Raw genomic sequence first — 56,398 nt, forward strand, 5'->3', positions numbered from 1 at the left:
GCGGCGGCCGCGTGTGGGGGAGGGGAGGTCCGAAGTGAGCCTGTGGGGCGGAGGAGTGGAGGATCGTTCCGTCCCGGATCAAAAGCTGGACTAGACCATTGCTGGTCGTCAAGCATCGGACGAACGGCTTACGGTTCCGTTAAGGATTCGGAGACCGTTCCGTGTCCGCGCCCCGTGCGCCCCCGAACGCTTCCGTGACCCCTCGGGACGACCCCCGACACGCCGGTCGCGACAGACTTCGTACAGGACCGTGACCAGACCGCTACCTGCGGCTTTACCGTGCACCTGCGCGCCGGAGTAGGCTGCGCCGGGGGCGGTGACGCACCAGTTGCAACGAGTACGGAGGGGCCGCGAAACATGGGTCTGCGCGATGTCGTCGAACGGACGCCGGGTCTGCGCACCCTGCTCGGCGGGATGTACGGGCTCTACGGCCGACGGGTCGAGGTCCACCTCGCGCGCACCCCGCACCACATCGGCGTGATCCTGGACGGCAACCGCCGCTGGGCGAAGGCGACCGGCGGCTCCACCGCGTACGGCCACCAGCGCGGTGCGGACAAGATCAGCGAGTTCCTCGGCTGGTGCGACGAGACCCACGTCAAGGTCGTCACGCTGTGGATGCTCTCCACCGACAACCTGGACCGCCCGGCCGACGAGCTGGTCCCGCTGCTCGGCATCATCGAGGACGCCGTCACCGGTCTGGCCGCCGCCCGCCGCTGGCGGGTCAACCCGGTCGGCGCGCTGGACCTGCTCCCGCAGCACACCGCCGACGTGCTCAAGCGCGCCGCGGACCAGACCGCCGGGATCGACGGGATAACGGTCAACGTCGCGGTCGGCTACGGCGGCCGGCACGAGATCGCCGACGCCGTCCGTTCGCTGCTCCAGGAGCAGGCCGGACGCGGCACCTCGATCGAGGAACTCGCCGAGGTCCTGACCGTCGAGCACATCTCCGAGCACCTGTACACCCGCAACCAGCCCGACCCGGACCTGATCATCCGCACCTCGGGCGAGCAGCGGCTGTCCGGTTTCCTGCTCTGGCAGAGCGCGCACAGCGAGTTCTACTTCTGCGAGGCGTACTGGCCGGCCTTCCGCAAGGTCGACTTCCTGCGCGCGCTGCGGGCGTTCGAGCAGCGCCACCGGCGGATGGGGCTGTAGCCGGGGGAGGCGGGCCCCGCTCCCGGGGCCCTGCCCCGGCCGTCCGGGGAAAATGACCGCCGTAGGCCTGGCCTACCCGGCGGCCGCGCGAGGCCAAACGTTCACCGGCAATGATCCGTCAGTTCGCCGGGGGCGCGAATGCACCGCTCCCCGCCTGGGAATACTCCAGTCAGTCCGGTCCCGGGGCCACCGGGGCAGCGGGGCCGGCTTGCCGCGGATGACGCAGGGTCATCCGCTCTGGAGGCCTAGTGGTCAGTTCGAAGAGCCGCCGGACACCAGACCGGCGCACGTACGTTCTCGACACCAGCGTGCTCCTGGCGGACCCGCTCGCCATGACCCGCTTCGAGGAGCACGAGGTCGTCCTCCCGGTGGTGGTCGTCACCGAGCTGGAGGCCAAGCGGCACCATCCGGAGCTGGGCTACTTCGCCCGCCAGGCGCTGCGGCTGCTCGACGACTACCGGGTCCGCCACGGCCGGCTCGACGAGCCGATCCCGGTCGGCGAGCTCGGCGGCAGCATCCGGGTCGAGCTCAACCACTCCGACGTGTCGATACTGCCGGCCGGCTACCGCTCCGGAGGCGGCGAGGCGGACACCCGGATCCTCGCGGTCGCCCGCAACCTCCAGGCCGAGGGCTACGACGTCACCGTCGTGTCCAAGGACCTGCCGCTGCGGATCAAGGCCAGCTCGGTGGGGCTGCTCGCCGAGGAGTACCGGGCCGAGCTGGCGATCACCTCGGGCTGGACGGGCATGTCCGACCTGCACGTCCCGGCGGACCAGGTGGACGCGCTGTTCGCGGCCGGCCACGACGTCGCGCTGGACGTCGACGGGGCCGCCGAGCTGCCCGTCCACACCGGGCTGGTGCTGACCTCGGAGCGCGGGCGCGCGCTCGGCCGGGTCACCGGGGACGGCCGGGTGAGGCTGGTGCGCGGCGAGCGCGAGGCGTTCGGGCTGCGCGGGCGCAGCGCCGAGCAGCGGGTGGCGCTGGACCTGCTGCTCGACCCGGAGATCGGCATCGTCTCGATGGGCGGCCGGGCGGGGACGGGCAAGTCGGCGCTGGCGCTGTGCGCGGGGCTGGAGGCGGTGCTGGAGCGGAGGCAGCACCGCAAGGTGATGGTCTTCCGGCCGCTGTACGCGGTCGGCGGCCAGGAGCTCGGCTACCTGCCGGGTTCCGAGGCGGAGAAGATGGGCCCCTGGGCGCAGGCGGTCTTCGACACCCTGTCCGCGGTCACCACCCCGGACGTGATCGAGGAGGTCATCTCCCGCGGGATGCTGGAGGTGCTGCCGCTGACCCACATCCGGGGGCGCTCGCTGCACGACGCCTTCGTGATCGTGGACGAGGCGCAGTCGCTGGAGCGGAACGTCCTGCTGACGGTGCTGTCCCGGATCGGCCAGGGCTCGCGGGTGGTGCTCACCCACGACGTGGCGCAGCGGGACAACCTCAGGGTGGGCCGCTACGACGGCGTGGTGGCGGTGGTGGAGAAGCTGAAGGGCCATCCGCTCTTCGCCCACATCACGCTCACCCGCTCGGAGCGTTCGCCGATCGCGGCGCTGGTCACGGAGATGCTGGAGGACATCCACCCGTGATCCGCCCCTGACCGGTACATAGTCGGACAATACGGTCAACTTGCGGCCTGGGGCCCGTTCCTGACGGAGCGGGCTCCACCCGTTTCATCACATCGAGTGCTTTCTGTCAGGGAAACCGCCGGACGGTGAATGTGACATGCGCCACGCGGGCGGGAATTGCGTCGACCGTGTCCGGTGCGGCATGGTGAGGGTTCTGTCAGGCCCCGCGTACGGCGCGGCAGGGCTCCCGGACTCCGGGAGTCAGGCCCCGGAAGGTCCACCAACTCCGGTCGGTGGGCGCACAATTGAAGACCGTTGAGCCGTACGCCGCCCGAATTCCAACGCCCGGTCGCCTCACCTCGGCCGGACGCCGGGCCAGCACCTCCCGTGACCAGAGCACCGTGCGGAGGTCCGTGCCAAGGGGCATCTTGCGCCCGTACGGTCACGCGTGGGCGATGCTGGAAGGAATTCATGTGACTCGGATCTCGGTCCGGGGAGTCGCTGTGGCCTCCGCCACCGCCGTCACCGCTGTCGGTGCCGTCGTGGGTATGGCCGCGGGCAGCGAGGGCAAGGTGACGCAGACGGTCGACGTCGCCGGCGCGACCCTGCTTGCCGAAGTCCCCTCTGGCGCCCAGGCGCAGACCATCAGTGACAACATCGGCCAGCAGGCATCCGCCCAGCAGGCCTCCGCCGACGCCGCCGCGAAGGCGGCCGCGGAGCAGAAGGCCGCCGAGGAGGCCGCGCGCCAGCAGGCCGCCGCGGACGCCCAGGCGAAGGCCGACGCCCAGGCCAAGGCCGACGCGGAGAAGGCCGAGGCGGACAAGGCGGCCAAGGCCGCGGACGAGAAGCGCAAGGCCGACGAGGCCGCCGCCAACCGTTCCAAGTCCCGTTCGGCGATGACCGCCGTCGAGGACAGCGCGCCGCCGGTGTCGGTCAGCCCCGGCTCGGTCCAGGACCAGGCCCGGCAGATCGTCGGCAACGACGCGCAGTTCCAGTGCTTCAGCCAGATCGTGAAGCGCGAGAGCGGCTGGGACTACACCGCGACCAACAAGAGCTCCGGCGCGTACGGCCTGGTCCAGGCGCTGCCCGGCAACAAGATGGCCTCGGCCGGTGCCGACTGGCGCACCAACCCGGGCACCCAGATCAAGTGGGGCCTCAGCTACATGAACTCCCGCTACGGCAGCCCCTGTGGCGCGTGGTCGTTCTGGCAGTCGCACCACTGGTACTAGGAACAGTCGCCGCTCCGGCGGCGCGGTTCACCACGGCCCCCGGCCGCTCGCCCTGTTCGGGCGGGTGACCGGGGGTCGTGGCGTCTGCCGGAGCGGGCGGCCCCGGGCCGGGTGTCCCGGACCGAAGTGCTCCCGGGCCGGGGCGTGTTCCGCGGGGAAGAGGCGGACCGCGCCGCCCGGGCTGCGCTGACCAGTGCGCCTTCGGGCGGTGCGGTCCCGGGTGCGGACGCGGGGCGCGGGAAGGGGTCCTGGTTGCTTCCCGCACCGGCCGGTCCGCCGGCGGTTGGCCGTGGGGCGACCTCGGTGACTCGGCTCCGGGGTCTCGTCCCGACTCCTCCCCAGCGAAGTGTGTCCGAAACCATCTGAAACCTGGCGATTTGTCCGGTCCTCGGGATGGACGGTTCGAGTCGAACAGGTCGGCGACCGGACTCGCCGCGCCCGTGCCGGGTAGCGTCATCCCTGACGGCCGCGGCAGGACCCGCGGCGTACCGCCGGGCACGGCGGGTTCGGCAGGGGAGCGGTGGTAGCGAGGATGGCGCGGGGCGGAAAGGCCTTCAAGGCCGTGGCCAAGGGCATGGCCGTGGTGGCGAGCACGGCCGCCGTGATCGAGCGGCGCCGCCGTGCCGCGATGGCGGCGGACCTGCACGACCCGGCCGTCCCGACGCCGGCCGACGGGCGGGTGCCGGCATTCGCCGACGGGCGCGTCCCCGCGCTCGTCGAGCGGCCGGGGCCGGTCCCGGTTCCGCGGGGCGACTCGACCCCGGCGGTGCCGACGGGCTCCGCGGTCGACACGGTGAAGGCGGGCGACGCGGTCGGCACGGTCCAGGCGGCGCAGGCGGCGGAGGTGGCCCCGCCGGCCGCCGCGGCGGCTCCGGCCGTCGCGCCCGCACCGACCGCGCACGCCGGGCTCGGACGGGAGTACCACCCCGGCCGCCCGGCCACGCCCGCCGAGGCGGTGCCCTGGGGGCTGCGGGTGGCCGCCGAGTCGACCTGGCGGCTGCTGCTGCTCGGCGCCGCGCTCTACGTCGTCTTCTACGTGGTCGACATGCTGCGGCTGGTCGCCTTCTCGGTGCTGGCCTCGCTGCTGATCACCGCGCTGCTGGCGCCCTCGGTCTCCTGGCTGCGGCGGCGCGGGGTGCCGCGCTCGCTCGCGGCGGGCGGGGTGTTCCTCAGCGGTCTGGCCGGGATCGGGCTGGTCGGCTGGTTCGTGGTCTGGCAGGTGACCACCAACCTGACGGTCGTCACCAACCAGGTCAAGACCGGCGTCAACCAGCTGAAGGACTGGCTGATCACCGGTCCGCTGCACCTGACCGAGCAGCAGATCACCAACTTCGCGGACCAGATCACCAAGGCCATCACCACCAACACCGACCGGCTCACCTCGGTCTCGCTCACCGGCGCGCAGATCGCCGTCGAGGTGCTGACCGCGGTGATGATGACCTTCTTCAGCACCTTCTTCTTCCTCTACGACGGTGAGCGGATCTGGACCTGGCTGATCCGCGGGCTGCCCAGGCGCTCCCGCTTCGCGATGGCCGGAGCCGGCCCGAAGGCCTGGACCACGCTCACCGCGTACGTGCGCGGCACGGTCTGCGTGGCGTTCATCGACGCCGTCTGCATCGGCATCTGCATCGACCTGCTGGGTGTGCCGCTGGCGATGCCGCTGGCCGTGATCATCTTCCTGGGCGCCTTCGTCCCGCTGGTCGGCGCGCTGGTCACCGGCACCGTCGCGGTGCTGATCGGGCTGGTCACCCAGGGGCCGTGGACGGCGCTGATGGTGCTGGTGGTGCTGGTCGCGGTGATGCAGGTGGAGAGCCACATCCTCCAGCCGCTGATCCTCGGCCGGGCCGTACGGGTCCATCCGCTGGGCGTGGTCCTCGGCGTCGCGGCCGGCGGCATCATCGGCGGCATCGGCGGTGCGGTCGTCGCCGTCCCGCTGATCGCCGTCACCAACACCGTGGTCTCCCACCTGCGCCGCCGCAACGAGGCGGGCCAGGCCGTCTTCACCGCGCTCGAAGCGGCCCGCGAGGCCGCCGAGCGGACGGCGGCCGGCCACCCAGGGCCCGCCCGGCCCGGGCCTGCTCAGTCCGGGCCGACTCAGCCCGGGCCCGCCCGCTCCGCCCCGCCGGCCGCGCCCGTCGCCGACTGACCCCGCCGCGGCGGGGCCGCCGGCCCGAGGCGCGGCGCGGTCCGGGAGAACGACGACGGGCCGCTCCCGGACGTGGTGTCCGGGAGCGGCCCGTCGGGGTGCCGGGGTGCGTCAGGCGTCGACGGCGGCCAGGGCGGCCTCGGAGTCGAGGACGCCGGCCACGGCCTGCAGGACGGCGGCGATCTTCATCGAGGCCTGGATGACCTCGCGCTCGACGCCGGCCTTGCGCAGGACGGCCTCGTGCGAGTCGAGGCACTGGCCGCAGCCGTTGATGGCCGAGACCGCGAAGCACCAGAGCTCGAAGTCGATCTTCTCGACGCCCGGGGTGCCGATGATGTTCATCCGCAGACCGGCCCGCATCGTGCTGTACTCCTTGTCGGAGAGCAGGTGCAGCGTCCGGTAGTAGACGTTGTTCATCCCCATGATCGCGGCCGCGCCCTTGGCGGCGGTGTACGCCTCCGGGGAGAGGTTGGCCTTGGCCTCGGGCTCCAGCTCGCGCAGCAGGCCGGGGCTGCGGGTGGCCATCGCGCAGGACAGCACGGTGCCCCAGAGCTGCTGGGCGGGGAGGTCGGAGTTGCCGATGACCGAGCCCAGGTTGAGCTTGAGGTCCTTGGCGTAGTCCGGGAGGGCGGCCTTCAGGTCGTCGAGGGCCATGGGTCAGCCCGCCAGCAGGGCCTGGGCGTCGAGGGTGTCCTCGCCCTTGGTCCAGTTGCACGGGCACAGCTCGTCGGTCTGCAGGGCGTCCAGCACCCGCAGGACCTCCTTGGGGTTACGGCCGACGGAGCCGGCGGTCACCATGACGAACTGGATCTCGTTGTTCGGGTCCACGATGAAGACGGCACGCTGGGCGGTGCCGTCCTCGCCCTCCACGCCGCAGGCGCGCATCAGGTCGTGCTTGACGTCGGCCAGCATCGGGAACGGCAGGTCGCGGAGGTCCTTGTGGTCCTTGCGCCAGGCGTGGTGCACGAACTCGGAGTCGCCGGAGACGCCGAGGATCTGGGCGTCGCGGTCGGCGAACTCGTCGTTCAGCTTGCCGAACGCGGCGATCTCGGTCGGGCAGACGAAGGTGAAGTCCATCGGCCAGAAGAAGACGACCTTCCACTTGCCCTCGTAGGACTTGTGGTTGATGTCGGCGAAGGCACTCGCGGCGTCCAGGTCGACACAGGCCTTGAGGTCGAACTCGGGGAACTTGTCACCAATCGTGAGCACGTTCGCTTCTCCTGAAGTGAGGTGAGGGGAATTTGTCCGGAATCCGGACACCACTCACAGTTCCACATCGTGGACTGATCAGGGAAATAGCTACACTGGATGTGTCTGATCGGAGATTGCTATCAGTACCGAATCCCCCATGTCGCGGCCGGGTCCCCGCAGGAAGGCCGGCTCCAAGGCCGCCCCGACTGTGGCGAGCGCCACAGTCCGCAGCCCCCGCACCCCGACGGTCGCCCAGCTCCGGGCCTTCGTCGCGGTGGCCGAGCACCGGCACTTCCGCGAGGCCGCCGCCGCCACCGGGACCAGCCAGCCGGCACTGTCCGGGGCGGTCGCGGCGCTGGAGGAGTCGCTCGGCGCGCAACTGGTCGAGCGTACGACGCGCAAGGTGATTGTCACCCCACTGGGGGAGCGTGTGCACCAGCACGCCCGCCGGGTGCTCGCCTCCCTCCAGGCCCTCACCGAGGAGGTCGAGGCCGCCCGCCGCCCGTTCACCGGGCCGCTCCACCTGGGCGTCATCCCGACCGTCGCGCCCTACCTGCTGCCCACCGTGCTGCGGCTGGTCCGCGACGGCTTCCCGGAGCTGGAGCTGCACGTCCACGAGGAGCGCACCTCCTCGCTGCTGGAGGGCCTGGCCGCCGGGCGGCTGGACGTCCTGCTGCTCGCGCTGCCGGCCGGCGGGGCCTCGCCGACCAGGGACATCCCGCTGTTCGACGAGGACTTCGTGCTGCTCACCCCGCCCGGCCACCCGCTCGCCGGACGGATCGACGTGCCGCGCGACGTGCTGCTCGACCTGGACGTGCTGCTGCTGGAGGAGGGCCACTGCCTGCGCGACCAGGCGCTGGACATCTGCCGCGAGGTCGGCGTCGACCCGACGGGCTCGACCACCCGCGCGGCCGGTCTGTCCACCCTGGTCCAGTTGGTGGCCGGCGGCCTCGGGGTGACCCTGCTGCCCGCCACCGCGCTGGACGTCGAAGCCGGACGCACCGACCGGCTGGCCGCCGTCCGCTTCGCCGCCCCTGCCCCCGGCCGCCGGATCGGGCTGGCCGTCCGGCCGGGCTCGGCCCGCAGCGCCGAGTACGAGCGCTTCGCGGCCGCGCTGCGCGAGGTGCTGGTGGAGCTTCCGGTCCGGATCGTCTCCTGAGGCCCGTCCCCGGCGGGCGCTACGGCGTGGGCCGGCCCACCGCCGGGGTGCCCAGGCAGAGTCCGACGGTCGTCGCGACCAGCAGCTCCAGTGCCTCCACGGTGTCCGGTCCTGGCCGGTTCCCGGGGCTGCGCAGGGCGAGGTGGCGGGCCGTCAGCCCGTCGAAGCCGCTGAGGAAGTGGACGGCGATCCGGTGGGCGGGCACGGCCAGGGTCAGGCCGTGGGCGGCCGCGAGGGCGCCGATCATCTCGGTGGCGGTGCCCTCGATGTCGTGCTGGAGCCCGAGCATGATCTCCCGCATGTCCGGGTCGCGCATCGCCAGCGCCTCGAACTCGCTCAGCAGCACGCAGCGTCCGTGCTCGCCGGTGGTGGCCTCCCAGAGTGCGTGCACCAGGGTGCGGACCTGCTCGCCGAACGCGCCGTCGCCGGGGGAGGCGGCGCGCACCTCGCCGACGAAGTCGGACTTCAGCTGCTCGACGACCGCCCGGTAGAGGTCCTTCTTGGTGCCGAAGGTGTAGTGCACCGTCGCCTGCGCCACGCCCAGCTCGGCCGCGATGGCGCGGGTGCTGCCGGCGGCGATTCCTTCCCGGGCCATCAGGTCGATCGCGGCCTGGACCAGTTGGGGTCGGCGCTCGGAGGCGGGGACGTGAGCCATCCAGCCAGGGTAGCGCTATGGTCGGGCAACTGCGTCATACGATTTTGTCGTCCAACTTTGTCAACTGACAAAGTTGCGTCTACCGTGGGGCGGGTTCCGTCCAGGCAGCCGCCTGTCCGACGACAGACCGAGGGGACCCATGGCCACCTACCTGTACCGACTGGGGCACTTCAGCTTCCGGCGAAGGCGCGCCGTGCTGGCGGTCTGGATCGCCCTGCTGATCGCGGTCGGCGGCGCCGCCGGCGCCTTCGCCGGCAAGACCAGCGACGAGTTCAAGGTGCCGGGCACCGAGGCGCAGAGCACGCTGGACCGGATCAAGGACACCTTCCCCGAGCAGGGCCACGGCTCCGCCCAGGTCGTCTTCGCCGCCCCGGCCCCCGGTGGCGCCACCACCCCGGAGGCGGGCGAGGCGATCGGCGAGGCGGTCGGCCGGATCGCCGCCGTCCCCGGCGTGGCCGCGGTGCCCGACCCGTACGCGACCGGAGCCGTCTCGCCCGACGGCCGGGTCGCGATCGCCCTGGTCTCCTTCGACCACAAGCTCGCCGACGTCACCGACCGGCAGCGCGAGGCCGTGAAGGCCGCCGCCGAGCCGGCCCGCGCGGCCGGGCTGGACGTGGCCTTCGGCGGCGACGCGTACAACCGGATGGCCGAGATCGAGGGCGGCGCCGAGGCGGTCGGCCTGGTGGTCGCCGGGGTGGTCCTGGTGATCACCCTCGGCACGCTGGTCGCCGCCGGGCTGCCGCTGCTGACCGCCCTGGTCGGGATCGGCGTGGCGATGGCCGGGATCCTGGCGCTCTCCGGCTCCTTCGAGATCATCACCACCGCGCCGGTGCTCGCCCTGATGGTCGGCCTCGCGGTCGGCATCGACTACGCGCTGTTCATCGTCTCCCGGCACCGCCGCCACCTGGACGAGGGGCTGGAGCCGGACGAGGCCGCCGCCCGGGCCACCGCGACCGCCGGCAGCGCCGTCGTCTTCGCCGGACTCACCGTGGTCGTGGCGCTCGCCGGACTGGCCGTCGCGGGCGTCCCGTTCCTCACCGTGATGGGCCTGGCCGCCTCCGCCGCCGTCGTGGTGGCCGTCCTGGTGGCGATCACCCTGCTGCCCGCGCTGCTCGGCTTCGCCGGCCGCCGGATCGACCGGCTGCCGGTCTGGAAGCGGGCACTGCGCACCGGCGGCCGCACCACCCTGGGCGAGCGCTGGGGCCGCTTCGTGGTCCGCCGTCCGCTGCCCGTCCTGCTGGTCGGACTGGCCGGTCTCGGCGCCCTGGCGGTGCCCGCCGCGAGCCTGGACCTGGGCCTGCCGGGCGGCGGTTCGCAGGCCGCGGGGACGGACGCGCGCAAGGCGTACGACCTGGTCGGCGACAGCTTCGGGCCGGGTTTCAACGCGCCGCTGGTGGTCGTGGTGGACGCCGCGGGCGCGCCGCGGCCCGAGCAGGCGGTGCAGGGCGTGGCCGCGGAGCTCCAGAGCCTCAGGGGCGTCGGGACGCTGCTGCCGCCGGCCGTCGACCAGGCGAGCGGCACCGCGCTGGTGACCGTCATCCCGCGGACCGGTCCCGACCACGCGGACACCAGGGCGCTGGTCAACGAGATCCGTGACCGGAAGGCGGAGTTGAAGGCGGCGACCGGCGCGGACATCGCCGTCACCGGCACCACGGCCGCCAACATCGACGTCTCCACCAAGCTCGGCCAGGCGCTGCCGCCGTTCCTCGCGGTGATCGTCGGCATCGCGGTGCTGCTGCTGGCGCTGGCGTTCCGCTCGGTGCTCGTCCCGCTCAAGGCGGTGGCCGGCTTCCTGCTCAGCGTCACCGCCTCGCTCGGCGCGGTGGTCGCGGTCTACCAGTGGGGCCGGCTGGACGGGTTGATCGACGTGCCCAAGGTCGGCCCCGTGGTGAGCTTCGTGCCGATCCTGCTGATCGGCGTGCTGTTCGGGCTGGCGATGGACTACGAGCTGTTCCTGGTCTCCGGGATGAAGGAGCAGCACGTCCACGGCGCGGCGCCGCGCGAGGCCGTGGTGGCCGGTGTGCGGAACGGGGCCAGGGTGGTCACCGCGGCCGCGCTGATCATGGTGGCGGTGTTCGGCTCGTTCGTCTTCGGCCACGACCCGATCGTCCAGCCGATCGGCTTCGCCCTCGCGGTGGGCGTGCTGGTGGACGCCTTCGTGGTGCGGATGGCACTGGTGCCGGCCGCGATGGCACTGTTCGGCAGGGCCGCCTGGTGGTTCCCGAAGCGGCTGGAGAAGGTCGTGCCGCGGGTGGACATGGAGGGCGAGCAGCTGATCGCCCGCCTGAAGGAGCAGGAGCAGGAGCCGTCGGCGAAGGAACCGGCCGGGATCTGACGGACAGGGGCTGACGGCCGGGGTCTGACGGAGGGGGCCGACGGCCCGTACGAGGCGCCCGGTGGGACCGTTCCCGCCGGGCGCGCCGTCGCGCCCCGGGCCGGGACCGGGGGGTTACGGCTGCGGCAGCCGCTGCTCGAACCAGACCACCTTGCCGGTGCCCAGCCGGGTCGCGCCCCAGCGGTCCGCGCACCGGGCGACTATCTGGAGCCCGCGTCCGCGTTCCTCCTCGGGACCGGTGCGGCGCGGGCGCGGCAGCAGCGGGCTGTCGTCGCCGACCTCGCAGCGCAGCCGGGAGGTGCGCACCAGGCTCAGGGTGACCGGCCGGGTCGCGTGCTGGACGGCGTTGGTCACCAGCTCGCTGACCATCAGCTCGGTCGCCTCGCAGAGCTGGTCCAGCCCCCAGCGGCGCAGCGTGTGCGCGGCCAGCCGGCGGGCCCGGCCCGGCGTCTCGTTGCGCGGCTGGAGGTACCAGTGCGCGACGTCCCCGGCCGGGATGCCGTCGAAGCAGGCGCCGAGCAGGGCGATGTCGTCGCCGCGGTCGCCGGGCGGCAGGATCCGCAGCGCCTCCTGGCACAACTGCTCGGGGGACTGCCAGCGGGCCGCGGCGATCCGGGCGCGGAGCAGCTCCAGGCCGTCGCTGATCGGGCGGGTACGGGTCTCCACCAGGCCGTCGGTGAACAGCAGCAGCGCCGAACCCGGCGGCGCGGGCAGTTCGACCGAGTTGAAGTCCACCCCGCCGACGCCGATCGGCGCCCCGGAGTCCAGCTCCACCAGCTCGGCCGTCCCGTCGGGGCGGACCAGCACCGGCGGGACGTGCCCGGCGTTGGCCATCACCACCCGGTTGGCGATCGGGTCGTACACCGCGTACACGCAGGTGGCCAGGTGCTGTTCGCGGCCGAGCCGCTGGGCCTGCTCGTCCAGGTGGTAGAGCACCTCGTGCGGCGGCAGGTCGAGGGCGGCCAGGGTCTGGGCGCTGGTGCGCAGCTGGCCCATGATCGCGGCCGAGGTGAGCGAGTGGCCCATCACGTCGCCGACGATCAGGGCGACCCGGTTGCCGGGCAGCGGGACGGCGTCGTACCAGTCGCCGCCGACCTGCGCGCCGCGCTCACCGGGCAGGTAGCGCTGGGCGATCCGCACACCGTGCGACTGCGGCAGGCGCAGCGGCAGCATGCTGCGCTGGAGTTCGTTCGCTATCTCCCACTCGCGGGCGTAGCGCAGCGCGGTGTCCACGGCCAGCCCGGCCTGGGTGGCGAGGTGCGCCGCGGTCGCGGTGTCCGCGGCGTCGAAGACCGGGCGGCCGGTGCGTTCGGGAGGGCGGCGGATCAGTATCAGCAGCCCGAGGACGGCCTTGCGGCCGCGCAGCGGCAGGGCGAGGACGGAGGTGCCGGCCGCCAGCCGGGCCACCCCGCGGGGGCCGTACAGCTCGCGGAGCAGGACCTCGGTGCGCGCGGCGCCCGGGGTGCCGAGGACGGCCGGTTCGGCGGGGCGGCGGCTCAGCAGGGCGTGGGCGAGCGCTCCGCCGCGGGTCACCGGGGTGGCCGGGCCGCCGTCGGCGGTGGAGCGGGCGCCGTAGCGGGAGCGCCGCCGGTCGTCCAGACCGCTCGGGCGGCCGCGGCGGCCGATTCGGGTGCCGGTGCTGTGGTGTATCCGCAGCTCCTCGGGGAAGCCGGGCTCGCGTTCCACGTTGGGCAGCGGGTCGCGCAGGTGGACGACGGCGGCGTCGGCGATGGTCGGGACCAGCACCCGGCCGATGTTGCGCAGCGTCGCGGCGAGGTCCAGGGCGCTGTTGATCCGCCGGGTCGCCGAGTCGAGGTACGCCAGGCGGTCCGCCATCTCGGTGCGCTCCGGACGCGCGGCCGTTCGCCTCGCCGGGCCCGCAGGCGCTGCCGGGGCCAGGGTCAGGGCCGGTGTCACGGCCGGGGCCGGGGCCGGGACCTGGCGGCGCTGGCCCGGGACGGCGGTCGGCTGCTCCGCCTCGGTCTTGAGCTGGTCGCGCACGGCTGCCTGTCCTGGATTCGGTGTGGTCGGTGAGCTGTTCTGTTGCGCGGTCGCGGGTGCGGCCTGCTGTCCCGGTTCGATCAGCCGACGCGTCGACAGCACAGGAACAGCTGTTCCTCCGGCGGCAGCGAGGTACTGGCCGGCGCGTACGGATGCCCCGAGCACTCCTCGACGGCGAAGCCGGCCGAGACCAGAACCCGCTCCAGATCCTCCCTCAGATACCCACTGATCCGCAGCTCTCTGCCAAGGAACGGAAGCGGAACGTGATCCAGGTCAGCCTCGACCATACCGAGCGCCAGCAGTCCGCCCGGCCGCAGGAGTTCGCGCAGCCGCCCGAGCACGGTAGGGATCTCGTCCTGGGGCAGCAGGATCAGCGAGAAGAACGCGGTGACGGCGGCGAAGCGGCCCCGGCCGTCCGGCCCCAGTCCGGGGGCGTTCCAGACCCGGTCCGCGCGCTCGGTGGCCAGATCGTACAGGTCGATCCGATGGAACACCGGCGGGAATTCGCCGGGGAAGCCGGTCCGCCCGGCCAGGGTGAGCATCCCGTCGGAGAGGTCCACACCGGTGACCCGGAGTCCGGCGGCGGCCAGCTGGCGGACGGTCGGGTCACCGGTGCCGCAGCCCACGTCCAGGACCCGGGCGCCGGGTTCGAGCCCGGCGAGCAGCCGCCGGCCGCAGGCCAGCTGTCCATCCTTGGCGGGGAAGGCCTCGCCGTACCCGTTGCCGATGGTGTCGAAGGCGACCGCCTGCAGGGCCCGGGCCGCCCGGCGGCGCCGTACCTCGGGCTCGTCGTCCCCGGCGTCCTCGCCGACGGGGAACGGGTCGGATATCTGTCCGGTCGTCACGTTGCGAGGCACCCTTCCACCCGTGGCCTCCGGTGGCTCCTCCGCGGCCTCTCGGGCCGCTGCCGGTGGCGGTACATCACGCTCTGCGTACCACACGGACGGACTGCACCCCGATGCGTTTCCGGCAGACACTCGTGTGCGTACTGGCATCTGAGAATATGCGTGATCACTGCGCCATGGGGTCCCTTTCCGGCCAACTCGCCGTACTTGGTCCGGTGTGGCCGGAGTTGCGGAAGCACGAGGGTGCGGGCGGGGTTGTGCGCCGGAGCCCGCACGCCGGACGGCGCGCCTGGAGGGCGTCGATGACCTGCGGTTTCTCCGATCCGTGGGCTGAATATCTGACGTTTATCGAACGTCAATCGGTCCGGTGCACAGTGGAGTCCAGCGCCGGGGAAGCGTTGAGGGCGCTCCCGCAGCCGGGGGGCTGCGGGAGCGCCAGCGCGCGGAACGGGGGAGGTGCTCCGTTGGGGGACGGAGGCCTTACGGCGCGGGGGGAGAGAGGGGCTCGGTGTGCTGCTGGGAGATGAGGTCCGCCACGGGGGAGGCCTCAGGCACACCGAGCCGAGTGAAGATCGCGTGCGCCTCCTGGAGACAGGCGAGTCCACGGGCCGGCTGGGCGAGCGTCAACAGGGCCTCGCCCAGCGTGGCGTTCGCCAGCCCCTGGCAGTAGGCGGAGTCCATCTCCTGCCCGATCGCCAGCGACTCGCCGGCCGCCGAGGCGGCCTCGGCGGGCTGCTCGGAGACCAGCAGGGCGGAGGCGAGCCTGGCCAGGGTGTAGCCCTCCCACAGCGAGTTGCGCTGGGCCCGGTACAGCCGGTGCGCCTCCCGCAGGTGCGGCACGGCCTCGCCGCCGGGGAGCACCACGCCCAGCTGGTAGAGGGTCTGGGCGAGCAGCGGACCGTTCCTGGACGCCCTGGCGGCGGCGACGCCCTCCTCGGCGGAGCGGATCGCCGTCCCGGTCATGCCGAGCCGGTGCTGCACCCGGGCCATGTTGCTGACGATCCTGGCCTCGAGGACGGGCGCGGCGACGGCCTGGCTGGTGGCCCTGGCCTGTTCGAGGAACGGCAGCGCCTCCGCCGGACGGTTGCCCACGTTCAGGATCACGCCCAGCATGTTGGCCGTGGCGAGGAGGAGGACGGTCGGTTCGTCCGAGGCCTGGTGCTCCAGGCTCCGGCGGAAGGACTGCTCGGAGCCCTGGAAGTCGCTGGTGACGGACTGGAGGGTGCCGAGGACGAAGTACACCCGGGCGATCCCGGCGGAGTCGTCACGGCGCTGGGCGTCCTCGCCGATGGCCTCCAGGACCCGGAGCACGCGCGGGCCGCGGGTCGGGTCCGGGTCGATGCTGAACAGGTAGTTCAGCAGGTCGATGGCAGCACGTTGCAGGGTTCCGGGGCCGCTCGCCGCCGCCTCGGCCGCGCTGAGCACCAGGGCACCCTCGGTGCCGAGCCAGTCCTGGGCGGCCTGGCTCGTCGGCAGGTCGAGACCGGGCGAGGTGAGAGTGGTCAGCAGTTCGGGCAGCTGGTCGTCCGGCTCGATGACCTGTGCCGCGTTGCGCACGGTCGGGATCAGCAGGCCGAGCAGCCGCAGAACCGCCTGCTCCTGCTCCTCGGTGTCCCCGATCCGCTCGTTCTGCCGCTGGGCGTAGAGCCGGAGCAGGTCGTGGTAGCGGTAGCGGCCGGGAGTGAAGCACTCCAGCATGTTCGCCTCGACCAGCGCCTCGGCGAGGTCCTCGGCGGTGTACTCGTCCATGCCGAGCAGCGCCGCGGCGGCCGCCAGCGGGATGTCGGGGGAGTCGATCAGGGCGAGCAGCCGAAAGGCGCGGGCCTCGGCCGGGGACAGCTGTCCGTAGCCGAGCCCGATGGTGGTCTCCACGGCGAGGTTGCCGAGCTGGAGCTCGTCCAGCCGCCGTCGCTGATCGGCTAACCGACGGGCCAGGTCGGAGACGCTCCAGCGCGGACGGCTGGCCAGCCGGGCGGCGGCGATGCGGACGGCCAGCGGCAGGAAGCCGCAGGCGGTGATCACTGCCGCGGCGGCCTCCGGCTCGGCGGCGACCCGCTGCTCACCGACGATGGCCGAGAAGAGCGCCAGCGCCTCGTCCGAGGTCAGCTCCTCGACGTCGAAGAGCTGTGCACCCGGGATGCCGGCCAGCCGGGAGCGGCTGGTGGCGAGCACCGCGCAGCCTGAGACGCCTGGGATCAGCGGCCGGATCTGGTCGGCGTCGCGGGCGTTGTCCAGCAGGATGAGCATCCGCCGGTTGGCGAGCAGCGAGCGGTAGAGGGCGGAGCGCTGTTCGAGCGAGTCGGGGTTCTCGGTGACGCCGAGCGCGTGCAGGAAGTCACCGAGGACGACGACGGGGTCGGCCGGCGAGGTGCCGGCTCCACGCAGGTCCACGTACAGCTGGCCGTCGGGGAACTCGGCCCGGACCCGGTGGGCGACGTGCACCGCGAGGGTGGTCTTGCCGACGCCGCCGATGCCGGCCAGCGAGGTCACCACCACGGCCTGCCCGGTGGCGTTCATCAGGACCGCGGAGAGGTCACCCACCAGCTCGGTACGGCCGCTGAAGTCCGATACGTCAGCCGGGAGTTGGGCCGGGGCCGGGGTTGCGGCCGAGCCGTCGTCGCGGGCGACGGGGGCGGACGAGGCGGAGAGGAGGAGAGCAGGGTCGGCCGCGAGGATGCGTGTGTGCATCGTGGACAGGCCCGCGCCTGGTTCGACCCCGAGCTCCTCGATCAGCAGCTTGCGGGTGTCGGAGTAGACGCCGAGCGCCTCGGCCTGGCGTCCGCAGCGGTACAGCGCCAGCATCAGCAGCTCGCGCAGGCGCTCGCGCAGCGGGTGCTCGGCCGTCAGGTTGTTCAGCTCGCCGACGACCTCCGCGTGCAGGCCGATGTCGAGTGCGGCGGCGCACAGCTCCTCGGCGGCGGTCACCTGGCGTTCGGCGAGCCGGAGCCGCTGGCTGTCGGCGTAGGGGCCGGGGATGCCGGTGAGCGGGCGGCCGCTGAACAGGTCCAGCGCCTGCGCCAGCAGTCGGTGGGCCTCGTGCCTGTCGCCGGCGGTCCTGGCGGCGGTGGCCTCGGTGGAGAGCCGTTCGAAGACCGTCAGGTCGAGCGCCTCGCCCGGGATGCGCAGCGCGTACCCGTCCGCGACCGAGACCAGCAGCTCGGCGGGCCGGCGGATCTCCCGGCGGGGCTCGATGACGGAGCGCAGGCGGGAGACGTAGGTCCGCAGCGCGGCCACGGCCTGGGCCGGAGGCCGTTCGCCCCAGAGCGCGTCGACCAGGTCCTGCGTGGCGACCGGGCGTCCGGAATGCAGCAGAAGGGCCGTCAGAACGGCTTGCTGTTGGGGGGATCCGAGGGGGACGGGGTTGCCGTCGAGCCAGGCCTGGACCGGGCCGAGGACTTGGAAGCGCAGCGCAGAGGCCTGCGGCGTCTCCCGAAACTCCATGAAGTCCCCCGATGGCCTGTGGTGTCGATTCCGTGAAAGGGCGCTCGGCGGTCCGCCGCGGTGCTTCAGCTTAGGCGGACGCCCGACTCTGCCGGACGGCACCGCAAGTCGCACGATGTTTATCGGACATTTAATCAACCCTACGATACTGTCCCCGCGCCCGTGCCATGGAGGCCGGGCAAGACACATTTGATGACCGAAAGGCGGCCGCCCAATGGCCAACGACCAGAGCGAGAACCCGGTGGCGTCGAAGCCCGAGAACGAGGCGAAGACCGAGGCCCCGGCCGCCGCTGTGGAGGCGGGCAAGGCTGTCGAGGGTGCGGTCACCGCGGCCTCGAACCCGGCCGAGTACGCCGCGCCGACCGACGAGCAGAAGGCGGACATAGAGTCCGGGCTTTTCGGTGACGAGGCCGAGCACGTGGTGGAGCCGACTGCGCCGGCCACCGGTGAGCCGGGCAAGAAGTACGTGCCGGAGAGCGTCGTGGGCGGCCACCCGTAAGCCGTTTCCGGTCGAGTGCCCCCGTGCCCCCGTCCGGGACGGGGGCACTCGTCTGTTATGTGCGCGTCGCTTCACGCGGTGGGCGCGCCGGTGGCCGAAACGTGCCGGTGGTGCACTCATGGTGACCGGCGATATCCGTAACGTGCCCGACGGCGGGTGCGGGGCGTTCCGGAATTCCGGATTCACCCGGGGGGATTGCGGCGGTCGGAATGTTGCCGTTTGCCTGCGTTTTGCCGAAATCGACGGAGAAGATCGTATTCGGCTGAATCGCCGGGCCCGGGGGCGGGGTCGACCTGGTGCGGTTCGGCGGTCCATTCCCGGCCGCCCGTCTCGGGGCGCAGGTAGTGCTCGCCGCCGATGGTGTCCATGTAGACGCCGGTGCGTCCGGTCCTCCGGTCGAGGACGAGTTCACCCACGTGTGGCCGGTAGGCCGGGGCGTTCCGCTGTCGGGTGCTCACCGTGCTGCTCCTCGCTCTGGTCGGCGACTGGCCGGCATCTCTAGAGAAGCTAATATCTCTAGAGATGTCAACGATCGTCGTATCTGCTTACCGGCGACCGTGGGCGCGCCTACGATTTGTCCCAGGCAGAGGGAGCGGAGATGACCGGCAGCAGTGGCGGCAAGCAGCCCAAGTACCAGCGGATCGCCGAAGCGCTGAAGACGGCCATCGACGCCGGCCGGTACCGCGCGGGGGACCGCCTGCCCGGCGAGAACGACCTCATGGACGAGTACGGCGTGGCCCGGATGACCGCCCGTCAGGCGCTCGGCGTGCTGCAGAGCGAGGGCCTCGCCGAGGCGCGCCGCGGCGCCGGGGTGTTTGTCCGGGAGTTCCGGCCGCTGCGCCGGCGCGGCATCCAGCGGCTGGCGCAGGGGCAGTGGGGCTCGGGCCGGTCGATATGGTCGGCGGACATCGACAACCGCAGCCTGGTGGTCGACCAGGTGTCCGTCACCGAGCAGGGCGCGCCCGAGCACGTGGCTCGGGTGCTCGGGGTCGATCCCGGCGCCCCGATGTGCGTGCGGCACCGCCGCTTCGTCCTGGACGGCAAGCCGGTGCTTCTCTCGACCTCGTACCTGCCCGCCGTCCTGGTCGCGGGCACCGCCATCACCCGTGAGGACACCGGCCCCGGCGGCACCTACGCCCGGCTCGCCGAGATCGGCGCCAAGCCCGTGCACTTCCGCGAGGAGGTCCGCTCCCGGATGCCCGGCGCGGAGGAGTCCGCCCGGCTGGAGCTCGCCGCCGGCACCCCGGTCATCCTGATCTGCCGCACCGCCTTCGCCGACGAGGGCCAGGTCGTCGAGCTCAACGAGATGATCCTGGACTCCGCCTCGTACGTCCTGGAGTACGACTTCGACGCCTGAGCGCCACAGCGGCAGTCAGTCGGCGGCGGCCCGGCGGATGTCCCGCTCGCGCAGCTCACCGACGACCCGGGCGACAGTGGCGAAGTCGTCGTCCACGTGCAGCACGGTCATGTCGTGGTGAACGGCGGTGCCGGCGAGCAGCAGGTCCGCCAGCCCGGCCGCCCGGTGCTGGCTCTTCTGGGTGAGCTTGTACTGGGCGGTGTCGATCCAGTCCCAGATCGACTTCGGGGCGTTGACGACCGGGCCGAACAGTGCCGCGAGTTCGTCCTCCAAGTCGTCCCGGTGTGCCGAGTTCCGGGCGGAGAAGAGGATCTCGATCCGGGTCGACTTGCTGATCCTGATCAAGCCGGACTCGATGTGCCCCCGCCACTGCGACCGGAGTTCCCGCTCCGACACCAGCCGGACGTAGGCCGAGGTGTCGATGAGGAAGCTGTCGATCATTCGGCTTCCTCGCGCTGTGCCCGCTTGCGGGACTCGTACACCCGTATGGTCGGCTCGAACTCGCCGGCGGCGGCCCGGCGGGACAGCTTCTCCAGGGCTTCCAGCCGCTTCAGCCGGTTGACGTAGTCGGTGAGGGCGTTGTTGATGGTGTCCTTCTTCGTCGTCGTCCCCATCAGCCGCATGGCCTCCGCGAGAACCTTGTCGTCGACGTCGACGTTGGTCATGCTCACCTGTACACCTCCGTGGATGACGTGGGTGATCCACCTATGCCGTCCACGGTACCCACGTTCGGTCCGCACCGGCAGACACGGCCGCCCCGGCCGCGGGGGCGGCCGGGGCGGCGAGGGGGCGTGCGGGAGTGTTCTCCCGGGCGGGCTACTCCTTGGAGCGGATCCGCAGGCTGGTGATCAGCGGGCCCTCGGTGGTCTCGCGGAAGAAGTCGTTGCCCTTGTCGTCGACGACGATGAAGGCCGGGAAGTCCTCGACCTCGATGCGCCAGACCGCCTCCATGCCCAGCTCGGCGTACTCCAGCACCTCGACCTTCTTGATGCAGTCCTGGGCGAGGCGGGCGGCCGGGCCGCCGATCGAGCCGAGGTAGAAGCCGCCGTGCTCGGCGCAGGCGTCGGTGACCTGCTTGCTGCGGTTGCCCTTGGCCAGCATGACCATCGAGCCGCCGGCCGCCTGGAACTGGTCGACGTAGGAGTCCATCCGGCCGGCCGTGGTCGGGCCGAAGGAGCCGGAGGCGTAGCCCTCGGGGGTCTTGGCCGGGCCCGCGTAGTAGACCGGGTGGTCCTGGAGGTACTTGGGCATGCCCTCGCCGGCGTCCAGGCGCTCCTTGATCTTGGCGTGGGCGATGTCGCGGGCGACCACCAGGGTGCCGGTGAGCGAGAGCCGGGTCTTCACCGGGTACTTGGACAGCTCGGCGCGGATCGCGGACATCGGCTGGTCGAGGTCGACGCGCACCACGTCGTCGTCCAGGTGCTCGTCGGTGGTGTCCGGCAGGTACTTCGCCGGGTCGGTCTCCAGCTGCTCCAGGAACACGCCCTCGGCGGTGATCTTGCCGAGCGCCTGGCGGTCGGCCGAGCAGGAGACGGCCATCGCGACCGGCAGCGAGGCGCCGTGGCGGGGCAGCCGCACCACGCGCACGTCGTGGCAGAAGTACTTGCCGCCGAACTGGGCGCCGATGCCGATCTTCTGGGTCAGCTCGGTGACCTTGGCCTCCAGCTCCAGGTCGCGGAAGCCGTGGCCGGTCTTCGCGTCGCCCGAGGTCGGCAGGTTGTCCAGGTAGTGCGCCGAGGCGTACTTGGCGGTCTTCAGCGCGAACTCGGCGCTGGTGCCGCCGATCACGATGGCCAGGTGGTACGGCGGGCAGGCCGCGGTGCCCAGCGAGCGGATCTTCTGCTCCAGGAACGAGAGCATGCTCGCCTCGTTCAGGATGGCCTTGGTCTCCTGGTACAGGTACGACTTGTTGGCGGAGCCGCCGCCCTTGGCCATGAACAGGAACTTGTACGCGTCGCCGTCGGTGGCGTACAGCTCGATCTGGGCCGGCAGGTTGTTGCCGGTGTTCTTCTCGTCCCACATGGTCACCGGGGCCATCTGGGAGTAGCGCAGGTTGAGCTTGGTGTACGCGTCGAAGACGCCGCGCGCGATGGCGGACTCGTCGCCGCCCTCGGTCAGCACGTTCTGGCCGCGCTTGCCCATGACGATCGCGGTGCCGGTGTCCTGGCACATCGGGAGGATGCCGCCGGCCGAGATGTTGACGTTCTTCAGCAGGTCGAGCGCGACGAAGCGGTCGTTGGGGCTGGCCTCCGGGTCGTCCAGGATGCGGCGCAGCTGGGCGAGGTGGGCGGGGCGCAGGTAGTGCGAGATGTCGTGCATCGCCTCGGCCGTCAGCAGCCGCAGCGCCTCGGGCTCGATCTGGAGGAAGGTGCGACCGCCCGCCTCGAAGGTGGAGACACCCTCGGAGGTCAGCTTGCGGTACGGGGTCGGGTCAGCGCCCAGGGGGAGCAGGTCGCTGTACTCGAAGTCTGGCGTGGGAGCCATGGGGGCGGTCCTTAGGTATCCAGTTGGTCCGGCTGCGTCGGCGAAGCACCATCCAGGGTAGGACCCGGCGGAAGTCGGCATGCGGACAGGTGGGCCTTGCGTGACCGGGCTCACTCGCGCCCCAGTTCGAGCGACTAGGCTGACCCCGTGGAAAACTCGCCGTCGCAGGACGATCCGGGGCAGCCTCTGGTGCCGGCGCCCGTACCGATGACCAAACCCGAACCCAAGCCCGCGCTCAGGCCCGAGGGCGGGGCCGCGGCGGCGCCACGGCCGCACGCGCCGGTCGCGGAGGCGGAGCTGCGCGTCTCCGACGCCGACCGCGAGAAGGTCGCCGAGCTGCTGCGGGACGCCTACGCCGAGGGCCGGCTGGACGCCGACGAGCACGCCGAGCGCATCGAGGCCGCCTACGCCGCGAAGACCTTCGGGGACCTCGCGCCGCTGACCAGGGACCTGCCGGCCCGTCCGCTGTCCTTCGAGAAGCCGCCGCTGAACGCCCCGCAGGCGCCGCCGCAGCCGCCCGCGCGCCAGGAGTCCCCGTGGGTGGTGGCCGTCTTCGGCGGCGCGTCCCGCAAGGGCCGCTGGCGGGTGGGCTCGAAGCTGAGCGCCTTCGCCGCGTTCGGCGGGGTGGAGATCGACCTGGGCGACGCCGTGTTCGAGTCTCCCGAGGTGGAGATCACCGTCATGGCGCTGTTCGGCGGGGTCGACGTCCGGGTGCCGGAGAACGTCAGCCTGCACGGCAGCGGGATCGGCCTGTTCGGCGGCTTCGACGTCCGGGAGCAGACCGCGGCGGACCCGTACGCTCCGGTTGTCCGGGTCAAGGGCCTTGCCCTGTTCGGCGGTTGCACCGCCAAGCCGCGCCGCGGCAAGAAGCTGAAGGAGTGGGTGCGCCGCCAACTCGGCACCGACTGAGCACCGTTGACCTGCACGGCGCCCGGCCCGGGGGCAACTCCCGGCCGGGCGCTCGGCGTTGCGGCCGGTGCGCTGCGTAGTCGTTTGCGTGCAGTGTGCATGAATCGCGGCCGGGCGGGGTAGTTCCTTCCGCACATCGCTTCTTGTACGGCTGCGCACCGGAGGCGGCCGAGCGGCCGTGCCGGGGTTGGACAGCGGGGGCTCGCAGCCGGCAGCGGAGCGAGGGGTCCCCGTGTCCGAGAGCCTCGTCAGGAGTACGGCCGTGCTGCATCCGATCGAGTCCCGCACCACCTCGCCAGTCGCCGCCGCGCAGGTACTGGAGCGCCGCCCCGGCGTCCGGCCGCAGCCGCAGCCCCCGGGCGGTCCGGCCGGTGCCCCCGCGGGCGACGACAATCCCTGGCACACCGGCGCGGCGTGCCGCCGGGACGAGGTGGGGTTGTTCTTCGCGCCCTCCAAGGAGCCGACGGCGGCCCGGTTGTCGCGCGAGGAGCAGGCCAAACAGGTGTGTGCCCGCTGCCCGGTGCTGCTGGAGTGCCGCGAGCACGCGCTGGCCCAGCCGGAGCCGTACGGGGTCTGGGGCGGGCTGACGGCCGCCGAGCGGCGGGTGGTGCTGGCCCGGCGCCGCCGCCGGGACACGGAGCTGCGCGAGGCGGCCAGGGTGGCGGCGGCCGCGCGGCGCCGGATAGCCGGGTGACGGCGGGTCCGAGAGGGGACGGAGGACGCGCCGCGGCCCCGGCGGAGGGGGATTCCGCCGGGGCCGCGAAGCGCGTTCTTCCGGGCCTCAGTTGGCGCGGTCGAAGTCGATCGCGCTGTACGCCCGCAGCTTCGAGAGCTTGTGGGTGGAGTTGATCTCGCGGATCGTGCCGCTCTTGGAGCGCATCACCAGCGAGCTGGTGGTGGCGGTCTCCGAGCGGTAGTGCACGCCGCGCAGCAGCTCGCCGTCGGTGATGCCGGTGGCGACGAAGAACACGTTCTCGCCGCTGACCAGGTCGTCGGTGGTGAGCACCCGGTCCAGGTCGTGGCCGGCGTCCAGGGCCTTCTGCCGCTCGGCGTCGTCCTTGGGCCACAGCCGGCCCTGGATGACGCCGCCCATGCACTTCATCGCGCAGGCCGCGATGATGCCCTCGGGGGTGCCGCCGACGCCCATCAGCAGGTCGACGCCGGTGCCCTCGCGGGCGGCCATGATGGCGCCGGCCACGTCGCCGTCCGAGATGAACTTGATCCGGGCGCCCGCCTCGCGGATCTCCCGGACCAGGCTGTCGTGGCGCGGGCGGTCGAGCACGACGACGGTGACGTCCTCGACGGCGCTGCCCTTGGCCTTGGCGACCCTGCGGATGTTGACCGCCGGCGGGGCGGTGATGTCGACGAACTCGGCCGCCTCGGGGCCGGCCACCAGCTTGTCCATGTAGAACACGGCGCTGGGGTCGAACATGGTGCCGCGGTCGGCGACGGCCAGCACGGCCACCGCGTTGTTCATGCCCTTGGCGGTCAGCGTGGTGCCGTCCACCGGGTCCACCGCGACGTCGCACTCGGCGCCGGTGCCGTCGCCGACCCGCTCGCCGTTGTAGAGCATCGGGGCTTCGTCCTTCTCGCCTTCGCCGATGACGACGATGCCGTTCATCGAGACGGTCGAGACGAGGGTGCGCATCGCCTTGACGGCGGCGCCGTCCGCGCCGTTCTTGTCGCCACGTCCGACCCACCGGCCGGCGGCCATCGCGGCCGCCTCGGTGACCCTGACGAGTTCGAGCGCGAGGTTCCGGTCGGGAGCCTCCGGCGCGACCTCCAGGGCACTGGGAAGGTGGTGAGGGTACTGCGCGGTCATCGTCGTTACCTCTCTGTACGCGACGGCCAGTAAGCGCCCGACTACTGCCTGGTCGAACGCCGTGGTGAGGGTCCTGCGATCGTATCTGCCCACGAGATGACTGTCTGTGGCGCGGGTCGCTGCCCCGGGCGGAAACCACCGTTTCGTTCCGTTTCACCCGTGCGTGAACACCCCTGGTGAGTGTCGCCTGATGTGGATGAGTCACCATGTGGGGGTGGCAGCAGACAGCAAGGGCATGAGGGGCCGGCAGACCGTACGGGACATGGTCCTGTCGATGCTGGCGGTCGGTTTCGTCGTCTGGATCGGATACCTGTTCCTCCCGCACGACGCCAGCGGCGACCCGGTGCACGCGGTCGAGTACAAGGTGGCGGCGGCCTCGGCCAAGCGTGCCGCGCCGTATCCGCTGCTCTCCCCCGAGGGGCTGCCGGACAAGTGGCGGGCCACCTCGGTCAGCTACCGGCCGGCCGACATGAACAACGGCAAGGGCAACGCCTGGCACCTCGGTTTCGTGACCCCCTCGGGCCAGTACGCGGCGATCGAGCAGAGCGACGCGAAGCGTGACGCGCTGGTGGCCGACTACGTCACGGGCGCCAAGCCGGACGGCACCTCCGACGTGTCCGGCCGCAGCTGGGACCGGGTGCAGGGCGAGAAGGCCCGCGCGCTGGCCGCCCAGACCGGCTCCGGGACCACCCTGCTCACCGGCACCGCCTCCTACGAGGAGCTGGCCGAGCTGGCGCAGGCGCTCAAGTAGCCCCGCCCCCGCGCCGCTCCTCCCGCGCCGCTCCTCCCGCGCACGCCGAAGGGCCCCGCACCGGACGAACCGGTGCGGGGCCCTTCGCGCGGGACGGGTCAGACCGTGGTGACGACCTCGTCGTAGGCCAGGCGCGGCGAACGCGGGAACCAGGCCTCCTCGCCCGGCTTGCCGATGTTGACCACGGCCAGCACCGAGTGCTCGCCGTCGCCGAAGAACTCCTTGTTGAGGCCCGCGGCGTCGTAGCCGGTCATCGGGCCGGCGGCCAGGCCGGCGGCGCGCACGCCGATGATGAAGTAGGCGGCCTGGAGGGCGCCGTTCAGCGTGGCGGACTGCTCGCGGACGCTGCGCTCCGAGAAGAACATGTCCTTGGCCTGCGGGAAGTGCGGGAGCTGGGTCGGCAGCTCCTCGTGGAACTCGTTGTCCGCGGCCAGGATGGCGACCAGCGGGGCGGCGGCGGTCTTGGCCTTGTTGCCGTCCGCCAGGTGCTGGACGAGGCGCTCGCGGCCCTCGGCCGAGCGGACCAGGACGACGCGCAGCGGCTGCTGGTTGAAGGCGGTCGGGCCGAACTTCACCAGCTCGTAGATGGCCTGGATCTGCTCCTCGGAGACGGGCTCGTCGGTGAAGGTGTTCGCGGTGCGGGCCTCACGGAACAGCAGGTCCTGAGCGGCGGCGTCGAGTACCAGGGCGTCGGTGGTCATGCTTCTGCACCTCAAGCGGAATTGGGGTTCGTCGGTGTGATCGGCCGTGGCCGTTCACTTCCACCAACATAGGTGAATATTCAACGATTCCCCAAGTCGATGTGACCCACGTCACTCACCGCCCCGGCGTCACTCGCCGCCCCGGGCCCCGTCCTCCTCGGCGGCCAGCGCGGCGTCCAGCCGGGCCCGGGCACCGTCCAGCCAGCGCTGGCACACCTTGGCCAGCTGCTCGCCGCGCTCCCACAGGGCCAGCGACTCCTCCAGCGACGTCCCGCCGGTCTCCAGCTGCCGGACGACCTCCAGCAGCGCGTCCCTGGCGTGCTCGTAGCCCAGCGCGTCGTCCGGGTTCGGTGCCGCCGTCGCGTCCTGCTGTTCCCGCTGCTCTGCCATGGGTGTCAGCGTAGGGGCTCAGGCCGACACTCCCCAGCCCCCGGCGTCGCCGGCTACCCGGGCGCCACGGTGACGTCGAAGCCGCCGCCCGCCACCCTGGCGTGCAGCCCCTCGCCGGGAGCGGCCTGCGCCGGGTCGGTCACCACCGTGCCGTCCGCCCGCTGGAGCACCGCGTAGCCGCGCTCCAGGGTGGCCGCGGGGGAGAGCGCGACCACCCGGGCCAGGGTGTGCCCGAGGTCGCTCTGGGCGTGGTCCAGCCGGTGCCGCAGGGTGCGCCTGGCCCGCTCCAGCAGGCCGTCCACCTCCTGCCCGCGGCCGTCCAGCATCCGGTGCGGGGCGGCCAGCGACGGGCGGCTGCGCAGCCCGTCCAGCCCGTGCTGCTCGCGCTCGACCCGGGACAGCACGTGCCGGCGGGCGCGGTCCCGCAGCTGGCGGACCTTGGCCAGCTCCTCGCCGACGTCGGGAACCACCCGTTTGGCCGCGTCGGTCGGGGTGGAGGCGCGCAGGTCGGCGACGAAGTCCAGCAGCGGCTGGTCCGGCTCGTGCCCGATCGCGCTCACCACCGGCGTACGGGCGGCCGCGACCAGCCGCACCAGCCCCTCGTCCGAGAACGGCAGCAGGTCCTCCACGCTGCCGCCGCCGCGGGCCACGATGATCACGTCCACCCCGGGGTGCTCGTCCAGCTCCCGCACGGCCGCACTCACCCGCTCCACCGCGCTGACCCCCTGCACCGGGACGTTGCGCACCTCGAAGCGGACAGCCGGCCAGCGCCGCCTGGCGTTCTCCAGCACGTCCCGCTCGGCCGCCGAGTCGCGCCCGGTGACCAGCCCCACGCACTGTGGCAGGAACGGCAGCGGCCGCTTGCGCTCAGCCGCGAACAGGCCCTCCCCGGCCAGCCGCCGCTTCAGCTGCTCCAGCCGGGCCAGCAACTCGCCCAGGCCCACCGGCCGGATCTCCGAGGCGCGCAGCGACAGCTGTCCGCGCGCCGCGTACCACTCCGGCTTGGCGTGCACGACGATCCGCGCGCCCTCCTGCACCACGTCCGCGACCTGGTCGAACACCGAGCGGAAGCAGGTCACCGTGAGGGACACGTCCGCCTGCGGGTCGCGCAGGGTCAGGAACACCACACCCGCCCCCGGACGGCGGCTGAGCTGGGTGATCTGCCCCTCCACCCAGACCGCGCCGAGCCGGTCGATCCAGCCGCCGATCAGCGCGGAGACCTTGCCGACCGGGAGCGGCGCTTCGGGGGAGCTGGTGTTGGCCATGCGTACGAGGCTAGCGGCGTCCGCCGACACGGCCGAGACCGCCGAGGCCTCCGGTCCGGCGCCGGTCGCCGCCGCCCCGGCCGCGGCTACGGCTGCCGGCGTCCGCCGGTCCGGCCACCGCCGCCGCCCCGGGGGCCCAGGCCACCGCCCCGGCCGGTGGCACCCTGGACGGCCAGCACCACCAGGCCGACCGCCAGCCAGACCAGCCCGACGATCTGCGCGGTGGCCGAGGCCTCGTACACCACCGCCCCGATCACCGCGATCCCCAGTACCGGCACGACCAGGTGCCGCAGCCACCGCCGCGAGCCGTGCCGCACCGTGTACCAGCCGATCACCGAGGCGTGCAGCAGCGCGAAGGCGGTCAGCGCGCCCACGTTCACCACCGAGGTGAGCTGGTCCAGACCGTCGTCCCGGTTCGCCGCCCAGACCGCCGCCGCCATGGTGATCACCGCGGCCGCCAGCAGCGCCCGGCGCGGCACCGCGCTGGCCGGATCGACCGAGCCGAGGACGCGCGGCAGCCGTCCGTCCCGGCCCATCGCGTAGACCAGCCGCCCGGCCGCGGCCTGCCCGGCCAGCGCCGCGAAGGCCGCGCCGACCGCCTTGCCGGCCGCCACCAGCACGTGCAGCCAGTGCCCGACGCCGCTCTCCACGGTGTCGTAGAAGGCCGAGCCCTGCGCCACCGGGTCGGCGGCCAGCTGCTCCGGGCCGGTCGGCTCCAGCAGCGCCGCCAGGTAGGTCTGGGCGACGAACAGCACCCCGGCCAGCGCCAGGCACCAGAGCACCGCCCTGGCCACCGCCGCCGAGGCGCCGACCGCCTCCTCCACGAAGGTGGCGATCGCGTCGAAGCCCAGGTACGAGAGCACCGCGACGGACACCGCGGAGATCACCGCGGTCAGCGAGAAGTCCCCGACGGCGGTGAACGGGGTGTCCCAGCCGCGCTGGGCCCCGCCCTGGGCCAGCGCCACCACGGCCGCCGCCACGAACACCGCCAGCACCAGGATCTCCATCGCGAGCACCGCGAAGCCGACCGCCGCCGCCGTCCGCACCCCGACCAGGTTGAGCGCGGTGGTCACCACCACCGCGAGCGCCGTCCACACCCAGCGCGAGACGTCCGGGACCAGGGAGTTCAGCGCGATCCCGGAGAACAGGTAGGCCACCGCGGGGATCAGCAGGTAGTCGAGCATCGCCATCCAGCCGGCGATGAAACCGGGCCCCTCGCCCAGCCCGGCCCGCGCGTAGGCGAACACCGACCCGGTCTGCGGCACCGCGCGGACCATCTGGGCGTACGAGAAGGCGGTGAAGCCCATCGCCACCGTCGCGGCCAGGTACACCGTGGCGACGGCGCCGTGGCTCTTGGCGTCCAGCACGCCGAACACGCCGACCGGGGCCATCGGGGCGATGAACAGCAGTCCGTAGACCATCAGATCGCGGACGCCCAGGCTGCGGCGCAGGCCGCTCGGCGTCACCTGCTCGCTCACAGAGCTCATAGACACCATATTTTGAGCGCTGTTGACCGGGTCTGCATGGAATTCGCCCACCATCGGCGCGGCTCCCCGCCAGGGGCGGCGCGACTCGTGGCCGCCCGTACGATGGAGCCATGTCCAAGACCGCGCAGCGCCGTGTCCTGCTCGCCGCCCCCCGGGGCTACTGCGCGGGAGTCGACCGCGCCGTGATCGCCGTGGAGAAGGCCCTGGAGCAGTACGGGGCCCCCGTCTACGTCCGCAAGCAGATCGTCCACAACAAGTACGTGGTGCAGACCCTGGAGAAGAAGGGCGCGATCTTCGTCGACGAGACGGAGGAGGTGCCCGAGGGCTCGATCGTCGTCTTCTCCGCGCACGGCGTCGCCCCGTCCGTCCACGACGAGGCGCGGGCCGGCAAGCTCGCCACCGTCGACGCCACCTGCCCGCTGGTCACCAAGGTGCACAAGGAGGCCGTGCGCTTCGCCGACGAGGGCTTCGACATCCTGCTGGTGGGCCACGAGGGCCACGAGGAGGTCGTCGGCACCATGGGCGAGGCGCCGGACCGGATCCACCTGGTGGACGGTGCCGAGGACGTCGCGAACGTGCAGGTCAGGGACGAGTCCAAGGTCGTCTGGCTGTCCCAGACCACGCTGTCCGTGGACGAGACCATGGCCACCGTCGGCGAGCTGAAGAAGCGCTTCCCCGGGCTGGTCAGCCCGCCCAGCGACGACATCTGCTACGCCACCCAGAACCGCCAGGTCGCGGTCAAGCAGCTGGCCCCCGAGACCGACCTGCTGATCGTGGTCGGCTCCAGGAACTCCTCCAACTCCGTCCGCCTGGTCGAGGTCGGCCTGGAGTACGGTGCCAAGGCCGCCCACCTGGTGGACTTCGCCGAGGAGATCAGCGAGGAGTGGCTGGAGGGCGTCACCACGGTCGGCCTGACCAGCGGCGCCTCGGTGCCGGAGATCCTGGTCGACGGCGTGCTGGAGTTCCTGGCCGCGCGCGGCTACGACACGGTCGAGACGGTCAAGACCGCCGAGGAGCACCTGATCTTCTCGCTGCCCAAGGAGCTGCGCCGCGACCTGCGCGCCGAGGCGGCGGGCAAGCTCTGATCCTCCGGAGGGCCCGGTACCCCCGTGCGGGGTACCGGGCCCTCTGCTGTGCGTCGGCGGGCGCCCTCTCGTAACTTTGTGCACAGGCTGTGGACAATTCACGGGCCGTGGACCAGCGGGTCCGCGGCCGACGGCGGAGGGTGGACGTGATGACGGCGGTATTCGGCGTGGACATCGGCGGCTCGGGGATCAAGGGCGCGCCGGTCGACCTCGCCAGGGGCACGCTCGCCGAGGAGCGCCACAAGGTGCTCACCCCGCAGCCGTCCGCCCCCGAGGCCGTGGTCGCCGCCGTGTGCGAGGTGGTCCGCCACTTCGACCACCAGGGCCCGGTCGGGCTGACCTTTCCCGGGGTGGTGGTCGACGGCCGCACCAGGACGGCGGCCAACGTGGACAAGGGCTGGATCGGCCTGGACGCCGCGGGCCTCTTCCGGGAGGCGCTGGGGATGCCCGCGACCGTCCTGAACGACGCGGACGCGGCCGGGCTGGCCGAGCTGACGCACGGCGCCGGGCGGGGCGAGTCGGGCGTGGTGCTGGTGCTCACCTTCGGCACCGGCATCGGCAGCGCCCTGTTCGTGGACGGCGTGCTGGTGCCCAACACCGAGCTGGGCCACCTGGAGCTGCGCGGCAAGGACGCCGAGCGCCGGGCCTCCTCGGCCGCCAAGGAGCGGCACGGGCTGAACTGGGAGCAGTGGGCCGAGCGGGTCGACGAGTACCTGGACCTGGTGGAGATGCTGTTCTCGCCGCGGCTGATCGTGATCGGCGGCGGGGTGAGCCGCAAGCACGAGAAGTTCCTGCCGCGGCTGAAGGAGCGCGCGGCGCGGGTGGTGCCGGCGGAGCTGCGCAACGACGCGGGCATCGTCGGGGCCGCCATGGCGGCGGCCAGGGCGGGGGGCTGAGGGCCGGCCCCGGCTGGGGCGGTTCCGGCGGGGACGGGCCTCAGCGGGAGCGGTGGATCCGGCGCTGGGCGACGAACCGGGCGAGCACGATCAGCGTGGCCAGCCCGGTGCCGGAGAACAGCCAGTCCGCCCGCAGCGCCAGCCCGGTCGCGAGCGAGACCACCTGGGCGGTGACGCCGGGGGAGTTCACCGGTTCGAGCAGCAGCAGGGCGAGGGCGAAGGCGATCGGCCCGCTGATCGGCGCGGCCAGCAGGTCGGCGTAGCGCACCCGGACGGCCAGCTGGAAGCAGACCACCAGGTAGCCGAGGCCGAACAGCCAGCCCAGGCCGTCGAACAGCAGCAGGTCCAGGCCGGCCACCGCGAGCGTCGCCAGGACGGCGGCCACGCCGGTGCCGACGGCCGTCAGCCGGGTCGGCCGGCCGGTGCGCCGCCGCCCGTCCGGCTGCTCGTCGCCGCGCCCGCGCAGCGGCAGGCGCAGGCGCAGCCGGGGGCCGGGCGGGCGGCCGGCGGAGGGGCCGGCCACCGGGCGCAGCCGGGAGGCGGGGGAGGACTCGGCGGGGGCTCCGGCGGTCCCGGGAGCCCGGCCTGGGCCTGGGACGGCGGCTGCGGCCGCGCGGGTCGACGGACGGCGTCTTGGCCCTGGCGGCTGGGTACGGATGCTCTGCTCCACCCGCCCAACGTACGGTCCGATCATCGCCACACTGTGTAATGGACCGTTCAGGTCCTGCCCCGTGTCTCCGAACGGAGTAGTGATGTGATCGTCACTCAGGCGGGCCGGCCGGCCCGGCCGGGGCGGCGCACCATGATCAACGGGCCCGTGCCGGGCCGCGGCGACCGAGGAGTGAGGCGGGGCGGGGGCTGCCCGTAGACTTGGGGGTCGGCCCGTACGGTGCCGACCCAACTCCTCCAAGCCCACGGGACTGCGCTTCATGTCGCTCACGATCGGAATCGTCGGCCTGCCGAACGTCGGCAAGTCGACCCTGTTCAACGCCCTGACCAAGAACGACGTGCTGGCGGCCAACTACCCGTTCGCCACCATCGAGCCGAACGTCGGCGTGGTCGGTGTCCCGGACGAGCGGCTGGCCAAGCTCGCCGAGATCTTCGGCTCCCAGCGCATCCTCCCGGCGACGGTCGACTTCGTCGACATCGCCGGCATCGTGCGCGGCGCCAGCGAGGGCGAGGGGCTGGGCAACAAGTTCCTCGCCAACATCCGCGAGTCGGACGCGATCTGCCAGGTCGTGCGCGCCTTCACCGACCCGGACGTGGTGCACGTGGACGGCAAGGTGTCGCCCAAGGACGACATCGAGACCATCCACACCGAGCTGATCCTGGCCGACCTCCAGACCGTCGAGAAGGTCCTGCCGCGGCTCCAGAAGGAGGCGCGCCTCAAGAAGGACACCGCCCCCGTGCTGGCCGCCGCCGAGGCCGCGCAGGCGATCCTGGAGACCGGCAAGACCCTCTTCGAGGCCGGCTTCGACACCGCCCCGATCCGCGACCTCCACCTGCTGACCGCCAAGCCCTTCATCTACGTCTTCAACGTGGACGAGGACGAGCTGGCCGACGAGGACTTCAAGAACGCCCAGCGCGAGCTGGTGGCCCCGGCCGAGGCGATCTTCCTGAGCGCCAAGATCGAGTCCGAGCTGATCGAGCTGGACGACGCCGAGGCCCTGGAGCTCCTCCAGTCGATGGGCCAGGAGGAGCCTGGCCTGGCCACCCTCGCCCGGGTCGGCTTCGACACCCTCGGCCTCCAGACCTACCTGACGGCCGGCCCCAAGGAGACCCGCGCCTGGACGATCAGGAAGGGCGCCACCGCCCCCGAGGCCGCCGGAGTCATCCACACCGACTTCCAGAAGGGCTTCATCAAGGCCGAGGTGATCTCCTTCGCCGACCTGGTCGAGACCGGCTCCATCGCCGAGGCCCGCTCCAAGGGCAAGGCCCGGATCGAGGGCAAGGAATACGTCATGCAGGACGGCGACGTGGTCGAGTTCCGCTTCAACGTGTGAGCGGGTGAGGTGACACCACGTCGCTGACGCGGTGGACCTGCGGGCCGGAATGGGGCGGACGCTGTCGAGTCCGCCCCCTTCGTCGTCACCGCGCCGGATGGGTGCCGGATTCTCCGACGGTGTGGCAGTGGGATCAGGTCTCGTGGACGGTGGACCGGTGGCCCACGTGAACGACCCAGACCACCAGTTCCCCGTTGTCGATCGTGTAGACGACCCGGTAGTCGCCGACGCGCAGGCGGCGTCGCTCGGGCTGGGAGACGAGTGCGGTGGTGTTGAAGCCGAGGGGGTCGGTCTCCAGCTCGGTCAGCTTGGCCAGGATGCGCAGCGCCATGTCGCGAGGGATCTTCCGAAGCTCGGCCTGCGCCTCAGGGCGGAAGACGGTTCGGTAGTCACTCACTGCGCGCCAGCGTCTCCCTCATGATGTCCTCGATCGGGATGCCGGGGGCCGGGCTGGCCATGCGCTCGTCGATGATCCGGTTGATCTCACGCTCTTCCCATTCCTGGTACTTGCGCAGGATCTCGATGGAGACGACGGCGGCGACCTCCTTGCCTCGCCGGGTGATCACCGTGGGCACGTCGTCGCGGTCCGCGCGCTCCACCACCTCCGCCAGGTGTGCGCGCACGGCACGGACGGACTCTATGGGCAGTGGCTGCGTCATGCATCAAAGGGTACCAAGTGTCCCATGTGTACACAATGAGTTTCATCGTGGTGGCAGGACGCCTCGCCCCGAACGTCCCGGTGTGTCGGATGAACCCCGACGGTGCCGCATCGGTCCTGGACGTGATCACTCAAGGGGATCGTCTGTGCAGGCCAGAGCCCTGTGCTGAACATTCCGCTTCGGCATGGGACGGACGGCCTGCCGCCGCCTCGGCGGTCGGCCGGGGGCGGGGGTGCCCACCGGGCGGGGCCGGGTGGTGGGGAAGGGAAGGGGAACAGGGCGGGAAGACCGCAGGCCACAGTGGCGTGTATGTGTGCACACTCCCAGAGGGGTTCGCGATCCAGACTGCTCCTGGTGATGCCGAGCCACCAACTCGTACGACGAGGGGCCGAGTTGGGGTTCCGTATCTGGTCGATATGGGACCCGGTCCAGCTGGAGGACGACTTCGCGCGGCGGATCGAGGAGGGCTCAGAAGAGCTGCTGCTCACCGACTTCACCGACGAGGACCGGCTGCGCGAGACCATCACGCGGATCACGCGCCGCCACGGGATCGACGCGCTGCTGCACTGCGGCCACGGCGACTCCGTCCTGCCGGTGGCCGAGGAGGCGTGGCGGCTCGGGCTCTCCCCCAACCCGCCGGAGGCGTACAAGCGGCTCCAGGCCTGCGAACGGGCCCCCGCGCAGGCTCCCCGGCTGAGCGTCGAGACGCTCACCGTGGACGGCTACCACCACGTCGTCGGCGTGACCGCCCAACGCACCACGGGGCGCCCGCACTTCCTGGTGACGGGCTACCTCCACCCGGCGCCGCTGACCGACGACGAGCGCAAGGTCATCGAGGCGGCGGCGGTGGACTGGCTGGAGGCGAGCGGGTACCGCTTCGGCCCGGCCCACACCCAGGTGGCGCTGCTGCCCGACGGGCCGCGGATCGTGTCCTGCCGGGCGCACCTGGCCGCCGACCGGATCCCGCTGCTCGTGGAGATCGCGCGCGGCTTCGACTTCGAGGCGGCGGTCTTCGCGGCCCTCCTGGGCGGACCCCCGGTCGTGCCGAGTGCCTCGCAGTGCGCGGAGATCGGGTTCTTCCTGCTGCCCGGGGGCAGGCTGGAGACGTACACCGGTACGGAGGACATCGCCGTGACGCCGTGGGTTCGCGGAGCCCGCTTCCCGTACGCCGTCGGCGACTTGATCCCCCCCGTCGGCGACCCGCGCGCCCGGCGCGGCTATGTCGTCGTGGAGGGCGATAGCCCGGAACTCACCCAGGAGCGGGTCTCCAATGCGCGGGAGGACCTCATCGCCGATATCCGGCCAACCGAATAGCGCGCCGGGCGGCCTCGACCCCTCCCGGAGCTGCGGGGAAGCACGGAAATGGATCGCCGGAGTCGAACATGGCAGGTGCATGTACTCCATGAGGTGACCTATTCTCACGAGGACGTGCGTCCCATCTACGGGGGAGGATCGGGTGCAGGCCGGGACATCGGATGACATGGGAGGCGCCACCGGTCCCAAACCGGAATTCGCGGTCCTCGGCTCACTGGAAGTCCGCAGCGGATCGGAACCGGTTCCGATCAACGGGCCCCTGCAACGGCGCGTCCTCGCCGTGCTGCTCCTGGAGGCGGGGCGGGTCGTGCCCATCTCCCGCCTGGTGACGGCCGCCTGGAACGAGAAGCCGCCGGACAGCGCCGAGCACCAGGTGCGCAAGACGGTCGCCAAGCTGCGCCGCCTCATCCCGTACGGACCGGACACCATCGTCACCGACGGGCCCGGCTACCGCGCGGTCGTCGACACCGGACAGCTCGACCTGCTGCGCTACCAGCGGCTGTTGCGGCAGGCCAGGGAGTCCTCGGACGCGGGGGAGGCGGACCGGGCCGCGGCGCGGCTGCGCGAGGCACTGGCCCTCTGGCGGGGGCCGGTGCTGGCCGGATCCGGCGGACGCGTCGTCGACGCCGCCTCGACGGCCCTGGAGGAACAGCGGCTCACCGCCGCCGAGCAGCTCTACGACCTGTGCATGGAGGCGGGCGAGGCCTCCGAGATCACGGGCGAGCTGCGCACCCTGGTGGACGAGCACCCGCTGCGCGAGACCCTGCGCAGCCGGCTGATGCTCGCCCTCTACCACTCCGGCCAGCAGGCCGCCGCGCTGAGCGAGTTCGCCCGCGCCAGGGACCACCTCGCCGACGAACTGGGCATCGACCCCGGCGTCGAGCTGACCGATCTGCACGAGCGCATCCTGCGCCAGGACCCGGTGCTCTCCCGCCGGGAGCGCTCCGCGTCCAGGGCCAGGCACTCGGCCACCGAGGCTCCGCACGTGCTGCCGTTCGACGTGCCGGACTTCTCGGGACGGACCTCCGAGCTGAAGTGGATCCGGGACGCGGCCGGGCACGCCCCCGAGGGCTCGCCGACGGTCCTGGCCATCGACGGCATGGGCGGCGGCGGCAAGACGGCGCTGGCCATCCACGCGGCCCACCAACTGGCCGAGCAGTACCCGTGCGGCCGGCTCTTCGTCGACCTGCACGGCTTCACCCCGGGCCAGACGCCGCTCAGCGCGTTCCACGCCCAGGGGGACCTGCTGGCCGCCGTCGGCATCCCCAGCAGCGAGATACCCGTGGTGCCGGCCGGGCGCGCCGCGCTGTGGCAGTCCTACATGCACGGCCGCCGGATGCTCCTGGTCCTGGACAACGCCGCCGCCTCCGACCAGGTGCGGGCGCTGATCCCGGCCTCCTCCGACAGCCTGGTCCTGATCACCAGCCGCCCACGGCTGACCGGGCTGGACGGGGCCGAGTGGCTCACCGTGGGCGCCCTTCCCGAGCCGGACAGCCACCAGCTGCTGCGCACCACCCTCGGCGCCGAGCGGGTGGAGCGGGAGCCGGAGGCGGCCCGCGAGCTGGTGCGGCTGTGCGGGGGGCTTCCGCTGGCGGTCAGGATCGCCGCCGCCCGGCTGGCGAACCGCCCGCGCTGGACCGTCCAGCGGCTCGTCGACCGGCTGCGGGACCACGAGCGGCGCCTGGACGAACTCGCCAGCGAGGGCCGGGGGGTCGCGGGCGCGCTGCTGCTGTCGTACCAGTCCATGCCCCAGGAGCAGCGGACGGCCTTCCGGCTCCTGGGACACCACCCCGGGCGCTACCTGGACGCCGACGAGGCCGCCGCGCTGCTGGACACCGACCCGATGACGGCCGAGAACGTGCTGGAAGAGCTGGTGGACGTACGGCTGCTGGAGGCCAGGGAGCCGGGGGCGTACGCCCTGCACGACCTGGTGCGCAGCTTCGTGCACCGGGTGGCGCAGAGCCAGAAGGCGCCGGAGGACGCCCAGGCGGTGCGGCGGCTGCTGGACCACTACCTGCACCGGGCGGAGAACGCGTGCGACGTGCTCTTCCCCGGGCGGCGCCGCTTCGGGGACACCGGCGAGGACGCCGGGGGCCACCGGTACGCCGACAAGGAGGCGGCGCTCCAGTGGCTCGACCAGCACCGCGACAGCCTGCTGCTGGCCGTCGACGCCGCGTACGACAGGGGGCTGTTCTGGCACGCCGCGCGGCTGCCGCGCGAGCTGGGCTTCCATTCGAGCATCCGCGGCTACGACGCCCAGGCGAACGCGGCGCTGGAGAAGGGGGTGAGCGCCTCGCGGAAGCTCGGGGACCGGCCGCTGACCCGGCTGAACCTCATGAACCTGGCCATGGGCAAGTGGCGGCTGGGCCAGCTGCGGGAGGCCGTGGCCCGGCTGGAGGAGGCGGTGGACCTGTCCCAGCTGATGGCGGACGCGCACAGCGAGGCGGAGTGCAAGGCGCGGCTGGGGCAGGCGTACAACAGCCTGGGGGAGCTGGACCGGGCGCTCCGGCTGAGCGAGGAGGCCAACCTCGCCGCCCAGGAACTCGGCTTCACCCGGCTCGACGGTTCGTCGCTGAGCACCCTGAGCCTCATCCAGGTGCGGCTCGGGCGGTTCGAGGAGGCGGCGGACTCGGCGGAGCGGGCGGTGGCCATCTTCGACTCGATCCAGGAGATCCAGCTCTCCGTGGACGCGCTGAGCAACCTCTCGCAGGCGATCGAGGGCCTGGGCCGCTACGACGAGGCGCTCGCCCGGGCCGACGCGGCGCTGGAGCGGTGCCGGCGGATGAGCATGCCCTCCGTGCTGCCGCTGGTCCTCGCCCGCAGGACGGACGTGCTGGTGTGCATGGGCCTGCTGGAGGAGGCGGCGAGCAGTGCCACCCACGCGCTCGCCGAGGCCACCCGCTGCACCGACGACATCCACCGTGCCACCGTCCACCTCTCGGCCGGGCGCGCCCTGTACGCGCACGGCGACCTGAGCGCGGCGCGGGCCCAGCAGCTCCTGGCCTACGAGATCGCCTGCCGCATGGAGCTGCGCCACGACGAGGCGAGCGCGCTGTGGGACCTCGCCAGGACCGCCGACGCCCAGGGGGACCGGCACGCGGCCAGGAAGCACCGGGCGGCGGCGGGCCGCCTCTTCTCGCTGATGGGGGTGCAGGAGACCGCGCGGTGAGGGGCCGCGGGGCGGGCGGCCCGGGGCGGAGGACGGCACGGCGGGGACGGCAGGGTGGGTGCCGCGCGCCGGCGACCGGGCAGCGCGTGCCGTACCGTCCGAAACCGGTACGGCCGGGGAGGCTCCGGCGTTGTGTGGGTATCGGGCGGGTGTCGAGAGGGGAACGGGCCGGGAAGTCAAATCGGGAGCATCAGCGGAGTCGACAAAAGCCTGCCCCACCAAAGGAGCTCACCTCATGCGCGTCATTCCCATCGCCGCCCCGGTCCTCGCCCTCGGTGCCCTGCTGGGGGGTCTCACCGCCGTCTCCGACGTGCCGGAGCCGGCCAAGCACACCACCGCCGCCGTCGTCCTGGTGCCGAACACGGTCGTCTCCGGGACCGACGGCAACAACGGAAACGGCTGAACCGACGGGCCGCAACCGCGGGTTGCGGCCCCTCGGCCGGGCCGCCAGGAACAGCTGAGAGCCGCCACCGCGTCGCGCGGTGGCCCCGGTCTGCATCCCGTTCACGACGTCGCGGCTTCTGCCCAATCCTTATCGAGGGGGAACACAATGACCATTCGGGTGCTCATCTGTGACCAGTTGCCGGTCATCGCGGACGGTCTCAAGACCCTCCTCGACGCGGTGCCGGACATCGACGTGATCGGCACGACCCACAACGGCATGGAAGCCATCGTCCTGGTGCGTACCACGCGGCCGGACGTCGTGGTCACGGACCTGAACCTCCAGACCATCTCCGGCCTGGAGATGATCCGCCGGCTCGGTCAGGAGGGCGAGGCGCCCAATGTGGTGGTGTTCACCGCCTCCGACACCGACAAGACGGTGAGCGACGTGCTGCACGCCGGCGCGAGCTGCCTGCTCGGCAAGGACGCGAGCCCGCAGGAGCTGATCACCGCGATCCAGGCGGCGGCCGCCGGGCAGACCATGCTCGCGCCGAACATCGCGCAGCGGCTGGTCACCTGGTTCCGCGCGCAGCCGGAGCCCCAGGAGACCGCGTCGTGCCCCGAGGTGACCGAACTGACCCCGCGGGAGCGGGAAGTGACCAGAATGGTGGCGCGGGGCATGTCCACCGAGGAGGTGGCCCGCGAACTGATCATCGGGGAGGCGACGGTCCGTACCCACCTCTACCGGGTGCGCACCAAGCTCGGGGTCAGGGACCGCGCCGAACTCGTCTCGCTGGCCTACCGGACCGGACTCATCCACTCCGCGGGACAGCCCCTCGGCGACGGGAGGCTGGTGTCGCCGAGGGGCCTGCGCGCGAGCTGAGCCCCAGGGGCCCGCACGCGAGCCGAGCCCCCTGGGGCTTGTCTCCGGGCCCTACGGCCGGGTCGTCGCCGCGACGGGAAGTCCCGTACCGGCGGCGCTCCGGGCCGCCCGGACGCGCTCGGCACCGACCGTCCGCCACAGCGCGGCGGGATCGCCGTACCGGGCGGACTCGGCCGCGGCCAGCCGGAAGTACCGGTGCAGGCCCAGTTCCGGGGTCATCGCGCGCACCCCGCAGCTCTGCATGCCCAGCCGCACCACGTCGCGGGCGGTCTCGGCGGCCGTCGCCAGCGCCACCAGGGGCGCGGTGCCGACGGCGTCCGGCTCGGAGTCGGCCAGCCAGGCCCCCCGGTAGACCGCCGCCCCGGTCGCGCGCAACGCCACCACGGCCCGCGCCAGCGGGAACGCGACCGCGGGCAGGTCACGCAGCCTGGTGCCGAACTGCCGCCGGAAACCGGAGTACTCCACCGCGATCCGGTGCGCGCCGTCGGCGATGCCCAGCAGGTAGCCCGCCTGCCGCAGCCGGGCCCTGGCGAGCGGACCGGTGGGCGAGTCGTCCAGTGGCCCGACCACGTCCGCCGCGGTGACCGGGGTGGCCCCGAAGCGGACGACCGGCGGCCAGCACCCGCCCTCCGCGGTGACACCGGCCGCCTCGCGCGGCACCGCGACGAGCACCGGCCCGTCGCCCGTCCTGGTGGCCACCAGGAACGTCCCGGCGCCCGGGTCGTCGACCGTGACCGCGCCGGTCAGTTCCCAGCCGCCGGCCCGCGGGGTCGCGGTGACCCCGCCGCCGGCGGGCAGCGCCTCCAGGCCGGCCAGTGCCGAGCCGGCCGGGGCGCCCGTGTCGGCCGCCACCGCGTCGGCCCGGTAGGAGTTCCCGCGGGCCGCGCGGCCGAGCTCCTCGCTGACGAGCACCCCGGCCGTCAGGCCGAGGCCGAGGCCGCCGGCGGCGGCCGGCCGTTCGAAGGCGGCCGCGTCCAGGGCGTCGAGCACCGGCCGGGTCGGGCCGCAGGCCCCGTCGGCCACCGGCGCGCCGTGGATCCCGTCCAGGGCGGGGAGGCCGTCCAGGCCGGTGCGCAGCGCCCTGCGCAGCTGGATGAAGAGCGGGTCGGGGGTGAGGTCCATGTCAGTGCTCCTGCTGTCCGATGGAGTCGAACGCGGCGGCCGTGATCTGGAGCATCACCTCGGAGGTGCCCGCCGACAGCGTGAGCCCCGGCGCCTCCCGGAAGGCCGAGTCCAGGGTCTGCGCCGCTCGGGTGCGGTCGGCCCGCTGCTCAGGGGTGGGGACGCCGGCGGCCCAGGCCGCGACGCTCTGGGCGAGTTCGCTGCTGTGGTACTTCGCGACGGCGGCCGCGACCTGGTCGACCCGGTCCGCCGCCAGGCCGGTGAGCACCTCCCAGGCGAGGACGTGGTCGGCGGTGAGCGCGCCGTACCAGCGCCCGATCCGTTCGAGGTCCGCGTCGTGCGGGTCGTCCGTCCCGCCGTCGACCAGGGCCTCCAGCGCGGCCTCCAGCCAGTGTTCGGCCTTGAGGTAGTAGTCGAGGCCGGTGCGTTCGATGGCCAGCGCCTGGTTGAGCAGCGGCCACCCCTCGTCGCGCGGCCCGAGGAGGGCGTCGCCCGGCACCGCGACCGCGTCCAGGTCGATCCGGTGGAAGTGCTCGTCGCCGATGCCGGGGATGACCGACACCGCGACGCCGGGAGCGGACATGTCGACCAGGAACAGACTGATCCCCTGGTACTTCCCCGCGCCCGGCGTCGTGCGGGCCGCGCACAGCCCGAGGTCGACGAACCGGGTCTTCAGGCTGAACACCTTGGTGCCCGTGATCCGGTAGCCGTCGCCGTCCGGTTCGGCCACGGCCCGCAGCGCGCCGAGGTCCGACGCCGCGTCCGGCTCGGTGTAGAGCACCGAGGCGAAGCTCTCGCCGCGGGCCAGCGCGGGCAGGTACCGGTGCTTCTGCCCGTCGCTGCCCGCCATCAGCAGGAACTGGCCGACGATCTGGATGGTGTTGACGTGCAGGGTGTCGGGGACGCCCGCGCGCACCAGTTCCTCGGCGACGATCGCCGCGTCGGTGAGCGGCCGGCCCGCTCCGCCGTACTCGGCCGGCCAGTGCACGGCGAGCAGTCCCAGCTCCCCGAGCAGGCGGTAGAGCGGGCGCTGGTCCGGCTCGACGCCGTCGGCGCCGGTGGCCGCCGCCGCGGCGGTGCGCACCTCGGGGGAGCGCAGCGTCCTCCGCACCTCCGCGCGGAACCGCTCTTGGTCCTCGGTGAACCCGTACCGCATCTGCGTCTCCTCAAGGGGCGAGCATCTCTTCGATCGCCGCGACGACCCGGTCCAGCGCCGGTTCCGTGAACAGGGTGTAGTGGTCGGCGGGCACGCTCCCGGCCCGGAACGGGCCCGTGCACACCGCCCGCCACTGCTCCTCCATGGCGGGGTGGGGCGAGGCGGTCAGCACCGTGACCGGGCCGCCGTACGAGGCCGGCGGGCGGTACTCCTGCATCGACAGGGCGCAGGACCGGAAGGTGGCGAAGCGGGAGTCCAACTCCTGCTCGGTGAGCTCCAGTTCGACGCCGAGCCCGGTCAGGGTCCGGCGGACGGCGGCCACCCCGGCGGCCGGGTCGTCCAGCACCGCGTGCACCGCGGGGCCGGTGCAGCCCGCCAGCCTGGCGACGTCGTGCACGAAGCGCTGCCGCACCGTCGGCTCGTCCAGGGGGACGGTGTCCTCGTCGTACGCGGCGTCCAGCAGGACGAGCGGCGGGCGCTGCCCGGTCTCCAGCTCGATCTGCCGGGCGACCTCGAAGGCGAGCACACCGCCGTAGGACCAGCCGGCCAGGCAGAACGACCCCGGCAGACCGCTCGCGGTCAGGGACCGCGCGATCCTGGCGGCGGTGGCCGCCATGGCGTCCGGTGGAGCGACGGCGGCGTCCAGCGGGTCGGCGGCGAACCCGGCCACCCCGATGTCCGCGCGCAGCGCCCTGACCAGCGGCATGTAGCAGAACAGCTCGCCGCCGGAGGGGTGCAGCAGGACGACCCGGGCCGGGCCCGACGCGCGCATCACCACCGGTGCCCGGTCGTCCGCCCGCGCGGCCGTCCCGGCGCCGACAGGCCCGGACAGGCCCGCCAGCGCGTCGAGCGGGTCGCCGTCGTCGCGCCGGGCGGCGCGGTCGGCGTCGATGACGGAGGCCAGGTGCGAGACGGTCGGCGAGGCGAAGAAGTCGCCGAGCGTGATCTCCACCCCGAACCTGCGGCCGATCGCCGACATCAGCTGGACGGCCTGGAGGCTGTTGCCGCCCGCCAGGAAGAAGTCGTCGCGCACGCCGATCCGGCCGCCGCGCAGCAGGGGGGCGAGCACGTCGTCCAGCAGCCGCCGTTCCGTCACGGTGAGCGACTCGTCGCCGGGGCGGTCGTCGGTGCGGCCGCGGTCGGGCGCGGGCAGCCGGCGCCAGTCGACCTTGCCGCTGCTGGTGAGCGGCAGTTCGTCGAGGACCACGAAGTACGACGGGATCATGTACGACGGCAGGCGGGTGCCGAGGTGCTCGCGCACCGCGGGCACCTGCTGCTCGGTGATCCCGGTCAGGTAGCCGACCAGGTACTTGTCCCCGCCGTCGTCGGCGCGGGTCCGCACGCTGACCGGTCCGATGCCGTCGAAGGCGGTCAACGCCGACTCCACCTCGCCCAGTTCGATCCGCAGGCCGCGGATCTTGACCTGCTGGTCGAGCCGGCCGAGGAAGACCAGCCGGCCGTCGGCCAGCCGCTTCACCAGGTCGCCGGTCCGGTACAGCCGTCCACCGGGCGCGGTGCCGAACGGGTCGGCGACGAACTTCTCGGCGGTCAGCTCGTCCCGGTCGAGGTAGCCGCGCGCCAGTCCGGCGCCGCCGATCACGAGTTCGCCGGGCACGCCGACCGGCACCTGGCGCAGGTCGCGGTCCAGCACGTGCGCCACGTGGTTGGCCATCGGCAGGCCGATCGGCGGCGAGGCGTCCCAGGTGCCGGGGCACTCCTCCACGATCACCGTGACCGTGCACTCGGTCGGCCCGTAGCCGTTGAACAGCCGACGTCCGGGGTTCCACCGGTTCACCAGCTCACCGCTGAACGCCTCGCCGCCGACGAACGCGATCCGCAGGTCGGTGAACTTCTCGGGCGCCAGCAGCGGCATGACGGTCGGGGGCAGGTCGATCACGGTGATGCCGGCCCGCTCCATCAGCGCCTGGAGCCGGTCGACGGACAGCCGTTCGTCGTCGGTCGCCAGGCACAGCCGTGCTCCGGTGAGCAGCGCCGAGAACGTCTCGAAGACGGAGACGTCGAAGGTCACCGAGGCGAACCCGAGCACCCGGTCGGCCGGGGTCAGCTCGAACAGGTCCCGGGTGGAGTCGACGAAGTTGACCACGCCGCGGTGTTCGAGCAGCACGCCCTTCGGCTTGCCGGTGCTGCCCGAGGTGTAGATGACGTACGCGACGTCGTCCGGCCGCGCGGCGAGCGGCGGGTTCCCGCCGGGCAGCGCCGCCAGCTCCTCGCGGACGTCGTCCAGCGTCACGACGGGCGCGCCGGCCTCGGCCACGGCCCCGCCGGTCCCGGTGTGCGCGATCACCGCGCGCAGGTCCGCGTCGGAGGCGATCTCCGCGACGCGGGCGGGCGGGTGCGCCGGGTCGAGCGGCACGTAGGCCGCGCCGGTCTTGAGCACCGCGAGGATCGCGGTCGGCACGTCCACGGTCCTGTGCAGACAGAGGCCGACCCGCATGCCGGGCCCGACGCCGCGCCCGCGCAGCAGGGCGGCGAGCCGGTTCGCCCGGGTGTTGAGCTCGGCGTAGCCGGTCTCGACGCCGTCGACGAGGACCGCCACGGCGTCCGGAGCCTCCCGGACGCGGGCCTCGAACTCGGCCACGACGGTGGATTCGCGGATCGACCGCACCGGCCCGCGGCCGACCTCGGCCAGGAACGCCAGGTCCGCCGGGCTCAGTACCTCGGCGGCGGACAGCGGGGTGTCCGGGGCGGCGGTCAGGGTGCGCAGCAGCCCGTCGTAGTGCCGGGCGAACCTGGCGACGCTCGCGGCGTCGAACAGGTCGGTGTTGAACTCGACGCGCAGCACGGCGTCGGCGCCGGGAGCGGTCCGCTCCGCCAGGCTCCAGCTCATGTCGAACCGGGAGCCGCGGACGCGGACGCTCTCGCGCGAGGTCTCGATGCCCGGCAGGGCGGTCGCGAGGTCCTGGTCCTGGTCCCGGTCCGGGGAGGCCACGCCGAACACGATCTGGAAGACTGGGGAGCGGGACGGGTCGAGGACCGGGTCGGCGGCGGCGACCAGCCTGTCGAGGGACAGGCCGCCCCTCTCGTACGCCTCGGACGTCACGCGCCCGACCCGCCGGACCAGTTCGCGGAAGGTCGGGTCGCCGGAGAGGTCCGTGCGCAGCACCCGCAGGTCGGTGAAGGGGCCGACCACCGGGGACACGGCGTCGTGCGGCCGGTCCGGGTCGGGCGAGCCGATCACCAGGTCGTCCAGGCCCGAGTAGCGGTGCAGCAGGGTGAGGAACGCGGCGGTGAGGACGTCGGACGGGCTCGCGCCCTCCTCCCCGGCCAGCTTGCCCGCCCGCCGCACGCCCTCGTGCCCGACGGGGAAGCTGTCGGCGCCGCCCGCGAAGGTCCTGGCGTCGCCGCGCGGCCGGTCCGTCGGGAACTCCAGGACCTCGGAGCCGGCCAGCTTCTCCCGCCAGTACGCGGCCGCCGCGTCCAGGTCGGCGGTGCGCCGCCGGGCGCGCTGCCACACCGTGAAGTCGGGGTACTGCACGGGGAGTTCCGGCAGTCGCGGGGCGTCGCCGGCGAGCCGCGAGCGGTAGCACTCGGCGAGGTCGCGGGCCAGCACGTCCCGCGAGCGGGCGTCGCACACCACGTCGGGCAGGTCGAACAGGAAGAGGTGGTCGTCCGGCGCCACCCTGACCAGCAGCGCGCGCCAGACCGGCATCCTGGCCGGGTCGAACGGTGCCCCGCTCCGGGCCTCCACCAGGGCCCGCGCGGCGGCGAGCCGCTGCCCGTGGTCCGCGCCCTCGGCCTCGACCAGCGGCAGTTCGACCGGGACCTCGGGGACGACCACCTGCATCGGGCCGCCCTCGCGCTCCACGATCACGGTCCGCAGCGCGTCGTGCCGGGCGACGACCGCGGCCAGCGCGGAGCGCAGCGCCCGCGCGTCCAGGCCGCCCCGCAGGCGCAGGCACAGCGGCATTCCGCCGACCGGGGCGTCCGGTGCCGGGCCGTCGAGGAACCGGAGGGTCTCCTGCGCGGGCGACAGCGGCACCGGACCGGTGTCGCCGCGCGGCGTCGGGCCCCGCTCCGCCGCTGCGCGCGCCTGCTCCCGCAGCCGGGCGAGGAACCGGGTGCGGCGCTCCGCCGGCAGCGCGGCGAGGCGCTGGGTCAGGTCGGTCACCGCAGGCTCCTCTCGGGCCGGGGCGCCGCGGCCTCCGGGGCGTCCGCGCGCACGGGCAGCTGCGCCAGCTCCGTGACGGCGAGGGTCAGCACGTCGATGCCGCGCAGGTAGTCGGACAGCACGATGTGCTCGTCGTCGGCGTGGTCGAGGCTGCTGTCGCCCGGGCCGTAGGTGGCCATCGGGACGTCCCAGACCTCGGCCAGGGTGTTCATGTCCGAGGTGGCCGTCTTCACCACCAGGCGCGGCTGGGCGTGCAGTCGCCGGACCCCGGACACCAGGGCGCGGACCACCGGGTCGGACCGGCCCACCCTGCAGGCCGCCACCGAGTTCACCACGTCCAGGTCGCCGGCCGTCAGCCGCTCGCGCAGCGCGCCCACCAGGGCGTCGACGTCGAATCCCGGCGGGATGCGGATGCTGAGGTCGGCCGTCGCCGAGGTCATGTCGGCGTTGAGCCGGCAGAGCGTCGCGCCCGGCTGGGCGAACACGCCGTGGCTCGCGTCCGGGCCGAGCAGGTCGACCAGCGCGTCCCAGCAGGCGACGGCCAGTTCGGAGGCCTTCGGCGCCGGGTTGCTCGGGTGGGTGGCGGGGCACTTGACGGTGTAGCGCAGGTCGAGCTTGCCCTTGTAGCCGAGCACCACGCTCGACCAGCCGCTGGGTTCGCCGATGACCAGCGCGTCCGGCCGCTGGTGGGCGGCCCGGATCGCCATCGCGCCACGGGAGCGCGGGGTCTCCTCCTCGACGACGCCGATCACCACCAGCCGGCCGGCGAAGTCCACCGCGCCGGCCGCGGCGCAGATCATCGCGGCGAGCGGGCCCTTGGCGTCCACCGCGCCGCGGCCGTACAGCCGGCCGTCCTCGGAGCGGACCCGGACCTGGCCCGAGACGGTGTCCATGTGGCCCAGCAGCATGACGGTCGGGCCGTCACCGCGTTCGATGACGCCGATGACGTTGCCCACGCCGTCGATGTGGGTCAGGAAGCCCAGGTCCGTCATCGCCTCGGCCAGGTAGTCGGCCAGCGCGCGCTCCTGGTAGGACGTGGAGGGGATCTCCAGCATGTTGCGCAGCAGTCCGACGGCGTACGTCTCGGTGACGCTGCCGGAGGATGTGAACGCCCAGTTCATCGTTGCGCTCGCTCCAGTAGGTGGCCGACGATGTGGTCCGCGACGTCGACCCGGTCGCCGAGCGCGGATTGGAAGCCGGAGAACTCGACCCGGTGGTTGACCTCCAGCACCAGCAGCCGGCCGTCCCGGTCCTCGATCAGGTCGACACCGGCGATGTCCGCGCCGACGGAGGAGGCGGCGGCGAGCGAGAGCTTGGTGATCTCCGCCGTCGCCTCGCACGGCCGGGTCTGCCCGCCGAGGGCCACGTTGGTGCGCAGGGCCTCACCGCTCCGGTAGACGGCGCCCAGCACCTCACCGCCGACCACGATCACCCGGATGTCCCGGTCGGGCTTGTCGATCAGCTCCTGCACGTACCCGAGGTGCGACTGCGGGCCCGGCAGCGCGGCGACGTACTCGAGCACGGCCTCCGCGGTGGCCCGGTCGGCCAGCGGGACCACCAGCCGGCCCCAGGAGCCGACCAGCGGTTTGATCAGGGCCGGGTAGCCGATGGAGTCCAGGGCCTCCAGCGTGGCCTGCGGCGTGAGGCCGAGCGCGGTGCGCGGAGTCGGCACCCCGGCCGTCAGGAAGGCCAGGGTGGTGCGCCACTTGTCGCCGCAGACCTCGGTGGCGTCCGGGCTGTTGACCACCTCGACGCCCGCGGCGTCGAGGCAGCGGGCCGCGTACTCGGCGCGGACCTGGCCGATCTCCCGGTTCAGCGCGAGCCCCCAGGGCAGGCCGTGCTGCCCGGCCGGGAACCACTGCCGGCGGGTGTCGACGTGCTCGAAGGGGACGCCGCGCCGGTCGAAGGCGTCGAACAGCCGTTTCTCGTCCGCGCCGATCCTGCTGGCGAGTACCGCGATCCCGCGGTCCCCCGGGCGCTCTGTCGCTGACACGTGACCTCCGTATTAGGGGCACTGATTGACCGGACGGTACAACCGGCCTGACGCGTGAATAGGAAACTACGAGCAGGCCGGCCCCGGGCGCGTCCGCGACAAGTTCAGGCCCGGGGACGCACCGTGATGACTTTCACCCCCGGCGACTGCGAAGTCTGCTTACCCGGGTCCGGTCGCACCCGTGCCACGCTGGACCGGATTCGCATACCTGCCGCATTGACCGGTGCGCGCTTTTCGTTCGGCTGCGTCCAGCCGCGTCGGAGACGAGGGGGAAATCGTGGGACACACATCGGACCGGATACCGGTGCTCGCATTGTGGAGCGCGCCGCGCTGCCGATCCACCGCGTTCGCGCGGATGATGACGGAACGGGACGACCGCGTCGTCGTGCACGAGCCGTTCTCCCGGGTGGTCGACTTCGGCGAGGTCGAGGTCGGCGACCGGGTCGCGCACACCGAGCAGGACGTGCTCGCGCGGCTGCGCGCCATCGCGGCGGAGAAGCCGGTGTTCTTCAAGGACACCACGGACTTCCACTACCCGGCGCTGCTCGCCGACGAGGACTTCCTCGCGGCCGCGACCCACACCTTCATCATCCGGCACCCGGCCGAGGCCATCGCGTCGCACCATGCGCTCAACCCGGACCTCGGCCGCGACGAGATCGGCTTCGCCCGGCTGTACGAGATCTTCACCGCCGTGCAGAACGCCACCGGGACCACGCCGGTCGTGGTCGACTCCGACGACCTGCTCGACCGGCCGGCCGAGACCGTGCGGGCGTACTGCGCGGCGGTGGGCATCCCCTTCGTCCCGGAGGCGCTCAACTGGGGGGCGGGGATGCGGTCGGAGTGGCAGACGACCAGCAAGTGGCACCAGTCGACCAGCGAGACCACCGGTTTCGCGCGCGGCCGCAGCGACGGCGCCGAGAAGGTCGCCGCGGACCCGGTGCTGCGGGCCCACCGCGACTTCCACCTGCCGTACTACGAGAAGCTGCGCGCCGCCGCGCTCCGGCCGTAAGGCCGCGAAGCCGAGAGGCCGTGAGGGCGTGAAGGTGCGAAGTCGTGAATCCGGGAGCGGCCGGCCGGAATACCCGGCGGGACCGCCCGGCGGCCGTCCCGGTCCGGCGGCCGGGACATTCGAAGGCGATCGCGGGACGGACGGACACCGCGAGCCAGTCATCCAGTGCGGAATGCGAAAAGGCTTTCCAGTGAGGTGGGTCACTTGACGGGCATTTCGGTGTCCTCCGCCCGAGCCGGACTGTGCGAACCGGTCGACATATCCGGCCATCGCAACAACACGGCCATCTCCGCGGCGACGGAGACCAGGGCGGGGAAATTCAATGTGTGGGGAAACTCGTTCGCCGCCGAGTACCTGCCGGAGGGCAAGAGCCTCGTCCACGTGGACGGAGTCCCCTTCGAGTTCCCTCCGGTCTGCGAAGGACCGGACAACGTCCGCTGCGCCGGACAGTTCATCCGCGTCCCCGAGGGCCGCTACGACTGGGTGCACGTCCTGGCCGCGTCCGAACGGCGCTGCGAGGACACCGTCGAGCTGAACTTCGCCGACGGCTCGGTCGACGCGGAACCGCTGCGGATCTCCGACTTCTGGGCGGCGCCCGCGTGGTTCGGCGAGGTCAAGGCGTTCGAGAGCCTCGTCATGCACTACCCGCACCACGTGCAGCGGGGCGTTCCCGCGGTCATGTGGGCGCAGCGCGTGCCGGTCACCCGGCGGGCCGGCCTGACCGGCATCCTGCTGCCCCGCAACGTCGCGGTGCACGTCTTCGCGGTCACCCTCCAGCGGACGGAGCCCTGACATGACCGTCGAAGCGACGGCCCGGACGTACCACATCACCGGCCCCGAACCGGAGTTGTGGTACCGCGACCTGGTCAGCTGCCTCCAGGCCACCTTCGGTTCGCTCCTGGTCCGGGAGGGCGCCGACCCGCTGGCCGTGCTCGGGGCGAGCTGGCGGTTCCTGCACCTGCCGGGGGACGTCAGGTCCGAGGAGTTCTACTACCCGTGCCCCGACCAGGAGTCCGGCGGCCCCGACCTCGGCGCCGCCCTGGCGCCGCACCACGGACTGCACTCGCGCTGGTGGCAGCCCGCCGACGAGGACGACGTCTGGCGGGAGGTCCGCGAGTCGCTGGCGGGCAACCGGCCGGTCATCGCCGCCGTGGACAACTTCCACCTGCCGTTCCGGCCCGCGTACGGCGACGTGCACGCCGCCCACCTGGTGGTGGTCTACGGCCTGGACGAGACCCGCGGGGTGGTGTACGTCTCGGACGCGATGCCGCCGGCCTTCCGCGGCGCCGTCCCGATCGAGGAGTTCCTGCGCAGCTGGGGCTCGGCGAACCCGACCGACGTCCAGGACGCGTTCTTCAGCGACTCGCGGATCGGCCGGCGCTGCCTCGACGTCCGCCTCGACGCCCCGCCCGCGCCGCTGACCCCCGAACTGCTCGGCGGCTACCTGCGCACCGACGTCGAGGGCTTCACCACGGCCGGCCCGGCCCGTACCGGCCTCGCCGGGTACGACGAGTTCGCCGCGGAACTCCTCGACCGCTGCCGGGCCGGGGACGCCGGCGCGCTGCGCGAGCTGTACCCGTTCGGCTGGGGGATGCAGGCGCAGGCCTCGCTGCACGGCGAACTGCTGCGCCGCTGCGGCCGGCAGTGGGACGACCCGGCGCTCGCCGGCGCCGGACGGGCCGTCGAGGCCGTCGCGCACGCGTGGACCGGGCTGCGGTTCACCGGCGCGCACGGCCTCCAGGACCCCCGTGCGGCCGCGGCCGACATCGCGCACCACGCCACGGTGCTGCGCGGCGCGTACGCGCGTGCGGTCGACGCCGTCGGCGCCGTGGCGGCGCGACTGTGACCGCCCGCAGTTCGACCACCGTGACGCTCTGGACGGGAGAATGATGAGCAAGCTGGCAGCATTGGGCGGTACCGCGGCCGTGCCGAGGGAGCGGCGCCGGGTGGAGTGGCCGCTGATCGAGGACGAGGACCGCAAGGCCGTCCTCGACGCGCTCGACGGCCCGCGGCTGGTGTCCGACACGGACGGCGTGAACGCCGTCTCCATCCTGGAGGAGAGCTGGGCCCGGCGCTTCGGCTTCGGGCACTGCGTCGCGGTGTCCAACGGCACCGCGGCCCTGTCCCTCGCGCTGGCCGCGCTCGGCGTCGGGCCCGGGGACGAGGTGATCGTGCCCGCGCTCAGCTTCATCGCCACCGGGCTCGCCCCGGTCCACCAGATGGCCGTGCCCGTGTTCGCCGACATCGACCCGGTCACCTTCAACATCGATCCGGACGACATCGAGCGCCGGATCACCGACCGGACCAGGGCGATCATCCCCGTGCACCTGCACGGCGCGCCCGCCGACATGGACCGGATCACCGAGATCGCGGCCAGGCACGACCTCAGGGTGGTCGAGGACGCCGCCCAGGCGCCCGGGGCGACCCACCGCGGGCGGCCGGTCGGCGGGATCGGCGACGCGGGCTCGTTCAGCCTCCAGGTCAGCAAGAACATCCCGACCTGCGGCGAGGGCGGCCTGCTGGTCACCGGCGACGACGAGCTGGCCGGGGCGATGCGCCGGGGCCGGCAGTTCGGCGAGGTGATCGAGGCCGGCCGCGAGCGCGACTACGTCTCGTACGGCCTGGGCTGGAACCACAAGATGAACGCCCTCCAGGCCGCGTTCACCGTCGCGCAGCTCGCCCGGTTCGACGAGTACGAGCGCGCGCGGCAGCGGAACATCACCGGGTTCCTCGCGCGGCTCGCGAAGCTGCCGGGGCTCCGGGTGCCGACCGCGCTCCCCGACACCACCCACGCCTGGCACATCCTGCGGTTCCGGTTCGACCCGGCCGCGTTCGGTCTGGACGGGGTGCGGCCGGAGGCCCTGCGCTCGACCGTGCGGCGGCTGCTGCGCGCCGAGGGCGTGCCGATGTCGCAGTACCAGCTCATGCCGCTGCCCGACCAGAAGGTGTTCGTGGACCGCGTCGGCTTCGGCTCGGGCCACCCGTGGGCGGTGACCGGCGCGCCCGGCACGGTCGCGGGGGAGGGCTATCCGGTGACCCGCGCGGTCATCGCCGACTCCCTGACCATCCAGAAGCGCCACCTCCACCCGGGCTCGGGGGACCTGCTCGCCCTGTACGCGGACGCCTTCGAGAAGGTGTGGCAGAACCTCGACATGGTGGCCACCCTCGCGAAGGCGGCGTCGTGACCACGGGTCAGCTCCTGGAGCGGGACTCGCTGGAGGCGGTCGCCGCCTGCATCCGCGCGCACGTCGTCGACATGTGCGCGGGCCCCGAGGGCGGTCACCTCGGCGGTGCGTTCTCCTGCGCCGACGTGCTCACCGCGCTGTACTTCTCGGTGCTGAACGTGGACCCGCGGCGGCCGGACGACCCGGACCGCGACCGCTTCCTGCTCAGCAAGGGCCACGCCGCCGTCGGCCTCTACGCGACGCTGGCCGAACGGGGGTTCTTCCCGGTCGCGGAACTCGCCGGATACGGCCGCCCCGGCAGCAGGCTGATGGGCCATCCGGTCCGGGCGGTGCCCGGCGTGGAGCTGCCGACCGGATCGCTCGGCCACGGCCTCGCGCTGGGCTGCGGCTTCGCGCTGGCCGCCCGCTACGCCGGCCGCGCCTCGCGCAGCTTCGTGCTGCTCGGCGACGGCGAGCTCCAGGAGGGCTCGGTGTGGGAGGCGGCCATCGCGGCCGCGTCGCTGCGGCTGGACCGGCTGGTCGCCGTGGTGGACCGCAACGGACTCCAGCTGACCGGCGCCACCGACGGCATCGCGCCGATGGAGCCGCTGGCCGACCGCTGGCGCAGCTTCGGCTGGGCGGTCCGTGACGTGGACGGGCACGACCCGGCCGCACTGGCGGAACACCTCGCCGCCGCCCCGTGGGAGCCGGGCAAGCCGAGCGTGCTGATCACCCGCACGGTCAAGGGCCAGGGGCTCCCGTTCCTCGCCGGCCGCAGCGCCAGCCACTACGTGACGCTGTCGCCGCGCAACCACGCGCGGGCGATCCGCGCCCTTTCCACGGAGGCCGCCGAATGAGCCGTGCGACCCGAGAGGCCTACCGGGACAGGCTGCTCGCCCTGCTGGGCGGGCACCCCGAGCTGATGTGCCTCGACTCCGACACCGGCCTGTTCGGCGCCGAGCACGCCGCCGCGGCCGGCGACCAGTACCTCAACCTCGGCATCGCCGAGCACAACCTGATGGGCATCGCGGCCGGGATGGCCGCGTCCGGGCGGATGCCGTTCGTCAACACGATGGCCGCCTTCGCCACGTCCAGGGCCCTGGAACCGATCAAGATCGACATCGCCTACAACAAGCTGCCGGTCCGCATCGCGGCCACCCACGGCGGCCTGGCCGCCGGCCACCTCGGCCCGACCCACCAGGCCCTGGAGGACCTCGCCGTGATGCGGGTCCTGCCCGGGATGACCGTGGTGGTCCCGGCCGACGCCGCCGCCACGGAGGCGTTCGTCGAACAGAGCCTGGAGCTGGCCGGACCGCTCTACCTCCGGCTCGGCCGCAAGCCGTCCCCGGCGCTGCCCGCCGCCCCGCCGCCGGTCATCGGGAAGGCGCAGACGCTGCGGCAGGGCGGCGACGTGGTGCTCGCGAGCTGCGGCCCGTACCCGGTGCTCGCCTGCCTCGCGGCGGCGGACCTCCTCGCCGGGCAGGGCATCGAGGCGACCGTGCTGAACATGCACACGCTGCGGCCGTTCGACACGCGGACGCTGGTGGCCGCCGTCCGGCCGGCCTCGCTCGTGGTGACCCTCGAAGAGCACTGGCGCAGCGGCGGCCTGGGCGGCGCGGTGGCCGAGGCGGTGGCCGAGGAGGCGCCCACCCGGGTGCTGAGGCTGGGCATGCCGGACCGGTTCGTCGACGAGGTCGGCAACCAGGAACACCTGGTCGCGCACTACGGCCTCACCGCGGAGCGGGTGGTGCGGACCGTCCGCACCGCCCTCGACGCGGCGGCCCGCGCCGGGCGGACCGAGCGAGTGGACGTCACCGCGTGACCACGGCACGGGAGTCGGGGCCCGTCACGACCGAGCTGCCACCGTCGTCGCACGTCATCGTGGTCAACCGCTGGGGTGAGCGGTACGCGGAGTACGCCGGCTACATCGACCACCGGTACCACCGGGTGACGTACGTGAGCACCGAGGTGGGGCTCGCCTCCGTGCCCGGGTCGGCGGCCGGCGTCGCCGTGGTGAAGGCCACCGACGACCTGCCCGAGGTCACCGCGGCCGTCGAGGACCTGGTCCGGCGGTACGGGCGACCCGAGCGGATCGTCGCGCTCAAGGAGGACGACCTCCTGGCCGGGGCCGCGCTGCGCGAGCGGTGGCAGGTCCCCGGGCCGCGGACCGACCAGCTGCTGCCGTTCCGGGACAAGCTGGTGATGGTCGCCAAGGTCGCCGCGGCGGGCCTGTCCGTCCCGGACTTCGCCCCGGCCCCGGACGCCGGCAGCGTGCTGTCCTTCGCGCGGGTCCACGGGTGGCCGGTGATCGTCAAACCGACGATCGGCAGCTCCAGTTCGGGCGTCGTCCGGATCGACACGCCCGAGGAGCTGGCCGGGCTGCGCTTCGACGACGGGCCGTACCTGGTCCAGACGTTCGACCCGAACCCGATCTTCCACGTCGACGGCTCCGGCGACGGCGACACGGTGTCCGTCGTCCGGGCGTCCCGCTACCTCAACAACTGCATGGACTTCCGCGGCGGCACCGTCCTGGGCTCCGTCGAGGAGAGCGATCCGGCGCTGGAGCGGCTCGTCGCCGACTTCGCCGGGCGGGTCCTGCGCGCGCTCACGGACCGGCCCACCGTGTTCCACCTGGAGGTGTTCGTCGACCGTGCGGCGGGGACGTGCACCTTCCTGGAGATCGGCGCCAGGGTCGGGGGAGCGGAGATCCCGCTGCTGTGGCGGGAGATCCACGGACTCGACCTGATGGAGGTCGCGTTCCGCAACCAACTCGCCCTGCCCCCGCGGGCGTTGCCCGCGCTGCGCGGCGAGGAGGTCGGCGGCTGGCTGCTCGTCCCGGCGCCGGAGAGCAGGCCGTGCCGGATCACCGCGGTGACGTCCATGCTCGGGCGGTCGCCCGGCCCGTACGCCGAGGTGGTGCTGGAACCGGGCGAGGTGCTGCCGGAGGCCGACTCCTACTACGAGCACGTGGGCGGCAGGTTCCGCTTCCGCGGCACGTCCACGGCCGCCGTGGAGGAGGCCGTCCAGCGCACCGCGGCGGCGTTCCGGGTGGAGGCGGAGCCGCTGATCCAGGTGTGCTGACCCGTGGACCGGCGCGTGGCCGGTGCCTCAGGGCGTGTCCCGCGGACCCGGAAGGGGCCCCCGGGGCACGCCCTGCCGGCGTTCCGGGCCGGCCGGGTGCCCGCGGACCGGCGGAGCGGACGACGCCCCGGTCCCCACCCCCGAGCGGCGGGGTGGGGACCGGGGCGTCGTGGTGCCGGTTCAGTCCGTGTGCGGGGGCGGGACGATGCGGTAGTCGAGCGCGCCCAGGACGGTCTCGGCCCGGGCCCGCAACTCGCTCACGGAGTCGGCGGTCATCGCGAAGCGGATGAAGTAGTTCTCCTGCTCCAGGCTGTGGACCAGGTAGCCGTCGACCAGCTCCGCCTTGATCACGCCCGGCAGTCCGAGCAGGTCGTCCTCCGTGGTGCGCATCTCGACCCGGCCGAGCTCCTCGGCCTCCACGTCGACCCAGCCGACGATCGCCCGGTCGCGGACCGGGCCCAGCCGGTCCAGGGAGAACTCGCCCAGCGCCATGGAGACGACCGCCTCCATCGGGTCGATCCCGCTGACCTCGCGGATCGCCGTGGGGTACATGCCGCCGCCGAACCTGAGGTTGATCTCCACCAGTTCCGTGCGGCCGTCCTCGTCGGACCGGCCCTCGACGTGCAGCCAGTGCTGGTCGAGGCGCAGGTCGGCGCAGAACGCGCTGACCGCCTCGGTCAGGGCGCGCACGCCCGCCCGCACGTGGTCCTGCTGGGGCGGGTGGACCCGCAGCCCCGCGTCGTGGTGCCTGACGTCGTCGTGGTCGGGCTTCTCGACCGCCAGGACCGGGTGGAAGCGGCCGTCCACGACGGGGCCGTCCACGGAGAACTCGACGCCGGGCAGGAACTCCTCGTAGACCATCTCGGTGCCGGAGTGCCCGCCGTCGGCCAGGTGGCGCTGCCAGGCGAGGAGTTCGTCCGGGCCGTCGACCCGGTGGACCAGCCGCGAGGCCGCGGAGTCACGGGCGGGCTTG

Annotated in this window: 49 protein-coding genes (1 of these 49 cut by a window edge); 25 read left to right on the forward strand and 24 right to left on the reverse strand. The window is 73.0% G+C overall.

Annotated features, from left to right (window positions below; all coding sequences use genetic code 11):
• The first annotated feature begins 357 nt into the window (after positions 1–357).
• From ACZ7C5_RS14215 to ACZ7C5_RS14230, 4 genes are all read left to right on the forward strand, one after another.
• A complete protein-coding gene (locus tag ACZ7C5_RS14215; protein ID WP_188294917.1) occupies positions 358–1,152 on the forward strand; it encodes an isoprenyl transferase in 795 nt (264 codons plus the stop codon).
• A gap of 248 nt (positions 1,153–1,400) precedes the next feature.
• Positions 1,401–2,735, forward strand: a complete 1,335-nt coding sequence (locus ACZ7C5_RS14220; protein WP_188294916.1) for a PhoH family protein — start codon at positions 1,401–1,403, stop codon at positions 2,733–2,735.
• Positions 2,736–3,187: 452 nt separating this feature from the next.
• Positions 3,188–3,943: an aggregation-promoting factor C-terminal-like domain-containing protein gene (locus ACZ7C5_RS14225; protein ID WP_470322677.1), complete on the forward strand. Its 756-nt coding sequence runs from the start codon at positions 3,188–3,190 to the stop codon at positions 3,941–3,943.
• A 532-nt stretch (positions 3,944–4,475) separates the two neighbouring features.
• Positions 4,476–6,089, forward strand: a complete 1,614-nt coding sequence (locus ACZ7C5_RS14230; RefSeq protein WP_401083049.1) for an AI-2E family transporter — start codon at positions 4,476–4,478, stop codon at positions 6,087–6,089.
• Positions 6,090–6,200: 111 nt separating this feature from the next.
• Here ACZ7C5_RS14230 and ACZ7C5_RS14235 read toward each other — a convergent pair whose 3' ends face one another.
• Both ACZ7C5_RS14235 and ACZ7C5_RS14240 read right to left on the reverse strand, forming a co-directional pair.
• Positions 6,201–6,743, reverse strand: coding sequence for an alkyl hydroperoxide reductase (locus tag ACZ7C5_RS14235; RefSeq protein WP_188296134.1), 543 nt, complete (start codon positions 6,741–6,743; stop codon positions 6,201–6,203).
• Between the two features lie 3 nt (positions 6,744–6,746).
• Positions 6,747–7,298 (reverse strand): peroxiredoxin, encoded by a 552-nt coding sequence (locus tag ACZ7C5_RS14240; RefSeq protein ID WP_363429921.1) that lies wholly within the window; start codon positions 7,296–7,298, stop codon positions 6,747–6,749.
• 190 nt (positions 7,299–7,488) lie between these two features.
• Between ACZ7C5_RS14240 and ACZ7C5_RS14245 the strand changes: the two genes are divergently transcribed.
• Entirely contained in the window at positions 7,489–8,439 is a 951-nt protein-coding gene (locus tag ACZ7C5_RS14245; protein ID WP_470322678.1) for a LysR substrate-binding domain-containing protein, read from the forward strand.
• Between the two features lie 19 nt (positions 8,440–8,458).
• Here the strand turns inward: ACZ7C5_RS14245 and ACZ7C5_RS14250 are convergent, their stop codons facing one another.
• Complete coding sequence (locus ACZ7C5_RS14250; protein ID WP_401083057.1) at positions 8,459–9,094, reverse strand: TetR/AcrR family transcriptional regulator; 636 nt, start codon at positions 9,092–9,094, stop codon at positions 8,459–8,461.
• Positions 9,095–9,233: 139 nt separating this feature from the next.
• Between ACZ7C5_RS14250 and ACZ7C5_RS14255 the strand changes: the two genes are divergently transcribed.
• Positions 9,234–11,429, forward strand: coding sequence for an MMPL family transporter (locus tag ACZ7C5_RS14255; protein WP_401083059.1), 2,196 nt, complete (start codon positions 9,234–9,236; stop codon positions 11,427–11,429).
• A gap of 114 nt (positions 11,430–11,543) precedes the next feature.
• On the opposite strand, the gene ACZ7C5_RS14260 is transcribed toward ACZ7C5_RS14255, so the two are convergent.
• The 3 genes from ACZ7C5_RS14260 to ACZ7C5_RS14270 all read right to left on the reverse strand — a co-directional run bounded on the left by ACZ7C5_RS14260 (position 11,544) and on the right by ACZ7C5_RS14270 (position 17,716).
• A complete protein-coding gene (locus ACZ7C5_RS14260; protein ID WP_470322779.1) occupies positions 11,544–13,265 on the reverse strand; it encodes a SpoIIE family protein phosphatase in 1,722 nt (573 codons plus the stop codon).
• A gap of 245 nt (positions 13,266–13,510) precedes the next feature.
• The gene (locus ACZ7C5_RS14265) at positions 13,511–14,182 is read right to left on the reverse strand and encodes a class I SAM-dependent DNA methyltransferase (RefSeq protein WP_401083725.1); all 672 of its coding nucleotides are present in this window, start codon (positions 14,180–14,182) and stop codon (positions 13,511–13,513) included.
• A 573-nt stretch (positions 14,183–14,755) separates the two neighbouring features.
• Positions 14,756–17,716 (reverse strand): AfsR/SARP family transcriptional regulator, encoded by a 2,961-nt coding sequence (locus tag ACZ7C5_RS14270; protein ID WP_401083065.1) that lies wholly within the window; start codon positions 17,714–17,716, stop codon positions 14,756–14,758.
• 214 nt (positions 17,717–17,930) lie between these two features.
• On the opposite strand from ACZ7C5_RS14270, the gene ACZ7C5_RS14275 reads away from it, so the two are divergent.
• Positions 17,931–18,215 carry a hypothetical protein gene (locus ACZ7C5_RS14275; protein WP_188296142.1) on the forward strand — a complete coding sequence of 95 codons (285 nt, stop codon included), beginning with the start codon at positions 17,931–17,933 and terminating at the stop codon, positions 18,213–18,215.
• Positions 18,216–18,397: 182 nt separating this feature from the next.
• On the opposite strand, the gene ACZ7C5_RS14280 is transcribed toward ACZ7C5_RS14275, so the two are convergent.
• Positions 18,398–18,673, reverse strand: coding sequence for a hypothetical protein (locus ACZ7C5_RS14280; RefSeq protein ID WP_401083069.1), 276 nt, complete (start codon positions 18,671–18,673; stop codon positions 18,398–18,400).
• A 140-nt stretch (positions 18,674–18,813) separates the two neighbouring features.
• Between ACZ7C5_RS14280 and ACZ7C5_RS14285 the strand changes: the two genes are divergently transcribed.
• Positions 18,814–19,572, forward strand: a complete 759-nt coding sequence (locus tag ACZ7C5_RS14285) for a GntR family transcriptional regulator (RefSeq protein ID WP_401083072.1) — start codon at positions 18,814–18,816, stop codon at positions 19,570–19,572.
• 15 nt (positions 19,573–19,587) lie between these two features.
• On the opposite strand, the gene ACZ7C5_RS14290 is transcribed toward ACZ7C5_RS14285, so the two are convergent.
• From ACZ7C5_RS14290 to ACZ7C5_RS14300, 3 genes are all read right to left on the reverse strand, one after another.
• Positions 19,588–20,010, reverse strand: a complete 423-nt coding sequence (locus ACZ7C5_RS14290; protein WP_401083727.1) for a PIN domain-containing protein — start codon at positions 20,008–20,010, stop codon at positions 19,588–19,590.
• Positions 20,010–20,243, reverse strand: coding sequence for a type II toxin-antitoxin system VapB family antitoxin (locus ACZ7C5_RS14295; protein ID WP_401083075.1), 234 nt, complete (start codon positions 20,241–20,243; stop codon positions 20,010–20,012). Before ACZ7C5_RS14295 ends, ACZ7C5_RS14290 begins: the two co-directional genes overlap by 1 nt.
• A 145-nt stretch (positions 20,244–20,388) precedes the next feature.
• Positions 20,389–22,056 (reverse strand): fumarate hydratase, encoded by a 1,668-nt coding sequence (locus ACZ7C5_RS14300; RefSeq protein WP_401083078.1) that lies wholly within the window; start codon positions 22,054–22,056, stop codon positions 20,389–20,391.
• A 207-nt stretch (positions 22,057–22,263) separates the two neighbouring features.
• Between ACZ7C5_RS14300 and ACZ7C5_RS14305 the strand changes: the two genes are divergently transcribed.
• Both ACZ7C5_RS14305 and ACZ7C5_RS14310 read left to right on the forward strand, forming a co-directional pair.
• The gene (locus ACZ7C5_RS14305) at positions 22,264–22,965 is read left to right on the forward strand and encodes a DUF1707 SHOCT-like domain-containing protein (protein WP_401083081.1); all 702 of its coding nucleotides are present in this window, start codon (positions 22,264–22,266) and stop codon (positions 22,963–22,965) included.
• A 316-nt stretch (positions 22,966–23,281) separates the two neighbouring features.
• Positions 23,282–23,659, forward strand: coding sequence for a WhiB family transcriptional regulator (locus tag ACZ7C5_RS14310; protein WP_223244097.1), 378 nt, complete (start codon positions 23,282–23,284; stop codon positions 23,657–23,659).
• An 87-nt stretch (positions 23,660–23,746) separates the two neighbouring features.
• Here ACZ7C5_RS14310 and glpX read toward each other — a convergent pair whose 3' ends face one another.
• A complete protein-coding gene (gene glpX, locus ACZ7C5_RS14315) occupies positions 23,747–24,787 on the reverse strand; it encodes a class II fructose-bisphosphatase (protein WP_188296149.1) in 1,041 nt (346 codons plus the stop codon).
• Between the two features lie 214 nt (positions 24,788–25,001).
• On the opposite strand from glpX, the gene ACZ7C5_RS14320 reads away from it, so the two are divergent.
• A complete protein-coding gene (locus tag ACZ7C5_RS14320; protein WP_401083085.1) occupies positions 25,002–25,538 on the forward strand; it encodes a DUF4245 domain-containing protein in 537 nt (178 codons plus the stop codon).
• Positions 25,539–25,636: 98 nt separating this feature from the next.
• Here ACZ7C5_RS14320 and ACZ7C5_RS14325 read toward each other — a convergent pair whose 3' ends face one another.
• The 4 genes from ACZ7C5_RS14325 to ACZ7C5_RS14340 all read right to left on the reverse strand — a co-directional run bounded on the left by ACZ7C5_RS14325 (position 25,637) and on the right by ACZ7C5_RS14340 (position 29,381).
• Positions 25,637–26,239 carry a malonic semialdehyde reductase gene (locus tag ACZ7C5_RS14325; RefSeq protein ID WP_401083088.1) on the reverse strand — a complete coding sequence of 201 codons (603 nt, stop codon included), beginning with the start codon at positions 26,237–26,239 and terminating at the stop codon, positions 25,637–25,639.
• A 129-nt stretch (positions 26,240–26,368) separates the two neighbouring features.
• Entirely contained in the window at positions 26,369–26,629 is a 261-nt protein-coding gene (locus ACZ7C5_RS14330; protein ID WP_401083091.1) for an exodeoxyribonuclease VII small subunit, read from the reverse strand.
• A 53-nt stretch (positions 26,630–26,682) separates the two neighbouring features.
• A complete protein-coding gene (xseA, locus tag ACZ7C5_RS14335; RefSeq protein ID WP_470322679.1) occupies positions 26,683–27,894 on the reverse strand; it encodes an exodeoxyribonuclease VII large subunit in 1,212 nt (403 codons plus the stop codon).
• 86 nt (positions 27,895–27,980) lie between these two features.
• Complete coding sequence (locus ACZ7C5_RS14340; protein WP_401083098.1) at positions 27,981–29,381, reverse strand: APC family permease; 1,401 nt, start codon at positions 29,379–29,381, stop codon at positions 27,981–27,983.
• A 110-nt stretch (positions 29,382–29,491) separates the two neighbouring features.
• Here ACZ7C5_RS14340 and ACZ7C5_RS14345 point away from each other — a divergent pair, with 110 nt between their 5' ends.
• A complete protein-coding gene (locus ACZ7C5_RS14345) occupies positions 29,492–30,466 on the forward strand; it encodes a 4-hydroxy-3-methylbut-2-enyl diphosphate reductase (RefSeq protein WP_401083101.1) in 975 nt (324 codons plus the stop codon).
• 149 nt (positions 30,467–30,615) lie between these two features.
• A complete protein-coding gene (gene ppgK / locus ACZ7C5_RS14350) occupies positions 30,616–31,362 on the forward strand; it encodes a polyphosphate--glucose phosphotransferase (RefSeq protein WP_401083104.1) in 747 nt (248 codons plus the stop codon).
• 40 nt (positions 31,363–31,402) lie between these two features.
• On the opposite strand, the gene ACZ7C5_RS14355 is transcribed toward ppgK, so the two are convergent.
• Entirely contained in the window at positions 31,403–31,885 is a 483-nt protein-coding gene (locus ACZ7C5_RS14355) for a DUF6542 domain-containing protein (protein ID WP_401083106.1), read from the reverse strand.
• Positions 31,886–32,291: 406 nt separating this feature from the next.
• Here ACZ7C5_RS14355 and ychF point away from each other — a divergent pair, with 406 nt between their 5' ends.
• Positions 32,292–33,365, forward strand: coding sequence for a redox-regulated ATPase YchF (gene ychF / locus ACZ7C5_RS14360; protein ID WP_401083109.1), 1,074 nt, complete (start codon positions 32,292–32,294; stop codon positions 33,363–33,365).
• Between the two features lie 133 nt (positions 33,366–33,498).
• Here ychF and ACZ7C5_RS14365 read toward each other — a convergent pair whose 3' ends face one another.
• Complete coding sequence (locus ACZ7C5_RS14365) at positions 33,499–33,762, reverse strand: type II toxin-antitoxin system RelE family toxin (protein WP_401083112.1); 264 nt, start codon at positions 33,760–33,762, stop codon at positions 33,499–33,501.
• A complete protein-coding gene (locus ACZ7C5_RS14370) occupies positions 33,755–34,024 on the reverse strand; it encodes a type II toxin-antitoxin system Phd/YefM family antitoxin (protein WP_401083115.1) in 270 nt (89 codons plus the stop codon). The genes ACZ7C5_RS14365 and ACZ7C5_RS14370 overlap by 8 nt, the downstream gene beginning before the upstream one ends.
• A gap of 393 nt (positions 34,025–34,417) precedes the next feature.
• Here ACZ7C5_RS14370 and ACZ7C5_RS14375 point away from each other — a divergent pair, with 393 nt between their 5' ends.
• The 4 genes from ACZ7C5_RS14375 to ACZ7C5_RS14390 all read left to right on the forward strand — a co-directional run bounded on the left by ACZ7C5_RS14375 (position 34,418) and on the right by ACZ7C5_RS14390 (position 39,771).
• Entirely contained in the window at positions 34,418–35,338 is a 921-nt protein-coding gene (locus tag ACZ7C5_RS14375) for an ATP-grasp domain-containing protein (RefSeq protein ID WP_401083118.1), read from the forward strand.
• A 307-nt stretch (positions 35,339–35,645) separates the two neighbouring features.
• Positions 35,646–38,507 (forward strand): AfsR/SARP family transcriptional regulator, encoded by a 2,862-nt coding sequence (locus ACZ7C5_RS14380; RefSeq protein ID WP_401083121.1) that lies wholly within the window; start codon positions 35,646–35,648, stop codon positions 38,505–38,507.
• A gap of 235 nt (positions 38,508–38,742) precedes the next feature.
• Entirely contained in the window at positions 38,743–38,910 is a 168-nt protein-coding gene (locus ACZ7C5_RS14385; RefSeq protein ID WP_470322680.1) for a hypothetical protein, read from the forward strand.
• A 147-nt stretch (positions 38,911–39,057) separates the two neighbouring features.
• Positions 39,058–39,771, forward strand: a complete 714-nt coding sequence (locus ACZ7C5_RS14390; protein WP_188296163.1) for a response regulator — start codon at positions 39,058–39,060, stop codon at positions 39,769–39,771.
• 51 nt (positions 39,772–39,822) lie between these two features.
• Here the strand turns inward: ACZ7C5_RS14390 and ACZ7C5_RS14395 are convergent, their stop codons facing one another.
• From ACZ7C5_RS14395 to ACZ7C5_RS14415, 5 genes are read right to left on the reverse strand one after another with little or no spacing between them, the layout of a single operon-like run.
• Positions 39,823–40,893, reverse strand: coding sequence for an acyl-CoA dehydrogenase family protein (locus ACZ7C5_RS14395; protein ID WP_401083126.1), 1,071 nt, complete (start codon positions 40,891–40,893; stop codon positions 39,823–39,825).
• Position 40,894: 1 nt separating this feature from the next.
• Positions 40,895–42,049 (reverse strand): acyl-CoA dehydrogenase family protein, encoded by a 1,155-nt coding sequence (locus ACZ7C5_RS14400; protein ID WP_470322681.1) that lies wholly within the window; start codon positions 42,047–42,049, stop codon positions 40,895–40,897.
• Between the two features lie 10 nt (positions 42,050–42,059).
• On the reverse strand, positions 42,060–46,178 hold the full coding sequence (locus ACZ7C5_RS14405; protein WP_470322682.1) for a non-ribosomal peptide synthetase: 4,119 nt from the start codon (positions 46,176–46,178) through the stop codon (positions 42,060–42,062).
• Positions 46,175–47,299 (reverse strand): M20/M25/M40 family metallo-hydrolase, encoded by a 1,125-nt coding sequence (locus tag ACZ7C5_RS14410; RefSeq protein WP_401083135.1) that lies wholly within the window; start codon positions 47,297–47,299, stop codon positions 46,175–46,177. The genes ACZ7C5_RS14405 and ACZ7C5_RS14410 overlap by 4 nt, the downstream gene beginning before the upstream one ends.
• The gene (locus tag ACZ7C5_RS14415) at positions 47,296–48,171 is read right to left on the reverse strand and encodes a RimK family alpha-L-glutamate ligase (protein WP_470322683.1); all 876 of its coding nucleotides are present in this window, start codon (positions 48,169–48,171) and stop codon (positions 47,296–47,298) included. The genes ACZ7C5_RS14410 and ACZ7C5_RS14415 overlap by 4 nt, the downstream gene beginning before the upstream one ends.
• Before the next feature lie 277 nt (positions 48,172–48,448).
• Here ACZ7C5_RS14415 and ACZ7C5_RS14420 point away from each other — a divergent pair, with 277 nt between their 5' ends.
• The 7 genes from ACZ7C5_RS14420 to ACZ7C5_RS14450 all read left to right on the forward strand — a co-directional run bounded on the left by ACZ7C5_RS14420 (position 48,449) and on the right by ACZ7C5_RS14450 (position 55,425).
• Positions 48,449–49,180, forward strand: a complete 732-nt coding sequence (locus tag ACZ7C5_RS14420) for a sulfotransferase-like domain-containing protein (protein ID WP_401083141.1) — start codon at positions 48,449–48,451, stop codon at positions 49,178–49,180.
• A 324-nt stretch (positions 49,181–49,504) separates the two neighbouring features.
• Positions 49,505–49,972, forward strand: a complete 468-nt coding sequence (locus ACZ7C5_RS14425) for a hypothetical protein (RefSeq protein ID WP_401083144.1) — start codon at positions 49,505–49,507, stop codon at positions 49,970–49,972.
• A 1-nt stretch (position 49,973) separates the two neighbouring features.
• Positions 49,974–51,026 (forward strand): BtrH N-terminal domain-containing protein, encoded by a 1,053-nt coding sequence (locus ACZ7C5_RS14430; RefSeq protein ID WP_401083147.1) that lies wholly within the window; start codon positions 49,974–49,976, stop codon positions 51,024–51,026.
• Positions 51,027–51,069: 43 nt separating this feature from the next.
• A complete protein-coding gene (locus tag ACZ7C5_RS14435) occupies positions 51,070–52,365 on the forward strand; it encodes a DegT/DnrJ/EryC1/StrS family aminotransferase (RefSeq protein ID WP_401083150.1) in 1,296 nt (431 codons plus the stop codon).
• Positions 52,362–53,201, forward strand: coding sequence for a transketolase (locus ACZ7C5_RS14440; protein WP_470322684.1), 840 nt, complete (start codon positions 52,362–52,364; stop codon positions 53,199–53,201). Before ACZ7C5_RS14435 ends, ACZ7C5_RS14440 begins: the two co-directional genes overlap by 4 nt.
• The gene (locus tag ACZ7C5_RS14445) at positions 53,198–54,166 is read left to right on the forward strand and encodes a transketolase family protein (RefSeq protein ID WP_470322685.1); all 969 of its coding nucleotides are present in this window, start codon (positions 53,198–53,200) and stop codon (positions 54,164–54,166) included. Before ACZ7C5_RS14440 ends, ACZ7C5_RS14445 begins: the two co-directional genes overlap by 4 nt.
• Positions 54,163–55,425, forward strand: a complete 1,263-nt coding sequence (locus tag ACZ7C5_RS14450) for an ATP-grasp domain-containing protein (RefSeq protein WP_401083159.1) — start codon at positions 54,163–54,165, stop codon at positions 55,423–55,425. The genes ACZ7C5_RS14445 and ACZ7C5_RS14450 overlap by 4 nt, the downstream gene beginning before the upstream one ends.
• 180 nt (positions 55,426–55,605) lie before the next feature.
• Here ACZ7C5_RS14450 and ACZ7C5_RS14455 read toward each other — a convergent pair whose 3' ends face one another.
• Positions 55,606–56,398, reverse strand: the 3' portion of a protein-coding gene (locus ACZ7C5_RS14455) for an ATP-grasp domain-containing protein (RefSeq protein ID WP_470322686.1). 413 nt of this gene lie beyond the right edge of the window; the window shows 793 of its 1,206 coding nt (coding positions 414–1,206); its start codon lies off the right edge, out of view — the gene reads right to left on this strand; its stop codon occupies positions 55,606–55,608.

This window comes from Kitasatospora sp. NPDC036993, assembly GCF_055607525.1.

Excerpts from the sequence above, each read along its gene's own strand:
- ACZ7C5_RS14215 (WP_188294917.1), top strand. The coding sequence starts at position 358 with ATGGGTCTGCGCGATGTCGTCGAACGGACGCCGGGTCTGCGCACCCTG.
- ACZ7C5_RS14300 (WP_401083078.1), bottom strand. The coding sequence starts at position 22,056 with ATGGCTCCCACGCCAGACTTCGAGTACAGCGACCTGCTCCCCCTGGGC.
- ACZ7C5_RS14270 (WP_401083065.1), bottom strand. The coding sequence starts at position 17,716 with ATGGAGTTTCGGGAGACGCCGCAGGCCTCTGCGCTGCGCTTCCAAGTC.
- glpX (WP_188296149.1), bottom strand. The coding sequence starts at position 24,787 with ATGACCGCGCAGTACCCTCACCACCTTCCCAGTGCCCTGGAGGTCGCG.
- ACZ7C5_RS14400 (WP_470322681.1), bottom strand. The coding sequence starts at position 42,049 with ATGCGGTACGGGTTCACCGAGGACCAAGAGCGGTTCCGCGCGGAGGTG.
- ACZ7C5_RS14435 (WP_401083150.1), top strand. The coding sequence starts at position 51,070 with ATGAGCAAGCTGGCAGCATTGGGCGGTACCGCGGCCGTGCCGAGGGAG.
- ACZ7C5_RS14385 (WP_470322680.1), top strand. The coding sequence starts at position 38,743 with ATGCGCGTCATTCCCATCGCCGCCCCGGTCCTCGCCCTCGGTGCCCTG.
- ACZ7C5_RS14325 (WP_401083088.1), bottom strand. The coding sequence starts at position 26,239 with ATGACCACCGACGCCCTGGTACTCGACGCCGCCGCTCAGGACCTGCTG.
- ACZ7C5_RS14410 (WP_401083135.1), bottom strand. The coding sequence starts at position 47,299 with ATGAACTGGGCGTTCACATCCTCCGGCAGCGTCACCGAGACGTACGCC.
- ACZ7C5_RS14230 (WP_401083049.1), top strand. The coding sequence starts at position 4,476 with ATGGCGCGGGGCGGAAAGGCCTTCAAGGCCGTGGCCAAGGGCATGGCC.
- ACZ7C5_RS14250 (WP_401083057.1), bottom strand. The coding sequence starts at position 9,094 with ATGGCTCACGTCCCCGCCTCCGAGCGCCGACCCCAACTGGTCCAGGCC.
- ACZ7C5_RS14340 (WP_401083098.1), bottom strand. The coding sequence starts at position 29,381 with ATGAGCTCTGTGAGCGAGCAGGTGACGCCGAGCGGCCTGCGCCGCAGC.
- ACZ7C5_RS14390 (WP_188296163.1), top strand. The coding sequence starts at position 39,058 with ATGACCATTCGGGTGCTCATCTGTGACCAGTTGCCGGTCATCGCGGAC.
- ACZ7C5_RS14235 (WP_188296134.1), bottom strand. The coding sequence starts at position 6,743 with ATGGCCCTCGACGACCTGAAGGCCGCCCTCCCGGACTACGCCAAGGAC.
- ACZ7C5_RS14370 (WP_401083115.1), bottom strand. The coding sequence starts at position 34,024 with ATGACGCAGCCACTGCCCATAGAGTCCGTCCGTGCCGTGCGCGCACAC.
- ACZ7C5_RS14255 (WP_401083059.1), top strand. The coding sequence starts at position 9,234 with ATGGCCACCTACCTGTACCGACTGGGGCACTTCAGCTTCCGGCGAAGG.
- ppgK (WP_401083104.1), top strand. The coding sequence starts at position 30,616 with ATGACGGCGGTATTCGGCGTGGACATCGGCGGCTCGGGGATCAAGGGC.
- ACZ7C5_RS14285 (WP_401083072.1), top strand. The coding sequence starts at position 18,814 with ATGACCGGCAGCAGTGGCGGCAAGCAGCCCAAGTACCAGCGGATCGCC.
- ACZ7C5_RS14430 (WP_401083147.1), top strand. The coding sequence starts at position 49,974 with ATGACCGTCGAAGCGACGGCCCGGACGTACCACATCACCGGCCCCGAA.
- ACZ7C5_RS14305 (WP_401083081.1), top strand. The coding sequence starts at position 22,264 with ATGACCAAACCCGAACCCAAGCCCGCGCTCAGGCCCGAGGGCGGGGCC.
- ACZ7C5_RS14395 (WP_401083126.1), bottom strand. The coding sequence starts at position 40,893 with ATGGACCTCACCCCCGACCCGCTCTTCATCCAGCTGCGCAGGGCGCTG.
- ychF (WP_401083109.1), top strand. The coding sequence starts at position 32,292 with ATGTCGCTCACGATCGGAATCGTCGGCCTGCCGAACGTCGGCAAGTCG.
- ACZ7C5_RS14275 (WP_188296142.1), top strand. The coding sequence starts at position 17,931 with ATGGCCAACGACCAGAGCGAGAACCCGGTGGCGTCGAAGCCCGAGAAC.
- xseA (WP_470322679.1), bottom strand. The coding sequence starts at position 27,894 with ATGGCCAACACCAGCTCCCCCGAAGCGCCGCTCCCGGTCGGCAAGGTC.
- ACZ7C5_RS14260 (WP_470322779.1), bottom strand. The coding sequence starts at position 13,265 with ATGGCGGACCGCCTGGCGTACCTCGACTCGGCGACCCGGCGGATCAAC.
- ACZ7C5_RS14445 (WP_470322685.1), top strand. The coding sequence starts at position 53,198 with ATGAGCCGTGCGACCCGAGAGGCCTACCGGGACAGGCTGCTCGCCCTG.
- ACZ7C5_RS14345 (WP_401083101.1), top strand. The coding sequence starts at position 29,492 with ATGTCCAAGACCGCGCAGCGCCGTGTCCTGCTCGCCGCCCCCCGGGGC.
- ACZ7C5_RS14330 (WP_401083091.1), bottom strand. The coding sequence starts at position 26,629 with ATGGCAGAGCAGCGGGAACAGCAGGACGCGACGGCGGCACCGAACCCG.